The following is a 50,334-nucleotide window of genomic DNA, read 5'->3' as shown; positions in this document are numbered from 1 at the left end:
CTAATTGCCGTCAAAGACGGATCAAAGCCAGAACATGAATTAGCCGAGGTACTCCATTCGGAGATGATAGGTAGTCGGCGATCAAAATTTGATCTCCTGGAGTCTGATAATATCCACTGGGAAAAGCTGACACTCGACGAGCGGTTCGTGTACTTTAAGCCCACAGGAATCGATGAAAAATCAGATTACAAGTCCGGAATATCCGTAACGGATATTTTTAATGTGAACAGCGTCGGAATTGCTGCCGGCAGAGATTCCCTGGCAATAGCTCGAACGAAAGAGGAGCTAATTTCTAGACTACGAGTTTTTACTCAATTGGACGAAGAAGGTGCCCGCAAGAAATTTAATCTCCGCAAAGACGCAAGAGACTGGCAGGTCAAGGCTGCACAGGCGGACGTTGGAAACGTCGATCCGAAAAAGGTAATTCCGATCACCTACAGACCTTTTGACCCGCGCTGGACTTATTACACCGGCGTATCTAAGGGATTCCACTGCTACCCTCGGCAAGCCGTAAGTGAACAATTTCGCGAACACGACAATCTAGCCCTTTGCTTTACTCGACGAATCGAACAAGATCGACCGTTTGCAGACGTCCTAGTCTCCGAAAACGTTATACAATTTCACTCGTTGAGCATCAAGGAAAGTAACTACATAGCACCGCTCTACGTCTGGGACGCAGCGAATGTGCGCCATCCGAACTTTAGGCCTCAGGCCTTGCGGATAATGTCGAATAAACTGTCTACGACACCGGAGCCTAGAGATCTACTCGCTTACATTTACGGCGTCTTAAGTGACCCCCAATATCGAAGTGAGAATGACGCTTCACTGCGCCTCGATTATCCTAGGGTTCCAATACCTGAGAATGATCGTTTCTTTGAAAATTATAAAGTATTTGGCAATTCCCTAATCGAGCTTCACACGATGACCTCCTCGCGATTGGACGCGATAGAAACAACCTATCCAATCGCCGGAAGTAATCACGTCGAAAAATATGAATATCGAGACGGACAGGTGTGGATCAACGAGAATCAGTATTTTGGTAATGTACCTCAAGTGGCGTGGGACTATGTTGTTGGAAGCTACGCGCCCGCATTGAAGTGGCTAAAAGACCGCAAGGGAACTGACCTTTCGCGAGCGGAGCTTGTCCACTACCAAAAATTGATCAGAGCGGCGCATCTTTCAGTCGAGGAATCCGAAGGATTCCAGAGTCCGTTCTTAGCCGAGGAAACACCGTAGGTGGCTACGGTTTGACCGTAGTCCGAAACCGTCCCGAGTCCGTTCTTGAACGCTTTCGAACACCGGTCTTGCTCGGACTGCCTTGACGAAATCGCCATTCTTCGAGGGTGCTAGCGTGCTTGGAGGCATTACAATCGGAGCAAGCTGGCGCGACATTCTCGAGACGATGGGGGCCTCCACGTGACAGCGGAACGATGTGGTCCATCTGTAGGTGATCGAATTTACCGTCACAGTAAACACACGTTGATCCAAGTCGTGCCACGACTTCCAACCACTGTTCAAGACTAAATTCCTCGTATCCTGGATTGTTGAACTTCCTGGCACGGCGAACATTCTGGTTAAAGCTTTTTCGAGTCTTTTTTATCGCATGGTTCTTCGCCGCATTGAATCGACTCACACACTTCACCGAACAATAGACCGCGTTTCTTCGACGACGTGAAATGTCGGCACCACATTCTAGACATGTGCGTGGGCCAAGATCAGCGGCTCTTTTGCGCGCTCTGAACTCTCGCAGGTAATGTCTATTGCAATAACCAGCTTTGAACGTCAAGTCATCCAAGTTTGTGACAGTACACCCTGCGGCAGCGCAAGTCTTTCGTTTCTGATTGTATTCGGCTGCCCGTTTTTCGCGATCAATCCGCTGGTCTTCTTTTTGCTCGATTCTTCGTTTCAGTATTTCGTCACAGTGACGCTTGCACCACATTCTTTTGTTGCATTTTTGGGAGCAATAGATTTGGACGGTGCGTCCTTGTTTGAATTTGCACCCACAGTTCATACAATTGATGAATATGGGAGTCATTTCTACAATCGCTGCACGAGCTTCAGCACGTCGACGCTCCCCATTTCTGTCCCAATATGAGTTTGCTCGGCATTGATTTGAGCAATAGATCGCGTCCGACCGGCGTTCACGAGGGATAGGATTTCCACAACGCTGGCATTCTCGGGTCATCTCTCAGATAATACTCCCCACAATGTCCCGCCACGAGTATGCCGGCACAAGTCCAGAGCCTGCCTATTTGTGGCGCATCATGGGAACCGGACCTTTGACGAGTGGTCCGTAGCCGTCCGCCCAGCAATTCTAGGATCGTTGCGAACCCGATCAAAGATGCCCTGTCGCCTCAGCTCGATTGGTTGCCTCATTGACGATAAGTTGTTGTGACCGTTGACAAACCATCGAGTTCAAGTGCCGGTAGAAAAATCCGACTCTTGCTCCTACGCCTGGTCAAGATCACTGAATCGCCGGTTTAGCGTTCCTCTGGGACATTCCAAGATCTTCGACTACTTGCGGTGTAGACATACCGGCATCGACAAGTTGCCTGGCGCTACGGATCTTACTGTCAGCGAACACTTCCCGGCGTCCGCCCAAGTCCCCATCGATGGCCCGGCGTTTGGTCACGCGGTCGTTTATACGTTCCCGTTTGATATCGAGTTCCATCTGCGCCAGCGCTGTCATGACGGTGAACATCATGGCCCCCATGGGTGTTGAGGTGTCCACATCACCGCCACCCGAGTTTGGCACCCGGAGGTTGCCGCCCTTGGCATTGAGTTCATCCGCAAGGGTGAGCACGTTCTGCGTGGACGGCCCGAGGTGGTCAAGGGTGGTGAATACGAGAGCGTCACAGGGGTGCAGCGCATTGAGTGCCTCGCCTAACGCGGGGCGGCTGGCTATGCGGCCGCTTAGGCCGTTGTCAATGTACGGATCATTGCGTCGCACGCCACCGGAAACAGGGTCTAGTTCCAGCCGGTTAGTGCCTTGGGCTTTAGGCCTGACTCGGGCCTATCGGATGAGCTTCGACATTGCTTCTCCTGAAAGTGTCTCGCAAGGGTGTTTGGTTACATTCAATCGGACATTCATTGCGAGACATTCGGCTTGCCGCGCTTCTGCAGGCTGAAAGTGTCTCGCCTGCCCGTCTTCAGGTCTCTGAACATAGATCGCCGGTCGCTCATCCAGTTCCTTGTTTTCTAGACGTCTTTACTAGCTGACTTGCCGTGGATGGTGTTGCGAGATAATTGACCCTACAACAGTTGCCTCGCCTATCATCCAAGATCCTCTACATCTCGGGTTTCTCTGTCTGGAAACTGGTCAAATTTACTAGGTGGCGTCTCCTCTACTAAATAGCCATATCAGGAGTTCTGGTCTTGCATCTCATGGATCGTAAGAGAAATAAGGAGACAAACGATCTCATGCGAGAATCAACAAATGACATATACATACAGAGAACCGAAAGCCGACTCTGAAAGCTTCAACTGTCCAAGGTGCCATGCCTTGGCCGCACAGACTTGGCACGCTCTCATTCGCACAGGAGGAAGAGACGCACGGAATGCAGGACCTTCCACGCAGGTCAAGGACAAGACGCGCTACATCCCTAGCAAAATCACAGGGAATCTTGAGCCCGATACACCTCTATGGACAGTTAGTGTGTGCTTCGCTTGTAAGCAAACTTCTCTCTGGATTGGCAAGCAGCTATCATTCCCGGTACTCAAAGAGCCTGGCGAAATGTTTCCCAATGCGAACCACTCACCGCTCGATCAGATGCCCGTGGATGCAGCCGAACTTTTTAGCGAAGCAGTTGCTGTGCTGCCTCACTCTAAACGAGCATCGGCTGCTCTATGTCGTGCATCATTGGAACGGCTCCTTAAGCACCTTGATCCCGAATGCCCAACCAAGGCGAGACTTGATGACCGGATAGTGCGAATGGAAACAAGGGTTTCAACATCGACAATCGAAATTCTCAATGTACTTCGCCATGTGGGAAACACTGCACTCCACGGAGAACAAGATGGCGATCAATCTGCGGTCATCTATCTAGAGGACACTGATGGTGTTATCGCTGAGACCTTCTTCATGGCTATCAACCTGCTCGTTGATGAGCTAGTCATCAAACCTGCAAGAAGCGCTGAGCTTTACAACGCCCTCCCGCCGGGGGTTCGAGAATCATATGAGGCAAAAGCGCAGCGTGCCACCAGTGGGGGGTAGACCCTGACGCGCTGCCCCGCTCCCCGCTATGTCTTAGCACCCTTTGTTGCGTACGGGTTCAGAAGTTTTTCCCGCAGTGCTGGGCGCCCCGCGCCCCATGGCTGGTGCGGATCCGCGAGCGCCTGGGCAAGCTCAGGTCATGAGGCAAAATATCCCGGGCAGGTTTGGGAAAGTGGCAGGGCCACCAACGACGAAAAGCCCCGGCGGCAATCCGTTGAGGGATCACACGCCGGGGCATGGGGTGCTATGTGAGGGGCTGCCGCCCCGCGTCTTAGCGGGTGTACTGGAGGGTGCCGGGGCGGTAACTGGCAGGGGCGGACGTGTCGGGACGGTGAGACCAGCCCTCGCGTTCACGCCGGGCAAATTCTTGTTGTTCCCGGTACTTGGTTTGGATTCGGGCTGATGCAGCGGCCCGGGTCGATTCGTCCCGGTCATGCTCACGGTTGGTGAGGATGCTCACTGCCTCCTCGGTGATGCGTTCCATGGTGCGCTGAACATCCAAGCCGGCACTGTAGACGACGCCGTCCACCTCGAAACTGTCAGCACCACGGCCAACACTGATGAGTGAGGACGGCTCGCCGTCCGGGAACCTGTAACGTTCCGGGCTGTCCGCCGTCGTGTCGGGCAGGCCCTCACTGATCACGGCCCGGGCCTCAGCTTCGGCTTGCAGCTCGGGCCGGAGTGCTTCCAGCTGGTCGGCGATACCGGCGGCGAGTGCGGCCACAAACTCTGTGTCCTGCTCCCGGGACCGGATGGCCCCGGCCCGTATCATGGCCACCGTCTCGGCGGTGCGGGCCAGCCGGACGCCATGTTCGATGCTGGGCAACGCGTCATTGTAGGCGCCGGCAAGTAGGGCCAGCCGCTCCGCGCTGGCCTTGGTGTCGATGATCTCCTCAGCACTGACGGAGGCGTCACCGGAACGGAGCCGGGCGTCAAGGCTGGCGGCAGCGCGTGTAGCTGTGACGGCATCCATGGCGGCTTGACGGGCCTTGGCAATGGCTGCGGTGTGGTTGTCGATGGCGGTCTGGACTGCTGCGGTTGCTGCGGTAATCGTGCTGGTGATCATTGGGGTTGTCCTCCTGTGGACTGGTTGGGTATCCGGAACGGCAGTGCCGGGGGTTGGTGCTGATGGTTGGTGAAAGTGTTTACGCTGCGGTGACGGCGAGCGCGGGGCGCTGCTCTCGCAAGGTGCCAGCGGTAATGAATGCCGCCCCGGCGTCTTGCGGGTGTAGTTGCTCGAACGCACTCTCAGGCGGTGCTAGAAAGAAGGGTGCTAGGTCCCGCCCGTTCTTGTTCAGCCATTCCCTCCACAGCTGCCGGGGCACTGATCGCCACTCCCCTACTTCGTTGCGGGGGAAACTTAGGGTGATCGGCAGGCAGTCCGCGCACGGCGGGAAGACTTGGCGGAAACCCTGCTGCATTCCCCAGGCAATGCGGGCAGCACAACCGTTGCACAGTCCGGCTCGGAGGTAGAACGACTTTGCGGCGTCCCAACTGTGGGCTTGCCTCATAGTTTCTGGTTTGGTGGCGCTCATCTGTTCCTGTCCCCGCCACAGTAGGCGGTTGGTTGAGTGGTGTTTTTGGGTGTAAGAAATCGAGGGAGATGCCACGGCCATTGATGGTAAAGGCGTCTCCGTGCTGTGACTTGATGAGGTGGGCGGCGGCAGCCGACCCATGGGTGAGCTTCCCGGCCTGACGGCCTACAGCTCACTCTGCCTAGGCGATCGAGACGCCTACGGGGTTTGACTGCCATGGCCAAAGACTTTCAAACCGTCCAGACAGGGCGGCGGCAGCCGACCCATAGGTGAGCTTCCCGGCCTGACGGCCTACAGCTCACTATGCCTAGGCAATTAGAGAGTAAACACGGCATCGTGGCGACATGGCACGGCCACCGGCTGGCGCCGTGGCCAGACTGGTGCAGTGTCGCAGTGATGCCAGCGTTAAGCAATGGGGCATTGCTGCGCTCGCCTCTTATACAGTGTGCGGTGCAGTACGGTGCCCGGCGTGTCGCCTGTGTTTACGGGGTTTTTCCCGGTAATCGGGGATCGTCTCCGCCACGGCCCAGGGCAGCGCTTGCGAGCACATCTGTGCTGACATGTTCCGCGCCGGATGCTTCGGCCCACGTCAAGGTGTGGAGGGGCCGAACGCGTGGCAATGGCGGGGTCATGTCTCCGCCGGGAATCGTGAGGCGGTGCAGCATGGGCCGGTTGAATTGTGAGGTGGAGACCATGAGGGACGCCGCACGTCCCTGCTTCCAGTGTGCGGACACGCTGGCAACCCTGCTTAGGCCGAGTGCTTCGGCCACCGCTTCACGCGTCAGCCTGACGTTGCCACTGTTGTCGGCTACGTCTAGCAAGATCAGTAGGCTACGGACGGTAGCGATGGGCAGGACTGACAAGCTTAGGGCTTGCATCCATGCTTCACGAGTCCATGCGGGAATATCTGCGGTACGTGACCATGCAGCGAGCGCGGAGGCGCGCACCTTGGCCACGTAGTAGGCCGTCCCAGTGTGTTGGATCGCGGCGGGTGTCGCCCGCAATAGGACGGCGCTCATGCCAGCACGCCAGCGTGTAGCCGGATGGGGTAGCCGGGTGTCTGATTCCAAGCGTCTTGACGTTGGCCGATGTGGCGGGCTGCGATGAGTTCGGCCACGGCGTCCAGGGTTTCGCCACGGAGCAAGCCGGAGGCTTGCCATACCTTGCGCCAGTTCGTGACGGCTACGGGGCGGTACCCGGTGATGGTGTCGGCCATGACGGCGGCGACGGCTAGAGCGTTGGTCGTGAGTGCGGGATCGTTGGCGGTCTGGTGGAGGAACGCGGCGGCGTGTTCGCTGCGGCTCATCGGCGCACCTGCTGTTGCCGCGCCCAGTTGTCCAGGTCGCTTAGCCGGTACTTGACCGAGCCAAAGAATTTGGAATAGGTGGGACCGTCGTGGAGGTGCTGGGCCAGGGTCTTGGCCGACAGGCCGAGGTATGCGGCGGCGTCGTTGCGGGACAGCCAAATGTTGCCGGTGATGTCGCGCGCTGTGGCAACGTCAACGGGCAGGGGTGCCGTTGCAGGTGTTGGGGTGTTGATGGTGGTTCCTTTCGGTTGATGGCGGTACAGGTGCAAGACGGTGGGTACTGCTCACTCATCTGACTTTCTCTGTACTGCTAACCGAACGGAACGGCGGGGATTCCCGGCGGAGGCGATGCGCTAGAGGCAAGGCTTCTATGTTCGTGGCGTGTTTCTCGTGTAGCTCTCGCAAGCTGCCATGTCATAGCAACTTGCGAGCTGCTAAATATACACATGATTCTCCGGTTGGCCAAATCACCACCGGGCGAGCCGGGCAGATCCCGCGCTGTTGCATTCCGCTTGCCAGCGTCCATGCCTACCCGCCCAATCGCGTGCGCATCAGCGAGCTGCCGACTTGTCCGTAAAAGACTCCTGCTAACCTATTGGAATGACAGTCTACGACTCACGTAAAGAACGCCTCACCGCTGGCATTGGAACGAAAGAGAAACCATGGGTTGCCGACTTCCGCGTCCCTGGGGGCAAGCGTAAGCGTCGCCCGTTCCGACTCAAGAAGGAGGCGGAGGCGTGGGAGACGGAGGAGCGGGGCAAGATCAACGCGGGTACATACATTGATCCACGTCGTGCTGAGAGCGTAACCGTGGGCGAGCTGTACGGGTTGTGGATGACGCAGCTCAAGGAGTCGGGCGCTCGCGGCAACAAGCCAATTGCTCCGTCAACTGCAAACAACTATGAGAAGAATTGGCTCAAGCATATCGCTCCACAGTGGGAGCATACGCCGGTGGCTGGCGTGCATCACCGCGACGTGGGTAAGTGGATAGCCACCATGCCGGTGGGCACCTCTGCACAGTCTGGCAATAACACGCGCCGCCGCGTGGCTCTCATGTTTGGGCGGCTGATGAACCACGCCGTCTATCTGGAATTGGTGCCGCGTAACCCTGCTAAGGATGCCGCGGGGGGTGCCAAGTACGTGCCGGCCGAAAAGGTAGAGAAGCAACACGTGTACTTAACCATGCCGGAGCTGCAAGCTTTCGCTAAGCGGTGCGGTGATTGGGAGGACATGATTATGCTGGCAGGCACTACGGGGCTGCGCTGGGGTGAGGTCACAGCGCTACGGCACACAGACATTGTGGCCACAACTAGGCAGGTGCGGCGCGACAGCGCCGCTAAGCGCGCGGCTAAGGGTGAGTTCAAGGAGGTCACCACATATTCCATTGATGTAGTGCGCGCATGGACGTCCGATGGTTCACGATTGATCGAGTCCACAACTAAGAATGGTGAACGTCGCACTGTCCCGGTACTGGGCAAGGTTGCTGCAATGGTGCTGGCTAAGCGTCCTAGCGATGGGTTGTTGTTCCGCGCTCGGAATGACAGCGTGCTGCATCATTCCAACTTTGCACGGTTGCTGCGTAAGGCTGGCTCTGACTTGCCCACTCCCCCAACCTTCCACGATTTGAGGCACACAGCCGTGAGCCTGATTCTGGCCCAGACTCACAATGTGAAGCTGGCTCAGCGGATCGCCGGACATAAGGATGCCACCATGACGCTGAACACTTATGCGGAGTTGTTCGCGGATGACCTTCACTCGGCTTCGAATGCGCTCAATAATTCGATACAGTAGTCAACGGGTTTAGTGTCCATGCGAGTGGACAGTAACGGTCGATCATGGCTTCAAGTTTTAGACTTGGACAGTAATCGGACAGTAAACAACCCAACGCCTCGGTAGCTCAGCGGATAGAGCAGGAGCCTTCTAATCTCTTGGCCGCCGGTTCGAGTCCGGCCCGGGGCACAACATGGCCCTGACCTGCGGTTATGCACCGCAGATTAGAGGCAGACGAAGCACGCTTCCCCTTCACTCCCCCTTTTTCGTCAGATTCTTCTCTCGCCTGGACTCCCCCTTTTCAGCAGCCCGGGCTCCCCCTTTTCCAAGACACGGACTAAAAAGTCGCGAGACTACAAGGCTTTCACCCATCCTTGTACCGTCGCTCCGTGGCCGGGGACGATGAAGCCTACGATCGTCCCGGTGACGGGAGACTGTCACGCCGGGATCTGTGGGAGCCGGAGGGTGAAATCCCCTCCGGCCACCCGACCCTGACGGACGCGGGAGCCAGCGCCCGGACTGAATTAACAGGGATGACGCCCCCAAACGCCATAAAATCATCGATTCGTAGATTCCTTAGCCGTACCAAAAACATGGTGCCCAGACCCCAGGCGATAAAGCGCCGGTTCAACGCACGCAGTGTCGAAAGTCGAATTCCGTGTATAAACCAGCATGAACCGTCGTGCACGGGTTACTTCTTTGCAACCTATGATTACCATTCAGCCCTTGACTCCGCCGGCCAACGTGAACGAACCACCGATACCACGGGAAACTAGCAAATACAGTCCCAGAACCGGCGCGGAATAGAGAATGGAAAACGCCGCAAGCTGACCATATTCGATGACACCGTTGAGCCCAAAGAACGAATAAATGCTGACCGAGAGCGGTTGGTTGCTCGCGGAAAGCAACAAAATGAATGGGGTGAAAAAATTACCCCACGCATCGATGAAGGTGAAGATAAACACGACAGCAAGCCCTGGGCGCATGAGGGGAACAACGACAGACCGCAGCGCGCGCAACCGCGACGCTCCGTCCATCCAGGCCGCCTCTTCCAGCTCAATGGGCACTGAGTCCATAAAGTTCTTTGTCATCCAGATGGCAACAGGCAAGGCCGTGGCCGACAGAAACACTGTCGTCGCCGGCAATGAGTCAAGCAGGTTCAGCTGCACGAACATCCCATAGACGGGTACCATGATAGCCGTGATCGGTAAGCAGGTTCCGAAAAGTACTCCGAGCATGAAACCATCGCCAAAACGAAGTCGGTAGCGTGACAGCGGATAGGCGGCCAGTACCGCACAAACCAGTGCGATCACCGCCACTCCGGTGGACAGAAGAACACTGTTCCAGAGGGGCAGGATGAATGTGTCGAAGTTGAAGACAGCGGCAAAATTATCGAATGTGATGCGCGCCGGCAGGTTCGTGCTGATCGACGCTTGGGGATCCAAGGATGAGAAGATTAGCCATAACAGCGGCACGAAAAAGCACACGGCGATGACCAGCACGACGACGTTGGCTGCGATTGTTCCGAACGCGATGGGTCTACGCCGTTCAACCGTCACTGCACGCAACGAGGCCGTGCGTTTACGGGCGCCTTTGTAACTAGCGCCGGCCCTGGAGGGATCACGTTTGCCAGTCATGATGACAGACGTCCCGGACGAAGAGTCCGTACGTAGATCACCGCAAACGCCGCTCCGACGAGCAACATCACAGCCGCGATGGCCGTGCCGTATCCGATGTCGCCAAATTTGAACGCTTGTTGGTAGGCGAGCACCGGCAACGTCGTGGACGCATTCAACGGGCCACCTGCAGTGACGACCCAAATCAGTGTGAACACTGCCAGTGTCTGCAGCGTAATGAGCATCGTGTTAGTGCCAACGGTCCCTCGAATGATCGGTAACACCACCCGGAAATACCGTTGTCGGGCGTTCGCGCCGTCGATCATGGCGGCTTCGGTCAAATCGGTCGACACGCCCCCCAACGCTGCTTGGTAGACCATCATGGAAAACGCCGTGCCCCGCCACGTATTGCCCAGTATGATCGCCAACATTGGGACATTGAACAACCAGTCGACGCCCCGGATGCCCACCATGGCCAGGATCTGGTTGAATGTGCCGTCCTTGTTGAAGTACGCATACGTGACAAAAGCAGCCACAAGTTCTGGCAGTATCCAGGTCAGCACCACAATCGTGCGGGTAACGGCTGCGACACCTTTGGACGCCTTCAACAGCAACACCGCAATCACCATGCCCAGAACGTTCTGCCCGATGATCGCGGAAGTAACAACAAACACGATCGTCAACCACAACGCCAGCGGAAATGCGGGGTCTGCGGCCAGCCGAAAGTAGTTATCCAGCCCGACGAAATCCACGCTCTGCGCGTGGGGGCCGGTGAGAGCCATATTGGTGAATGATCCGTAGAACGCCCAAAAAATCGGTCCAACGAAAAACAATGCCAACAGACAAATCGCCGGCAGGAGCGGAATAGACCGCCACCATACGGGCATTCGCCGACGCCCGGAGCCGGTGCTACCCGGCCCCCTCCCCGAGCGCTGCCGCGGCGTTGGCACCGCAGCGCCCCTGAACGTCGCCATCACTCACTGCCCGGTGGTGGTCTTGTCTTTTCCGACGAGGGCGATCACAGCCTTGTCATACGCGTCGGCCGCGGCTTGTGGTGTCTCCCCTTTGAGTACGACCGCCTCTGTAGCCTTCTGGAACTCGATTGACACCTTCGGGTAGTCAACATTCGAGGGCCGGAAGTGCGTGTATTGCACCGACTTCGAAATTGCTTCCACGAACGGGTTGGCTGCGAGGTATGTCGGGTCACTGGCAACATCTGCCCGAACCGCGATTTGTGAGTTCTGTACGACGTAACTCAACGAATTAGTTTTATTGAGGGCCATTGCGAGGAAATCGAACGCCAACTGCGGGTTCTTCGTTTTTGCGCCGACGGCGAGCGTCCAACCGCCCGACACGCTGACGAATTTGGCGCCCCCGCCGTCCTGGGTAGGCCAGAGTGCCACACCGAGGTCCTTGTCGTAATCCGGCCACGCATAGGTGCCTCCCTTTTGCCAGAACGATGGGAGGTAGGACCCTTCAACGGTGCCCGCAATTTTGCCCTGTGGGAAGTCCTTGCCGAGGATGACCTGCCAAACATTCGGGTCCAATGCGGCTTCCGGAGTCGTGGCGTAGCCATCCTTGTACAACTTTTGAATGAATGTCAGGGTATCGACCATCCCCTGGGACCCGATCACCCACTTACCACTTTTGCTGTCGTAGAACTTGTCGCTCGTTCCGTAAAGAAGTGGAAGGATCGTTGAGGTTGCGGCACCCTCACCCATGCCTTGCCCAATGTACATGTTGAATGGAATGACGCCGGGTGATGTGGCCTTGACCTTTGCAGCCATGTCAAGAACGTCTTGCCAGCTTGTTGGCTGCCACGGCTCCGAAACGCCGGCCTTCTTCAAGAGTGGCTTGCTGTACCAAATGACCCGCGTGTCGACCCCGAGCGGAACAGCGTAGGTACCATCGGCACCCGCACCAGCAGCCTTCGCGGCGTCGCTGAATTGTGACCAGTCCTTCCATTCGGCCAAATACTTGTCGAGCTTGAGTAAATAGCCTGCGCTGGCATCAGCCTGAATGTTATAACTATCTTCGTAGAACACATCCGGTGCCGTGTCAGCCGAACGCTGAGACAATTGCACCTTGGTCTTGTAACCGTCATCGTTGGCCTTGATCGGCTCCAGCTTCACGGTGACACCCGGATGTGCCTTCTCAAATTCAGGTTTGACCTTCGTGAACAGGTCATTCATCGCAGTGAAAGCGTCCGTGCTCTCGTACGCTATCTTGAGCGTCTTCGTCTCGTTCGAAGCGTTGCTCGTGCAACCGGTCGTCGCGATCAATGTTCCTGCTATGAGCAAAGAAACCACAACTGCCATTTTATGTCGCATGGAAGCCCCCCTAATGCTGATCACCTGCGCCGATGTCGGATCAAGCCCTGCTCTGGCAGATTCGCCTTAGCCAACGGATGCACCCAAGACTACATCGATTTGACTAATTGCAATAGGAATAGTAAAACGCGGACTTGACTCGGAGAGTAGCTACCCCTCTGATCGGTCAACAGAAAAACGGCTTCACAATCCAGAGTGAAGTCTCAGTCTGAATCCGCCGGGCGGTCTCCGAGTGTAAAATCGTCAACTTGGACGGCGAACCTCGACGCGATTGCGCGTCGCACACTTGAGCCACTTGGCAGAGATTTTGAACCCGTTCCCAGATAGTGCAACTGGCTCACGACGAAGCACTCCCCTTTTACTCACCCTTTTCAACCAAAAACAACCACCATCCACGGCATCTCATCATCTCTTGAATCGCCCAAAAGTCCCTAAAACTCAATGTTTACGAGGGTCAATGACACACCCTGATACTCAGATGGTGAGATTCTCTTGGCCGCCGGTTCGAGTCCGGCCCGGGGCACAAAAGGGCCTCTGACCTGCGGTTATGCACCGCAAGTCAGAGGCAAAAGAAGCCAACTCCCCTTCTGCTCCCCCAATTCGGTAAAATTTGTTTCCGATTCGGCTTCCCTCTTTCAACACCTCGAACTCCCCCGCCCTCTTGACGCCACGAAACGCAACACCGACCCTGTTCGAGATGATGACATTCCCTTTCAGGCGCTCAGAGCTGAGAATGTCAAACGATCCCAGGGCTACGACGCAACTGTCCGTCCGCGGAGTTTGCAGGTACCGAACGCAGTCTGCAACGCCCAACACTTGACTTGGATCCCTGCCGCTAGGATCGCAAGATCCCGTTCAACGGCAACTCATTGCAGGTTGTTAGCGTTGACGCATCATCTTCAAAGCCTTGGAAGTAGTCAACCAATTGATTTAGGCTGTGCGAACGAGTCGGGCCTGCCCGACCCGCCAGCCTTTTGACTGGTGTTCGGCGCGGTGCAAAAACAAACAAGCGCAATTGATGACGCACGAGTCCTGAACCGTCGGGCCCGGCATCCTTCCAATGCTTACTCACACTACAACAGAACCACTAGGCCCTATCGTCCAGCCCCAGCCCTTCGCGGACGTGACGTACGAGGTAGTCCTGTGCCTGATCGACACTGATTCGGCCTTTCCGTGAGTAGCACTGGATCGCCAGGCCGTCCACAATTGAGCTAGTGGAAACGGCAAAGGCCTGTGGGTCTGCACATACGAACTCGCCCTCCTCAACACCGGCATGGATGATGGTTGTAAGCGCTCCACACCAGGCGTCGTAGTGGGCCCGCATCCATTCGCCGTAGGAGTCCTCACGGGCTGCAGCGGACCAGAAATCGAGCCAGATCATCCAGTGTCGGCGGGTGTCCGCATCGGATCTGAACAAGCCCTGAAGGAAGACCAACAGCTTGGTCGTCTTATTCTCGGCGCTGTTGACCGCCGCCTCTTGCAGCGGCTGGTAAAACTCCATTGTCTCTGCCTTGACGACTTCCCAGAGGACCTCCTCAAGGCTGCGGAAGTGGTAGGTGATGGTACCCGGTGAAACACCACAGGCTTTTGAAATATCGCGAATCTGGACGTTGAACAGGCCCTTGTCCGCAATCAGGTCGCGCGCCGATTCGATCACGAGCTTTCGCCGGACCTCAGTAGGATGCCGCTGGCGTTCGTTTGCCGCTTTGGCTCGGGGCCTCACGGCTTCCTTTGACTCCGTCACGGATCTCTCCCGTCTCCAGCCTAGGCCGAGGTTCTCTTGATCTCTTTTTCGAAGGTCTTCTCAAAATGAACAGCTCCGTTCAAGTATGCCCTGACCTTGTTAAACAACTGAAAATGGCTGGCGGTGGCGGAAATCCGGGACGACGTCTCAATCCGGACCTTCCAGTCATCGCGTTCCATTTCAATCAGCCATTCAGACTCGGCAACGGCGGAGAGCGGATCATTGCCTGTGATTGAGTATCGTTCCATGGCCTGCTCCCCGTAGAGCATCCCGTTGGGGTAAGAGCGGTAGCCACCGTATTTGGGATCGACTGTCAGCACCCAGGTATCCGAATCCGGCTCATAGCGGACCTCACGCTCCGGGATGACCGGCGGCGTCGGCCTGGCGGTGACGGCCAAAGGTGCTGCCTGCTCAGCCTCCTCGAACGAGGGATGCGGACCCGTCAGCACCGCACTGTCCAGGAGTCCCAGCTGCAGTTCGCAGCCTGCCAGGTCGAGGGTAACGGCGCCCTGTTCCGCATGCGGCCACAGCCAAGGCCAGTAGGTGGTGGAAAGCGCCACCCGGAGTTTGTGCCCGGCAGGCACAGTCCACGAAATGGAAGTCATCTCGATCCCCACGTCATACCACTGCCCCGGAACGAGGTCCTCCGCCTTGTCCATGCCGTTTCGCTTGGACAGATTGATGGCGCCTCGTGTGATCAGCGTTGAGGAGCCGTCCGGCGCGACGTCGGTCAGGCGAGCCATAACGTTGGCCCGAGGGACCGAGGAGGAAACGCGCAATCTTACTTTGGGGAAGCCGAGGATATTCAGGTCCTGCGTCTGCGCGGAGGTATCAAAGACCACCGAGCGGCCATCCTCGGAACGCTGGTCAGGCGGCAGGTCGGCGTCGTTCCCGAACGGGAACCACCGCCCGGCGTCAACGCCGTTGCACTGGGGGGTATTTACGATGATGTGGTTATCAGTGTCGGCGTCAAGGGTACGCAAATCGGTCCCGAACCTCAGCGAGACTTGCTCGACCTGTGGCGACGGCCAAGAATCCAGGCCCACCCAGTTGCCGTCCTTTGTGGCGTATTTGGTGGCAGGGCGGACGGATTCCTGATGGAAAATCCGCAAGGCGGGCTCCTCCATAACACCCGTGTCCTCGTCCTTAAGCCACTGGTCCCACCAGCGCAGGGTCTCTTGCAAGAATCCCATGTTCGGACCCGGGGTTCGCTCGATGTCCGGATACTGGTGTGACCAGGGCCCGATAATGCCTTTGCAGGGGGCGTCCAGATTCTCCACGAGGCGCAGTACGGCATTGCGATAGGGGTCCGCCCAACCGCCCACGGCCAACACGGCAGCTTGGATGTGCGAGTAGTCCTCGCAGACGGAACCGTGACGCCAGTAATCGTCTCGTTCCTGGTGGGACATCCAGATTTCATTGAAGGGCTGCAGCCCAGCCAAGCGCTCCTGCCACAGCTCCTTCCAGCGCTCGCCTACTACCCATGGGGCTGGCGGGCGGCTCTGGAAGGCGAACATGGTGGCCGCCCAGGCGGACATGTCGATGCCCAGCAACGCCCCGCCGTAATAGTGGACGTCGTCGGCGTAGCGATCGTCTGTGGAGCAGACGGTGACGATCGCCTTGAGCGCCTCGGGCCGTAATGCCGCGATTTGCAGTCCGTTGAAACCGCCCCAGGAGATGCCGAACATGCCGACCTTGCCCGTGGACCAGGGTTGTATGGCCAGCCAGGCGATAACCTCCAGCCCGTCCGCCTGCTCCTGCTGATGGTATTCGTCGAGCATGACGCCGTCCGAGTCGCCCGAGCCGCGCATGTCCACACGAACCGAGGCGTAGCCATGGCCGGCGTACCAGGGATGCCTCTGGGCGTCGCGGGCTGCGGTCCAGTCTCCGCGGCGGTAGGGCAGGTATTCCAACAGCACGGGCACGGGGTGCTCGGTGGCATCCTCGGGGAGCCAGATCGTGGCCGCCAGTTCAACGCCGTCGCTCATGGGAATGAACACGTTCTCAAGTACCGTGACCGTACGGGGAAACTCTGTGGTGATCTTCAACTGTGGTGTCCAATCAGGGGTGTGGAGGGTTCAGGACGGTGGTGGTGCTAATTGTTGGCAAGCTTTTCCAGCGGTGCGTGGCAGCGGATGCTGTGGGTCACGCTCACCTGGATGACAGGCGGGCGCACCGTGCGGCAAATGTCCATTACGAGCGGGCAACGGCTGGCGAAGGGGCAGCCCTGTGCGGGAGGGCCGTCGGGCACCTCGTCCTGGCCGATGGCGATGGCTGCTAAGTGGTCGTCGCCAATCTCGATGACCGAAGTAAGCAACAGGTGGGTGTATGGGTGGGACACTGCGCCGAATATTTCCCCTACGGTACCTTCCTCCACCACTCGCCCCAAGTACAGGACAATGACACGGTCGGCGATGCTGCGTACCACTGCCAGGTCGTGGGTGATGAAGAGGAAACCAATGTTGCTTTCCGTGGCCAGGCGGTCCATCAGGCGCAAGATGGAGGACTGAATCGAGACGTCAAGGGCGGAGACGATCTCGTCTGCCAAGACCAATGACGGCCCTGCCACCACGGCCCGGGCGATGCCCACGCGCTGGCGCTGGCCACCAGAAAGCTGGCCCGGCAGGCGCTCGGTGAAGTTGGCCGGCAACCCCACCTCCGCCAGTGCCTCCACGGCTGTCTTGCCCTCGACATTGAACAGGCGAAGCGGCCGCGACACGGCGTCGCGCACGGTCCGGCGCGGATTCAGGGAGGTGTCCGCATTTTGGAAAATCAACTGAACGGCGCGGCGAACGCCCTTGGCCCGTCGGGCAACCGTCGGTGCAAGCTCCATGCTGCCGTTGAGGGTGAGCTCCCCGGCCTGCCGGCTCTGCAACCCGGCAACCACGTTGGCAATGGTTGTTTTTCCAGAGCCGGACTCGCCTACCAACGCCACAATTTCCCCGGCGTGCACGTCGAGGTCGACGTCCATGACGGTGGGGGCGCTGCCGGGCTTGGGCTTGCGGTTGTAATCGACGCTGAGTCCGCGGATGCTCAGGACAAGTTCGGTTCCCTCTGGCGCCTGCCTCACATAGAGTGTGTTGTCCACGGCGCGCATTTCACCGTCCGTCTCGAAGGCATCGATGGCAGCGTCATCAAGGCTCGGCGGAATTCCGGGGACAGTGACACGCGGGACGCTGGCAAGCAGGCCCTGCGTGTACGGGTGCTGCGGTTTGTTAAGAACCGTGGTGGTATCGCCCTGCTCGACAATCTTGCCTCGCCGCATTACCGCGATGCGGTTACACATCTTGTCAATGACGCCCAGATCGTGGCTGACCAGCACCATGGTCATGCCTAATTCCTCGTGTAGACGGTTGAGCGTGTCCAGGATGGCGGCCTGGGTGACCACGTCAAGTCCAGTGGTGGGTTCGTCCAGAACCAGCACCTGCGGTCTCGCGGCAAGTGCCATGGCAATGCCGATGCGCTGTTGCTGGCCGCCTGAAAACTGATGCGGGTACTTGTCCAGCGCTTCTACGGGGCTGGGCAGCCGGACAAGTTCCAGCAGTTCGATGGAGCGGCGCCTCCGGGATTCCTTGCTGACGATGGATGCTGTGTCAAGGCGGAACGCCTCGGCAAGCTGTTCGCCGATGCGCATGGTGGGCGTCAGCGCCGCGCCTGCGTTCTGGGGAACCAGGGAGATCCGGCTGGCCCGGAATTCCCTGAGCTCCTTGCCTTTGAGCTTGAACACGTCGGTGCCGGTCAGATGGACGCTCCCGCTGGAGACGAATGATGACGTCCGCAAGGATGCCAGGAATACACCGGCCAGCGTGGACTTGCCGGATCCTGACTCCCCCACCAGTCCGAGAACCTCGCCTTGCTGGAGCTGGAGGTTAACGTTCTTGAGAACGTCCACACGCCGGGAACCGGAGGTATAGGAGATGTCAAGGTCCTTAACTTCAATGGCCAGTCCAACGCCTGTGAGCATGCTTGTCATCCCACGACCTCTTTCATACGGTCCACGCCCAGGGCCTTGGCAAGCCCGTCCGCAGCCAAGTTCAGGCCAACAATCAATGTGGCAAGGAAAACGATCGGTGCCAGGGTGGCCAGCGGCACCACGGCCATCAGGCTCCTGTTCTCGGCCACCATCAGGCCCCAGTCAGGAGTGGGAGGGTTGGCACCAAAACCTAGGAAGGAAAGCGAGCTGACCAGCAAGACCACCCAAGAGGCGCGCATGGCGAACTCCACCAACACCACATCCAGGATGTTAGGGAAGACTTCCCGGCTCAGGATGTAGAAGACGCCTTCGCCTCGGGCACGGGCGGCAACGATGAAGTCCTTTGGCATGACGTCCATTACTGCCGCGCGCACCACGCGTGTTACTCCGCCGGTGTAGACGACCACCACGGCCAGTACGATCACTGCCGGTCCGGAGCCAAAAACTGTTACCAAGACCAGCATGGCCAAGATTGCCGGGACGGCAAGGATGGAATCCAGGATCCGTGTGATGACTTGATCTACCCAGCCGCCATAGAACGCGGCCAAGCCGGCGATGATAGTGCCCAGCAGCACGGCAATTGCCGTAGAAGAGAAGCTGACGGCTAGCGCATATTGGCCGCCGTACAGAGTACGGGAAAGGATGTCCCGGCCCAGGGTGTCCGTGCCCAACGGGTACGCACCGCCAGGCAGCTGCAGCACGGCGGCGGCATTGTTTTCTGTTGGGTTGTGCGGGGAGATGATCGGTGCGAACACCGCCAGGATGACCTGGATGATCACCAGGGCAAAACCCAAGGTGGCGGACTTGGACCGCAGGATGGAGCGGGTGGTCCGGGACAGCCCGGCCCACAGGCCCGTGCCGCCGCGGGTACTTTCCACAACAATGGTTGGTGCTGTCATTTTGAGTTCCTCGGGTACCTCAGGCGCGGATTGAGCAGGGTCGCCGCAAGATCGGCGAGCAGGTTGCAAATGACAAAGGCCAGGGCACCAATGACAGTGATCAACAAGATGGTCGGCAGGTCGCGGCTCTGCACCGACGTGATCATCAGCGAACCCATGCCAGGATAGTTAAAGATGCTTTCCACGACGACGACGCCGCCGATCAACCAGGCAACGTTCATGGCCAATACGTTCAATGTAGGAAGAATGGCGCTAGGCACAACGTGCTTGATCACCAGCCTGGTCTGGGAAATCCCCTTCAGCCGTGCCGTATGCACGAAGTCTGTCTCCATCACGTCAATAACCGAGGTGCGCATCATGCGGACAATGTAGGCCGAGGCCACGAACATCAAGGACAACGACGGCAGCGTCATTGAGGGTAGGAGTTCCGAGATCGTTGCATTCTGCCCTGCCACCACCACTGCGGGGAAGATCGGTATGGTGATGGAGAACGCCAAAACCAGCAGGGTAGCCATGATGAATTCGGGAACGCTCATACCCACCAGTGCCAGCGTGGAGATCAGCGAGTCCGGCCACCGGTCACGAAACAAACCAGCCACCAGCCCGAGCACCAATGCCAACGAAAAACCAACCAGAATTGTGATGCCGGCCAGGAAAGACGTGTTCAACAAGGCGTGCCCCACCTCCGGACCCACCGGCCGGGCGCTGACAAGTGAGGTGCCGAAGTTGCCGGTAAGCGCGTGCCCCAGCCAGGAAATGAACCGCTCCACGGGAGATTGGTCCAATCCCAGCTGCTTACGGAGGGTGGCGACAGCCTCCGGCGTGGCGTTTTGTCCGAGGATCTGGGTGGCTGCATCCCCGGGCAGCGCCTGTATGGCGGCGAAGACCAGGACCGTGGAGAGCAAAATTGTGGCCAAAGCCCAGCCCAGCCGCGGAAGCACAAAACGTTTGAGCATCTTTATGCAGCCAACCCGATGTTGATGTAGTCGAACTCGAAGCCAAATTCCTTGTAGCCGGCAACCTTCTTGCTGAGCCCCACCAAACGATCGGCGAAGAACGGAGTCAGGGAGCCGCCGTCGTCTATTAGGAGCTTCTGGGCATCCTGGTAGAGCGTCTTGCGCTTGGCGTCGTCCACGGTGGCGCGGGCGTTGTCCAGAATCTTGTCAAACTGCGGATTGGAGTATGCATTCTCATTGTAGGAGGACCCGGACCGGAAGATCTGGTTCAGCAACTGGTCAATGGGTCGACCCGTGTACCAGTAGCTGGTCATTAGCGGCTTCTTCATCCACACGTCCGTGTAATAGGAGTCGGCGGCCGAGGTTTTCACGTTCAGCGTGAATCCCGAGTTTTCCACACTGCCCTTCATGGCCAGTGCCAGGGGCGTCAGGACGGAGTCGTAGGTGGACGTCCAGATGTCCACGTTCATTGAGTCCATACCGGCCTTTTTCAACAGGGACTTGGACAGCTCGGGATCGTAGTCCAAACCGTAGTCCAGGTAGTAGGCCTCCGTGGGGGGAACGGGGTTGTTCCGGGCAACGGTGCCGTTGTTGTGGACGGAAAGCTGCATGACGTCTTTGGGGTTGTAGGCATGCGCCAAGGCCAGACGGACGTTGGGGTCTTTGAATTCCGGGGAGGTGTTCAGCATGGGCACGGTGTACCACTGTGCATTTTTCACGGGAGAGACCGTGGCGATGCTGGAGGCGAGGACTGTTTGCGATGTTGCGTAGTCCAGGTTCGTCTGCGAGATCAGGTCGATCTGGCCTGCAAGCAGTGCGTTGACACGGGCTTGGGTATCTGGAATCGACGAGAACTCAATCGAGTCAAGCTTGGGCTTGTCTCCGAAGTACGCGTCATTGCGCACAATCTTGCCCGGGCCCGCGGGTGTGAAGGAGGCAAGCCTAAACGGACCGGTACCTATTCCGGACTGACCGATGGTTCCCCCGGACCCGTCCGGGATGATGTAGCAGTTGTACCCGGTCATGAGGCTTGCAAACTCTGCGTTCGGGGAGGTCAATGTGACGACGAGTGTTGTGTCATCCTTGGCCGCCGCAGACTTGGCTGTGATGAATGGCGAGAGGACACCGGCTTGCGGGCTCTTCGTGCCGGGGTCAAGGATGTGTCCGAAAGTGTAGACAACGTCCTTCGCCGTGAACGGCTTTCCATCGTGCCACGTCACACCCTTTCGGAGGTGGAACGTCCAGGTCAGCGCGTCCTTGGAGGTTTCCCAGGACTCGGCGAGGTCAGGTTGCACGGCGCCCTTGTCATCGAGGCGGACCAGGCGGTTGTAGAGCGCGCCCAGATATTCGTAGGCGGAGAGGGAACTGGCGGAATCCAGTGTTTCAGCCTTCGACGCCGGCGGGCGAGCGATCCTCAGGGTGCCGCCTGCCTTCGCCGCGGCACCGTTGCCGCCGGAGGTTGCTTGGGGAAGTGCGGAGCCGCCGGAGCAGGCTGTCAAGAAAGCGGCTGAGACGACGGCGAGGCCGGAGGCCGTCAGAACACTGCGCCGCGAAATCATGCCCCTGCCCTCAGGATTGTTCAGGTATTCCATGTGTCTGGCCTTCCACGTGATCTTTACTACTCTGGACGATCTATTTGCTGTACTGTACAAATAAATTCATCTACGGCGCAATAGTTTCGGATGAAAAAACTATAACGAATTGAAAGCGGGTGGGAGCCACGTCGGTGAGACTTGATTGGTTGCGGCGTCCGGACGTCCTCATGGTCGTCACGTCGGCACCTACCTACGTGGCCACAGGCGAGGTACTCAAAGCCGTTGACCCCTTGGACCTGACGCCACTGAGGTTCCTGATGGCCGCGGCAATCCTTGGCGTGTACTTCCTAGCCACGCGAGGAAAGCTCCTCATCCGGAAGCGGGATGTGTGGCGAGTGGTTGGCATTTCGGCCTTGGGTTACGGCGCCTACGGAACCCTGCTGAACCTCGGGCAGACAACTGTTCCCGCCGGGACCGTGAGCCTGCTTTTGAACACCTCGCCAGTGTTTGCATTCATCCTCGGCTACGTTGTCCTCGGCGAGCGGACGTCCCGGAGGGGAATTATCGGCATGGCCGTGGCCACGGTCGGTGTCGCGACCATCACGGTCTTCGGGCCCGGCGATCTCGGCTTCGACTGGAACGCCATCACGATCTTGGCTGCGGCCCTTGTCCTCGCCGCATTCCTCATCTGGCAGCAACCGGTGCTAGGGCGCGTTCCACCGGTTGAGATGGTGTTCTGGGGCTGCATTGTGGGCGGCCTGGTAACACTTCCCATGGCAAAGTTCGACATCAATCCGCAACTTTGGGGAGTCCGGACCATCATTGCCATGGCCGTCCTGGTGGTGGGCAGCACCGTGTTGGCCTACTCATTCTGGAACCTGACCCTGGCGGGCACCAGTGTCGCCGAAGGGGGATCACTGCTCTTCGCTGTTCCACTATTCTCAATGGCACTCGGCTGGCTGATCCTCGGCCAGATTCCCACCTTGGCATCTATTCTCGGCGGCTGTATCGCCCTCGTCGGCGTCATGCTTCTGGGTAGGGCCCAAAACATCCCTCACCAGCCCGACAAGGAAGATGAAGTCTTGACCACCTCCCCCGTTGTTGAAGAAGTCGTATCCGTGGCCATTACGCCCGAGCAGCAGGCGTCCCTGGACGCGTTAGTTGATCAGGCGATAGCCGAGGTTGGCGCCCGGCTGGCGACCATTTCACTCTGGCGCCCTGTCACAGGCGACCTAATCCGGATCTACACGTCGCTTCCGGAGATCTACCGTGTTGGCGGGATCTCAGCCGAGCTCGGAATCGATTGGACTGAGCAATGCGTGGCGCGCATGGAATCTTTCATTGCCGAGTCGCCAGACGACCTGCAATCCGACGCCTTTGAGCACCACGACACCTTAGCTGCACTTCGTCTCGGAGCCGGGATCAACGCAGTCGTCCAACATCAAGGACGCTTCCTTGGCTGTCTAAACCTCATGGATGCGCCAGGCAGCTACACACACGAAGACCTCGCCCGGGCTCAGATCTTTGCCGAATGGCTGGCCCCGGTGATGAATGCAATTTCTTCACACATGGGTACCGTCAATACCTGACATTCACAGCTCCCTGCATTGTTTCGACCACCAATTCTAGGGGAGTGAAGTAGCTCTTGGCCAAGGATCTACTAGCCCAAAATGCCGGAACGGATGCCCCCTGACGACCGTGGATGCCATTCTACGCAACCCGGTTACTGCCTGCCCTCGGCCTGACGCTTTACGGACTTGGCCCGTACCCAGATCACAACCACAAAGACCAGCGAAAGTATGCCAATTGCCAGCAGCAGTGACACAAGCCCAAAGCTGCCGGTGGCTGCAGCCACCGCGCTGACATGGCAAAGAACCACTCCCACAAGGGCGGTAACAACAAGGTTGCGCTTCCAAGCCCCAACACCGCAATCGGTCAGCGTCGCCATGGTGCCTGCAGCCCCCGCTTCCGACTCAAACAACTGAGCGATGAATACGCACAATATGGGGCACCAACGCCAAGGCAGGGTTTCCCGGCCAGTTAGAGAAGACAGCGGCGATTGTGAAGACACCGAAGTCAAGTAGAAGACCCTACTTTCATCCACCACGGGTCAAGACCACCCCCCGTTACCCCAACAGCACTCGCCTGGCCCCCAAATTTCGAGCCCTAGGCCTCCGGGTGACTACGCTGGATCATCGGCTGCCTACTCCTAATTCTTTGCCCTCCTTGTATCCACGTTAATCGTGCTGAGGGTTATGAGCGACGGGACCCCGGGCGTACTGCTCGGCCTTATGGTCGGAGCCAACCTCGCCCTCATGGGGGCAAGTTCTCTAGCTTTAATCCTGGGAAGCAGGCTCTTCAGAGGGCACCATTCACACGCCTGACCCAGTCCGTCCGCGCATCAACTCGACCATGGACGCTGCCCAGGTCGCGCGAATATCGATGACGTCCCTTGTCTCAATAGAAACAAGGGAGTGGGCGACGATTCCCCGCGCGGAACTGCCAGAGTGCGACATTTCAGTTACAGCTCTCGCTTGATCCGCGGGGCCGTCTCCGAGGGTAAAATGGGCAACATAGACGATGAACCTCCACGCGATTGCGCGTCGTACACTTGAGCCATTTTGCCGAGGCATGAACCCGTTCCCAGATAGTGGGGCTGGCTCACGAAGAGGCACTCCCCCTTTACTCCCCCCTTTTCAAACTCAAACTACCGTTGCCTACGGCATGTCATCGCCCTTGTAATCGCCCAAAGTTCCCTAAAACTCAGTGTTTTTGAGGGTCAGCGACACACCATAACACCTAGGTGGTGAGATTCTCTTGGTCGTGGGTTCAATTCTCGCCCGGGGCACCCTCATGGTCCTGACCTAGGGTTATGTTCCGCAGGCCAGCGGCGTTTGAGGCTAAAAACGGCCCAACTCCCCCTTTAAAGCAAAATTTTCCTCAAGAATCACTCCCACTTTTGCGGCTCAGCGGGAGAACGTGTTGTCCACAGAGGCCATACCTAAGGACTTGGGCAACTATGCGCGAGCCAACCTGTAACGGCGATTCATCGTTGTTCAAGTGCGACCAGCCCCCATATCTCTAAAGCCCACCAACGTGGGACCTGTTGTCTACCCAGATGCCATCGACCCTGTCGCCACCTTAGGTATCGAGGACAACTCAGCCAAAAGACCACATGGATAGGCAGAATAGTTGAGCCCGGCGCATCCGTCAGCGCAGACCAATGCTTTGTGCGCGGACCCCGAATTCCTCACCGCAAAAGGCCTAGGCACCGGCTTGGTCGATGGCCATTCCCGGGCGTGTGAGGCACATGGCAATGATGTGAAAATGTGTGAATAAAATCCAAGTGATAGCAAGTCGGCAACGCCCCGATTTCAACACTAACAAGCAAACTTGCGAACCATACTGACAGTGCGCCGTCCAAAGTAAGACGGGCTGTTGGCACTTTCGTGTGATGATGTGATAAATTTTGTGAAAATTGCTACGAGCGGTGTTTTGCCGCAACACACTGGGAGTGAACATGGGTGTTCAGCTGGGCGTAATCGCGGACGACTTTACTGGCGGAACCGACATTGCGAGTTTTCTCGTGGCCAACGGGGTGAAGACCATTCAGGTATCGGGCGCCGAGTCTATTGACCCCTTTAACGACGACGTCCAAGCCATCGTTGTCAGCCTCAAAAGCCGCTCCAACCCGGCCAACGAAGCGATAGCGCAGTCGCTCCAAGCCCTGGAACTGCTCAAAGCTGCTGGTGCCCGGCAAGTGTTTTTCAAGTATTGCTCGACCTTCGACAGCACCGCACAAGGAAATATCGGGCCAGTCACCGATGCCCTGCTCGATGCCTTGAACGAGGACTTTACCGTGGTCTGCCCCGCGTTGCCGGTCAACGGACGCACCACGTATCAGGGAGTCCTCTTCGTCAATGGAGCACCCCTCAACGAGTCGGGCATGCGTAACCACCCGGTCACCCCAATGACGGATTCAAACCTCGTGAGACTCATGGACGGCCAGGCACGGGGCACCACAGGCCTGGTTCCGCTGCAGGTCGTAGAACGTGGAACCGAGGCTGTCACTGAGGCCCTAGCCGCACTGAAGGCTGCGGGTAACCGCTATGCCGTACTCGACGCCCTCAACGACCAGCACCTGAGTGTTCTGGGCGCGGCTGTGACCGAGATGCGTTTGGTGACAGGAGGTTCCGGACTTGGCGGGGCTATTGCACGATCCCTGCCGGACGAGGTCAAGGGCCGGCAAACAGCATTCACTCCCAAATCCGGACCGGCCGTGATTCTGTCAGGGTCCTGCTCGGTCATGACCAACGACCAAGTTGCCGACTACAAGACTAAGGGGCCGTCCTTGTCGGTGGATGTCGATCGGCTCATGACGTCGCCCGGAGGCTACGACGAGGAAGTGCTGTCGTGGTTTAATGAACGGTCCGGCTCCATTCCGGCACCGCTAATTTTCGCCACATCCGGCCCTGCCGAGGTACAGCGTCTCCAGCAGAGTTACGGTTCAGCCGAATCCAGCCACGCCATAGAAGAATTCTTTGGCCGCATCGCCGTCGCACTGGTAGCCGGAGGAGTCCAGCGCGTGATAGTTGCTGGCGGTGAAACCTCTGGATCTGTCACGACGGCTTTGGGCATAACGGGATTTGAAGTGGGAGCCCCGATCGCACCAGGTGTCCCCTGGGTCCGGTCATTGGATGGATCGGTGGACCTAGCTTTGAAATCAGGAAACTTCGGAACCGTCGATTTCTTTAGCCAAGCCCAGTAAGAGGAGGAACGTCAAAATGCCCAAATTTGCAGCAAACCTGTCCATGATGTTCACAGAAGTGCCGTTTCTGCAGCGTTTCAAGGCTGCAGCGGACGCCGGATTCGACGCAGTCGAGTACCTTTTCCCGTACGACCACACCCAAACCCAGATCGCCGAACAACTGGAGGCGCACGGCCTCGAGCAGGCACTGTTCAATGCCTATGCCGGGGACTGGGACAGTGGCGAACGCGGACTGGCCTCATTGGCAGGGCGCCAGCAGGACTTCCGGGAATCGATCGCTCAAGCATTGGAGTATGCGCACACGTTGGGTTGCCCTAAGGTCCACATTATGGCAGGCATCGCTGAGGTTACCGAGGCAACCCGGGCCCTGTATGTGGAGAATCTGCAATATGCGGCTGACCAGGCAGCTGCCCGCAACATCGAGGTATTGATCGAGCCGATCAATACTCGAGACATGCCGGGATATTTCTTGGGCAGCGTGGCGCAGGCTATCGATTTGCTTGACAGGATCGATCGGCCCAACGCTCGCTTGCAATTTGATTATTACCACGCCCAAATCACGTCGGGCGATGTCACCATGCTCATGCGTGATTCCATGGAGCGCATCGGGCACATCCAAATTGCTTCTGTGCCAGAACGCAATGAGCCCGATACCGGTGAGCTGAACTATCCCTATGTACTGGCTGCCTTGGACGCAGCTGGCTACGACGGATGGGTTGGCTGCGAGTATCGCCCTGCCGGTGAAACAGCTTCCGGACTCGGCTGGCTGGCATCCTACCGAAACGAGCCCAAATGATCCCCCTCGAACGGCAACGTGCCATCTTGCAGATGCTCGAAGACCATGGCAGCGTCAGTATTAACAGTCTTGTTGAGGCCTTGGGTGTCTCCCATATGACGGTACGCCGAGATATTCACCGGCTGGAAGAAATGGGCCGTGTTGTCTCGGTTCTTGGCGGTGTCAGCAGGCCGGAACGTCTGGCCTTGGACCAATCCCACACTGTCAAGGAAGGGTTGAAGCAAGCCGAGAAACTGGCCATTGCGCAGGCGGCCGTGGGACGCGTCCAGCCGGGCAACGTGGTATTCCTCGATGCGGGCACCACCACCTTGGCGATTGCCCAACTTCTGGCGCCGATGCCGAACATGGTCTTCATTACCAACGACTTGTCTATTGCGCTCAGCTTGGCGGAACGCTCGAGCAACGAACTTTTCTTCGCGGGCGGCGCACTGGACCGAGCGAACCTTTCTTCGGATGGTTCGCTGACGGCCCGGATGGTTGCCCAGTTCAATGTGGATGTCGCGTTTACCTCGACGTCCTCCTTCGATTTGCGCGGTACTTCCGTGCCCACGGACGCCAAATTGGCGGTCAAACGGGCCATCAAAGACTCTGCCGCTCGAACCATCCTGGTGTGCGACAGCAGCAAGTACGGCCGGGTGGCCAATTTACATGCAGTAAAGCTCACAGACATCGACGAGATCATTACCGATTCCGGTCTTGCCGATTCAGCGGTCGAGAAAATCAAGGAACTCGGCATTCCCTTGACCTTGGCTGATCCCCGCGTCGATTCCCCACACTAAAGAGAGTTTCAAAGATGAAAATTATAGTTACAGGCGGCGGCGGATTCCTCGGAAGCCGCGTCATCGAACTCCTGCTGGAACGCAAGGATGCCGGGATCGGTGCCGTGGAATTCGACGAAATAGTGTCCCTCGACTTGGCCGAGTGCCCCGTCGATGATTCACGTGTCACCTCAATCAAGGGCAGCATTGGCGACATCGAGCTGCTGCACCAGCTGGTCACGCAGGACACGGTGGGAATTTTCCACCTCGCGGCCGTGCTCAGCGGTGGTTCGGAGGACGATTTCGATCTGGCCATGAATGTTAATGTCGATGGCACTCGCGCCCTGCTCCAGGCAGCGCGGAATATCCAGGCTACTCCCCGCTTTGTCTTTACCAGCTCACTGGCTGTCTTCGGCGGTGCAATGCCGGAAATCGTGCCGGAGAACATGGCTACGCAACCGGAATCGACCTATGGGATGGTCAAGTCAATCGGCGAACTGCTGGTCAACGAGTACACGCGCAAGGGTTACATCGACGGACGCATCTGCCGCCTCCCTACCATTTCCGTGCGCCCCGGCCAACCGAATAGCGCAGCCTCTTCCTTTGCCAGTTCCATCATTCGCGAGCCGCTCAATGGAAGCGAATCAGTGTGCCCGGTTCCGGTAGAGACGAAGATGTGGCTTTCATCCCCCAACGCCGCGGTCACCAACCTGGTCCATGCCTTTGAACTTGGTGGAGACCTTCTGGGCGGGTGGCGCGTATTGAACGTCCCGGGCTTGAGCGTCACTGCCGGAGAAATGCTCGAAAGTCTGGAGCGGGTGGGAGGCCAAGCGGCACGAGATCTCGTGAGCATCAACTACGACGCAAGGATTGATGCCATTGTTGGATCCTGGCCCGGCGCCTTCGACGTGACGCGCACGCGGGAACTCGGTTTTGTTTCCGACTCTGGTTTCGATCAGGTGGTCCAGCAATACCACGATGATTTCATCGCAAACTAAGCCCTCATCTCCATAACCTAGGAATATCACCATGAATTTTGCGGTTGAAACCATCGCAACGGTCACCCCCGCCGCCATAGTCGGGCTGGTCGTTGCCATTGCAGTACTTATTGTCCTTGTGCTCAAAACAAAAGTGCACGCACTTCTTGCTCTGATCATTGCGGCGTCCATTGCTGCTCTGGCAGCCGGTATGACACCGGATGTGGCTGTAGCCTCCATCACCAAGGGATTCGGCTCAACGCTTGCAACCATCGGTCTGGTGGTTGGCTTCGGCGTCATGATGGGGCGCATCCTCGAGGTCTCCGGAGCAGCCGAAAAGCTGGCCATCACCATGATTCGTTGGCTCGGCAATAAGCGTGAGGAATGGGCGCTGTCTGTCGCCGGCTACATCATCTCCATCCCGATTTTTGTCGACAGTGCTTTCGTGATCCTCACGCCCCTGGTCAAGGCACTGGCCACCAGCACCGGCCGCTCAAGGCTGACGTTGGGCATTGCCATGGCTGGCGGCATGGTACTTACCCACCATGCTGTTCCGCCGACCCCCGGCCCGCTCGGTGCTGCGGGCATCTACGGTGTCTCCATCGGTGAAATGATTCTCTACGGCGTATTGCTCACCGTGCCTGCCTTGGTGACTGTAACGCTCTATGCACGGTTTGCCGGACCCAGGATCGAAGCGATGGCACCCATCCCGGCCGTTGTGATGTCCGGTGGCGGGGGCAATGTCTTGCCAGTAGCCGACGGAAAAACCAGCGCCAAGGAAGCCTTCCAGGAATTCAACGACCTTGCCGACGAACGTCTGAAGGTCCTCCCGTCTTTGTTCTTGTCAGTGCTTCCCATCCTTGCTCCCATTGTTCTAATCTTCCTGAACACCGCCATCTCTGCCGTGGCCAAGACCACCGAAGACGTCGTCCCGGCACTCCTTGTCCAGATTGCCTCCTTCATGGGCAACCCCGTGATTGCCGTCGGCCTCGGTGTAATTCTTGCCATCTACGGGCTGGCCCGCCAGATGGACCGCAGCAGCGTTCTTGCAGAAATGGAAAAGGGCGTCGAATCCGCTGGCATCATCTTGTTGGTCACCGGCGCCGGTGGCGCACTCGGAGCAGTTCTTCGCGATAGCGGTGTTGGCGATGCCATCGGCGCGTGGGTATCCACCATGCCGCTGCCCAGCATCCTTATCCCGTTCCTGATTGCAACCATGGTACGACTGGTTCAAGGTAGCGGAACGGTTGCCATCATTACCTCTGCTTCCCTGTCTGCACCAATTTTGGCCCAAATCCCGGACGTCAACATGGTTCTCGCTGCACAGGCAGCATGCTTGGGCGCCATGGTCTTCAGCTACTTCAATGACAGCCTGTTCTGGGTGGTCAACCGTATGCTAGGCGTCACCGATGTCAAGCGGCAGATTCTGACGTGGTCCATTCCAACCACAATTGCATGGGCGACGGCGCTGGTCACCATCCTGATCGCCGACGCCGTCCTCTGATGTGTTCATACCTGCCAACTAACAACAAAACAAAGGGCACCAAGTGAAGTTTCTCGAAACAAGGGAAGAACTGGTGAAACTGGCGGCGAGCCTGTTCAATCGTGGTTACTCGGTCGGCAGTGCTGGCAACATCAGCGTCCGGGTAGCCGACGGCTACCTGATGACCCCCACGAATTCATCATTGGGACGGTTGAATGCCGGTCGATTGTCGTTTCTGGATTCAGAGTGGAACCATATTTCCGGAGATGCCCCCTCCAAGGAAGTGGTCATGCACCGCGCCATGTATCAGGCGCGCCCGGGCATTGGCGCCGTCGTTCATTTGCACTCCACGCATGTGACCGCCCTTAGCTGCCTGGCACCAAGTGAGGAACCGTTGTTCCAGCCGCACACCCCCTATCTGGTGATGCGACTGGGCGAATACATTCCATTGGTTCCCTATTACAAGCCGGGCGACCCCAACATGGAGTCGGACATTTTCGAGGCGGCCATGGACGCCAAGGCCATTATTCTGGGCAACCACGGAAGCATTGTGGCCGGGCCAACCTTGGTCCATGCCGTGGATTCTGCCGAGGAATTGGAAGTTTCCGCAAAGATCGCCTTGCTGTTGCGTGGTCGGGACACACGGCCACTGACGTCCGCCGAGGTCCGGGCCCTCATGAACAGCTGATGTGGCGACATTTGCGTCCTGCAGGGTAGGCGGCGAGAACGCCGGTGGCGTTCTCGCCGCCTACCCTGCAGTGGATCACCGTGATTCATCACCAAGGATCGCCATCACTGAGCCGGAAATGGACCTCAAGGGGCTTGCGTGACTGCGTACCGCGGCCAGCTAACCCAGGGTTTTCATGATGGGGTGGCTGTGGCAGCGTGTTAAACAGGCGAAAGGGTGCTCGTTGCTGGGAAAATAGTGGTGTCTAAGCCATTATTTTCTTGCTGCAAGGGGGCACCCTTTCGATGCTTAAGAATACCGGAATTTTTCCCGCCCCGGCTCTCGCCACGACGGACCAGTCGCTGCTCTCGCATGCCGGGTTGAACGTGCTCACCTCGTTCGTTGATGCGCTGGACTTCCGTGAGTTGTGTGAGGAGCGTTTGGACCAGCTTGTCCCGTCCGGTGCTACGCACCGGCCCGGCACGATCCTGGGTTCGTTGGCGCTGATGCTCGCCGGTGGCGGCGAGCACGTCAGCTACCTGGACATCCTGCGCACCAGCCCCGGAGTGTTCGGCAAGGTCGCCTCGAACGCGACGGTCTCACGCCAGCTGCGGTCGCGTGTGGGCGGCTGCCGGGGACCGCAACCCAGCCCTGCGGGCCACCGCCTTGGACCCGCTCATCCTGGATCTGGACGCCACCCTCGCAACCTCGCACAGCGAGAAGGAACAAGCCCTCGGCACCTACAAGGGCGGGTATGGGTTCGCGTCTTTCGTTGCCAGCATTGACTACGGGCGCGGTTTCGGGACCGGTGAGATCCTGGCCGTGGCCATGCGCCCCGGCAATGCCGGTGCGAACAGTGCCGATGACCACATCAAAATCTTTACCGCCGCTATGGCCCAACTCCCCGAAGACTTCTACGACGACGACGGAAAGCTGATCGGGGAGAAGATTCTGGTGCGCACCGACAGCGCCGGCTCCTCCCGAAAGTTCCTCAACTACCTCTCCGTGTTGGGGGTGCAATTCAGTGTTTCCTACCCGGTGCCAGTGGCCAAGGCCCGCATGGTGGGCTGGATCAGCAACAAATAGTACTGGGAACCCGCCCTCGATGTGGCCGGGGAGGAACGTGAAAACGCATGGGTCGTTAACGCCACCGACGTCATGGAACTCACGGACTACCCGGAAGGAACGACCCTCTACCTTCGCGCCGAACCGCTCCATCCCGGCGCCCAGGCCACCCTGTTGGATACCGACGGGCACCGAGTGACCGCGTTTCTCACGAACTCCCCACGCTGGCACGGCCCCACCCTGGATGCCCGCCAGCGGGGCCGGGGCAGGTGTGAGAACCGGATCAAAACGTTGAAGAACACCGGGCTCGGCAAGCTGCCCTTCTACGATTTCAACGCGAACCAGGCCTGGGTGAATATTGCTGCCCTGGCCATGAACCTGGTTTCCTGGCTGCAACTGGCAGCACTGCCCAACGGCCACACCGCCAAGAATTGGTACATGAAACGGTGGCGGTACCGGCTCTTCGCCACCGCAGGGAAACTCATCACACGCGCCCGCCGGACGTGGCTGCTCCTCCCCGAGCACGCGCCAGAGGCCAGCATAATCACCACGATCCTGGCCGCCATCAGCGAACTCAAACAGCGCCGAAGAAAGCTCCCGCTACTGGCCTGAGGCAAACCCTGGCCAACACCTACAACCCACTGCACGAACACAACGGAAACGTGGAAACCGACGCCCACCCAGCAACCACAGGCCCTACATTCATGCCCAAAACCGGAAAACCGGCCCGGAAGGAAATCAAATTCCCACCGAGCCGCCAACCCGACCACCCTGAAAAATCCGGGCTAACTCCTACCGGTCAAATGTGGAATACCGCTGGCCACGCTTTGGGTTCGGAATACATCAACTTTGCGGCGGGCGACAGCATTTTTCAGCTTTTGCGGAACAGTGAATAAATTGCTCACTTGCGAGCAACCGCAATCAATAATCTAAGCGAAGGGTCTGCTCAAGTCTTGTGGCGACACAGGATTTAATTGGCTTCAGAATCCAGAGTGTAGCCTCGGTCTGAATCCGCAGGGCGGTCTCCGACCGTAAAATGGCCAACGTGGACGACCCCCTCCAAGCGATCGGGCACCACACACGTGGCCCCCTATGCCCAGAAATTGAACCCGTACCCGGACTGCGCCGCTGGCTCACGAAGGGGCGCTCCCCCTATTCAAACAAAAACAATCACCATCCACGGCATATCATCAGCGTTGAAATCGCCCAAAAGTCCCTAGAACTCAATGTTTTTGAGAGTCAACAACACACCCCGATACCCAGGTGGTGAGATTCTCTTGACCGCCGGTTCGAGTCCGGCCCGGGACACAACATGGCCCTGACCAGCGGTTATTCCTCGCAGGTCAGGGCCATTTGCGGTCAACTCCCCTTTCACTCGCCCAATTCGTCGAAGTTCTTGGCCGATTTCGCTCCCCCTATTCAGCAGTGCGGACTCCCCCTTTTACTGCGAATTGGCATCTGAACCCGGGCCACTGCACCTTAGTCCGGAGAATAACGGACCTGTTTGGCGGCGGCATTCTTCAATTGCCCGCCCCAACTGCCGACGATTCCCCCTCTGAGAGCACCCACGTGATGTCGCCATACCGGATGCGATCGGCATAATGAGCGCCAAAATCCTTCATCTCGTTGGTCTTGCCCCCTCCTGCCAATTGGAGTATTCCGACTCCCGATCGCACCACCGGCCGATGCCGGGCAACACGGGGAGAGCTGCCGCTATTGTGGAGGAATGACTTTGAGAGGCACAACGGGCGGGTCCATGACCGGCAAGATAGTCAACACCAACCGCACTGCGCGACACCCGCAAGAAGTGAACAGTGCATTTGGTTCGACATGCTTTTCAGGGATAGGCACGCCTTGTCGGGCCGTCAAGAAGGGCGGTAGCGGACTATTATCGCCAACCCATTCAAACGCTAAACCGAACTGGGTACGAATGAATCAGCGAAAAAACGACGTGGCTAAAAAGGAAAGGTCCCTCGAGCTGAAGGCAATGTCTCAATCCGGATCATTTGTACCTCGCCATCTCCGTGTTTCCATCCGAACCGCGGATGGCACCACAACGACGGCAGCCACGGGCTATTCACCAGACTCGTGGAAGAACTCGATGACGGAACAACACGCCACCGTCCGGCCGCAATACTCGGACATGGCAGCCAGCTCCCTTGGCCTGTGCATAAAGGGGTTCTCATCGCGATGAGCAACGACCAACATCCGCCGTTCGCGTTTCTCCCTGACTCCGCCGACAGCAGGCTCCTAGCCGACCTCACCAGCCACGCCAGTGATCTTTCCGAAGCGTCCCACACTCTCCGATTGGCGATGGAAGCTGGGGAGAGCACGCCACCCTGGTTCCCGCTGACGATGCATGCAGTCACCGCCTACATCCGCCCGTTCATCCTTTCCAACGTCCGTACTCGGCTGGACCAGATGCCGGAATTTCCTGGCATCCCGGGCGAGTTCCAGTTGATTCATGACACGATCCGCAAGTACCGCAACACCACAGTCGCTCACTCCCAGTCTGACCTAACGATGCCCATCGCGGTCGCGCTTCTAGACGAAAACGGCCAAGTTCGCGACGTTCAGGGATGGACACTCCTGCACCCCATGCCCGGCTCCGTGGCCAAAGACTTTGACCGCCTTATTGGCACAATGGAGACAATCGTTGACGATGCCACAAAATCCGTCGCTGACAGGCTACGCAAACACTTAGTCGATGAGTCACCCGAGACCATCGCAGCATGGCCGAACCCCGATTTCCTTGCGGCCAGGGACAACGAATTCCAAAGCACCCGGCAACGCACCAGGGCTCCGCAGTTCACAAGCTACTGGCGAATTGACAGTGAAATTGCGCAAGAGGACATACATTGAGCCTGCAAGGATTCACCTCCAGCACAATTAGCAAGAAGTCCCGCGTTGCTTGCATCCGGCAGCATGGTTCGAGAAAATCGGTTCCCCCGTTGCGGCGAACTTGTCATGTTCCGTTTGGAGTTCCTTTGACCGGACGTCCGAGCAGTTGACGACCAGGTCGGCACGACGGGGCTTCAGTTTGTCTGCCATCTTGGTATTCAGCCGCCGTTGCCAGGTCTTCGTCCAAACAAACATCAAGTCTCGTGGGCACCGACGCGGACGGAGCAGCTTCGAACCTGGTGACTTTCGCCAGCCCGCAACACAGCTGACCAAAAGCCAACCCTGTTATTGAATCTTTCCATTGAACGACAAGTCGAGACGTTCAATGGACAAATGCGCCGGACGAATGCCGCTGATTGGGATATGGATGGGGATCGCGTGGATGCCACAACACACGATCGACACTCGTGGGCGGCCCTCAAAAGGTCGGACGACAGGAAGCGCCTTGTCATGCCGGTGTGTAATATCCGAGCTGTTGCGAAAACTCGCGGAGACGACACGAGGTTCTTTGCTCACTACCGGCTGCGGGACTGCAGCGTAGACCACGGTGGAGAATCACCGCAGCACCTTGCCATGAAGGAAGCTCTGGCGTGGAAAATCGGGACGGTTCCCGGTTGGCATTCAGTCATCGAATTCCCGCACCATCGAGGGAGTGGATCATTGACGTCCTGGCGGAGTCCGACGACAAGCACCACTGCGTTGCCTTCGAGGTGCAGCTGTCGTCACAGCCAATGGAGAACTATCGTCACCGCTCCCAGCGCTACTTCGACGACAACGTTTTCCCTGTATGGCTGGTGCCGCGACACCTTGAGTACAGTCCCATCCAAGTACCGGTTGTAGTCGCCGGGTTCGGAAAGTCCTCCGAGGTCCCCGACTCTCTCTCTCTGATCTTCTGAAGCTTGAGGTCAATCACAACCTATCCCTGAAACATGAAGTCCTCGGCGAATTCATCACCGCTCTATTAACCAAGGGCCCTGATTGGCAGCTCGGAACCCCAGCGAAGCAGCAGGACGACTGGGATGACGAACAAGATCAACATATTGAGGCGCAACTGGCTAGAACCGAACGTGTTATCAGGGCCGAGGCCGTGGAGAAAACCAATCGCAGCAGTGTAGCCCCGGAGAAGGCATTCGAACCACACACCGTACATACCGAATTCAGCCCCTTCGTTTGGGCAACGTTGACCGACTGCTGGAAATGCACGTGCCAGATGGTGCTGTGGGAAGCTTCCAACGGCCATTCCGGCGCACAGTACTCGTCAGCACCCCCTCTGAACGTGAAAAGAGAAGTTGGCCTCAAGCGGTATGAAAACCACCCGGACGTTCACCAAGCCATCAATATATGGATCAAGCAGTCGGGAGCTAAGGTGGCAAAGGCGCGGATTGAACTGCGCAGCAGCCAAGCCAAAGGTGAGTCGTACAGCGCTTTCGTATGTCCAAGTTGCAGCGCACTTATGGGCCAGCAATTTATCTCGAGGATCAACACCGAACACGGGTCGGTCATCAGCGCCCCCTGCTCCGAACAAGTCGGCCGTTATGAGATCATCTTCAAATCTTAGCCACGCCAATGAGTGTTCTGCGGTTGACCCTAATCATCAATCCGCAGCTGCCCCTTCTGAATCCACCCCTGCCTCACACCCAAAGACCTTACTGCAGGTTGAACCGATCCGTCAGTGACCGGGTTAGTTTCCCTGGGACATCCAGTAGTCGTTGAGTGCCTGCACGGCCTGCTCCTTCGTCATCCGGAAAACGACTGATTCATCAATACCCGCAGTATGGGTGAGTTGCCAGACCAGTGCCAGGGGAAGCGCCAACTCCGGCACGGACGCAGAACCACGCGCAGGCAACACCCTCTCCTCGAGGCAGGCCCAAAATTCGTCGTCGCCGACCATGAGCTGGTCCTGAAGGATATGGTTCCAGATCGAAGCCGAGTATGTGCTCCGGTCCACCGGGCGCGAAATCCGGGTTCGCAGGACTCGACCGTCGGCCAGCACAAGTCGGTACGTTGCGTGATGGCGTACGGGCTTACCGCGCGCATTCACCACCAAGTCCCACTGTTCGGTCACGCAGAATTTCTCATGCTCATCCCGGCCACCGAGCCGACGGGTGCTCACGCCGCGGAACCGGTGAGCCAGGCGGTCAGCTGTTCATCCGTGGATAGATCAATGAGTTGGACCAGTGCCCAGTTCTCCCGGTGGTTCGGGGCGGCGTGTAGGTGGTCTTCCCAATCTTCGGCGTAGTCCCTCAATGCGTCGACGAAGTCTTCGAGTGCTTCCGCCAGCTCGGTGGCCTCAGCGGCGAATGGCTGCCCGGGCATGAAGACAGCCCACGCCCCATCTTCATTGACGACGTGAACGTTCGGCACGACCGTTAGCGCCAGGAATCGGCGCAGGCTCTCACCGTTGACCACGGCCGCCGGCGCCCGGTCGGGACGGCTGATCGTGGACAGCCCGCCTCGTTCGCTGGAATCCAGGATCGCCTTCAGCGATTCCCGCGCCTGGGTAAACCCGTAAACACGTCCGCTGGCGCTCTCATGTGTAGGAGTACTCATACGACCCATCATCCACACGTACATCATGTACGTCAAGTACATATAGACGAAATAGACAACCCACGACCACCCGGACACGACGCACCCGCGTTCACCGACCACCTGAGGCCACACGATGGAAGCCTAAAAGTAGAATATGACGCAAGAACCGTGACCAACACCGCCCAACGATGGATCCCGAATGAACCTGTTTTTGCAGAATTCGAAGTTGGCGCCCAAACAAGATCGAAGGGCACGGACGGGGCACTCCCCCTTTTCAACCAAAAACTTCCACAATCCACAACATTTCATAATCTTTAGAAACAGCAAAGAATCCCGCAAACACGTGGTTGTTGATAGACAGCGACACCGTTCAGAATCCAGGCGGTGAGATTCTCTTGGCCGCCGGGTCGAGTCCGGCCCGGGGCACGAAATGGCCTCTGCCTGCGAATATGTTCCTTAGTTCAGAGGCAATCGAAGCCAACTCCCCTTCTACTCCCCCAATTCAGCAAACTTTTCTCCCGATGCTGCTCCCCTTTTTCAGCTGAGCCAGCTCCCCTCTAGAAAAGAATGACGCAAAGTTTCTCGGAAATAAGCGGTTTCCACCCCACCTGGCCCCCGACACCACGGCGGTCAACGGTGAAGCTTACGATCACCCTGCTCCCGAGACTCCAAGACTTCAGGACTTCTGAATTTCGACAAAGGCGTAAACTTGCCACCTACCAACCGACGCCGAATGTCCCACCTCGTCGGGACAGCGAACCCTACTGCAATCCCAAAGGCCAGCCGCCCACGCCACCTGGCGGTGGCTAATTACCCTGCGCATTTCCGGGTTCGCCGCAACCCTGGCAACCCCTCCGGGGATGCCAACGCCTTCAACTGCTCAGCGGACCCAAGATGCCAGCTGCGAGCTGGACCCTTGAAGTCCGACGACACGTTGCAATGAGGTTCGCGCTAGGTTTTTTATGTATCGTCTACCCTCCGCACGTTCATCGGGCATTTAGTCGGGCGGTGTCAGCGGCTATCCGGCGAACGCGGAAGCACACGGATTGTTTGTTGGGAAATTTGGTGGTCACAGGACCGGTGGTGAACCGGCTTGCGGGCGGCGCTGAGGTCCGGCGCCACCCATACGATATCGATCTCGACCGGAGGCCACACGGTGCAAATTCACAGCGGGAGAGACTCGAGCAATGTCGTCACCTTCGCCGCCGTCGACGGAGAGACTGTCGCAAAGCGATGCGCTGGGAAACTTTGCCTACCGCACTTTTTATCGTCAGTCATCGACCCGGACCTCGCCTTGGCGCTCGTCCCCGAGCATGCGACCGAAGGCATCGAAGTATAGACGCCACCGGCCTGGGGCTTGCCTCGGTCACCTTATCTCGTTAGAACCGACAGACGCCCGCCTCGACACTCTGGATGACGTTCCACAGGTCTTCTACCTTGTGTGAGGGATTTGAGGATCTGTTAGGCCGCTGAGCCCTTTGAGATACCCGACCGGCGGTGTAGACTGATGGTCTACCCGGACGTGAAGAGGGTGCATCGTGAAGATCTTGGTGGTAGGGGCCGGCCTCGCTGGCCCGACAGCGGCGTTTTGGCTGATCAAGGGCGGACACGAGGTCACGATCGTCGAACACGCCCCCGAGTTGCGCAGCGGCGGCTACTTGATCGACTTCTGGGGCGCCGGGTTCGATGTGGCAGAGCGGATGGGCATCGTTCCCGAACTGCGTGAGCGTGGCTACGTCTTCACCGAGGCGAGGGTGATCAATCGGGATGGCCGCAAGGTGGCGTCATTCAACCCCGCGGTCATCATTGAGTCTAACGACCGCTATCTCACCATTGCCCGCTCGGACCTCTCTGCGGTGATCTACGATGCCCTCGGCCGGGCCGCCGAACTGCTGCTCGGAGACACTGCGCAACACCTCGACGACGATGGCGAGCGCGTTCGGGTCACGTTCGAGGGCGGGAGCATCCGTGACTTTGACCTGGTCATCGGCGCCGATGGACTTCACTCCCGGGTCCGGAAACTCGCATTCGGGCCCCAAGAGCAGTACGAGACGTATCTGGGCATGGTGGTCGCTGCGTTCGAGGTGGAACGGTATCCGAAACGCGACGAGTTGGTCGCCATGATGTATGCCGACATCGGCTTCCAAGCTCTGCGGCTCTCGTTCCGAGACGACACCACGCTGGTGCTGTTCAGTCTTCGGTACGAGGGAGATGTGCCGCTCGATCGCGCGGGACAAGAGGCCCTGCTTCGGGCAAAGCTGACCGACGCGGGGTGGGAGGTTCCCACCATGCTGGCGCTGATGTCATCGTCAAGGAACTTCTACTTCGACTCGGTGAGCCAGATCCAGATGCCGTCCTGGTCGACCGGGCGCGTCGCCCTGGTCGGCGACGCAGTGGCGTGCCCGTCGTTCCTGGCCGGCCAGGGCTCGGCGCTGGCCATGGTGGAGGCTTATACGCTAGCGGCCGAACTCGTAACGACGCCCGCAGGAACGGGCGACGGACACCGCCAGGCATTCGCCCGTTACCAGGAGCGACTGGAGTCGCTGCTGCGCTCCAAACAGGATGCCGCTCGAGGGCTGGGTCTGGCCTTCGCCCCTAAGAACAGGCGGCAGCTCTTCGTACGAAACGCGGTGATGAGAATGATGGGGCTGCCCAAGGTTGCCGATCTGGTGATGGGTAGGAGCTTCCACGACCGCGTGGAACTTCCGTCGTTCCCGGAACTGAACACGGGGCGTTGAGCGAATGGTTCGAGCTCGATTCACGAAGCTGGCTGCCCATCAGCAACAGGCGATCGGGCAGGCGGCTCTTGTCGAGTTCGCGAGCCACGGATTCCATAACGCCTCCCTTAATCGGATAATCGAGGCCGCGGGGATCTCCAAGGGATCGATGTACTACTACTTTGACGGCAAGGAGGATCTCTATGCCTACGTCGCCCAGCTTGGACTGGCCGGACTATTCGAGCAAGTCGGGCCACTCCCAGACTTGGGAGTGAGCGATGCCGCCGCGTTCTGGTCAGTGCTGGGCGACTACTACCTCCGGCTGATGAGAGCGCTCGTTGCGTCCCCGCAGTTGGCCGCCCTGCTGAGGGGCTGGGCTGCTGCGGCGAAGAGCCCCGAGTCCCAGAGCGCGCAGGTGGAGCTGGAGCGGACATCCCTTCCATGGATCGAGCAGGTGCTCGCCACCGGGCAGAGCGTGGGCGCGGTGCGCGACGATGTGCCGCCCACCCTGCTTATCGCTGTCGCGATGGGCATGGGCGAGGCGATGGATGTCTGGCTCATGTCCCAGCAGGTCGAGGATGACGCGCTTCCGGGTCTGATCGGCTCGCTGATGAGCATGATCCGCGGAGCCATCGGCCCCCAGACGCCGGCCGTCGACGAGAACCGCGTCCGAGACTGAATGCTCGCACTAACTGAGGCTCCTGCTCATGGCAGGAGAACATCGAAGCATCCGCTAGCGGAACGTTGCGCAGTCCCACAGGTCGTTCCGCTTACGGCGTGCCACCTGGTCGTGGCGAATACATCGTCGTTAGGTTTTTGGGCGTCCTCTCTGGTGGAAGGGAAGCGCCGTTCCCTTATCAAAGGAAAGGACTCCTTACACGGGTGTAAAAGTAAACCACTCGCCGCCGTCCTTAGTCAGAAAAATGATCAATCTACCAATAGTTTCCAGTGGGTCGCCGTCGGCGCTACGGCTCTCCGGAACAGAACCCAAAAAAGAGGCTTTTGACATCATCCAAGGTCCGGAAGGCCCGCAGACGAAGGACATTCGCCAGCCTTGACCACCGGCCCCAAGGTCAAAAGATAGCCAATTCGCAAGATTTCCTCTGGTACCACCCAGCGACCCCAATGACCCGAGGAGCTGCCCGGAGTTAACCGTGCAGCAGCCCTGAGGCCGCTGGAGGGCAATCACCGAGAAACGGGTTCCTGCCCTGGCGTGCCGGGCTCCGACGAATCTCGCTTCGGGTGCCGGCGTTGGCTTCTGAGCTGGAGAATCCGCGCCGCTCCGGCAATCGCGACTAGGAGCCCACCCGCCACGGCGGCGATGAACAGCGCCATACCCAACGACAGCTCTCCGGCCGCGCCAAGGTAGTCCACAGTCACTCGTTCCTGATTCTGCAGGATAAAGATGATGAGCAACACCAAAATGACCAGTCCCGCACTGACAGCCACCCAGACCACCCCGGCCCGCGTCACTTCCTCGGCTTTGGCATGCATGGGTTTCTTTGGCGGGAGTTTCGGTATGGAAGGCCCCTGTTTCTTCACAGAATGCGAGGCTGGCGTCGGACCCGTTGAAGGGTCCGGCACTGAATATGCAGCCATGTCTCCACCGCCTCAATGCAGTTCAACCCGCCCACAACGGGCTCGTACTGCAAATGCTACGCCGCCGCGCACCATGCGTCACCTATCCCGTGCCGCGTCTTCAAAACTGCCAGCTCCGCCGGCGCAAGAGTGGCTTCCGCCAGATCGGGCCCAGCGGTTGACGCGGGCCTTCGTGCAGCGTCAAGGACGCAGTTCAGGGTAAGAAGCCAGCACCGTGTCAATCGCTTCAAGAATGGGGGTCACCATCAGCCAGCCAAGGCCCATCGGCACTCAAGCCACCTACCCGTGATCATCCCCAACGACGCATAGAGCGGCCCGGGGGCTCACAGCCCGAAGGTTAGGGGCGTGTTGCCTCACTGCAGTGTCTCCTATCGTCACAAGCCCACGACTCAGGCTGCTGGACGCTGGACATGCGGGATAATCGACGGTGTTGGGCCGGCTCCGCTTCAAGGTTTCCTACCGGGCCGGATCTTACCGAGGAACACGGTTGGAGCAGTCGCGTCGTTACCGGGCGACGCCGTATGGTAGTTATCTCTGTGGTTCGGTTAGGGTTGCATACCGTGTCCAGGCTCAGCCCACTCCGTGCACTGGATCTCAGTGGTTGACTAAATGGATTGATGCCTTCCGGCCCCGCTTCAGCGGTCGCTGGCAAGGCCCAGACTTGAAGGCAGGAAATGACCAGACAGGGCAGCGCCCAGGCGGGCGAGTCACCGTGAGGCGCAGCGCCGCCGACGGCACGCGGCGACCGCGCCATGGCGAGGTCCTAGAACTGTTCCTTTTCGTTGTAGCCGCTACCATCGTCGGTGGCGTCACCGGTCTGGTGGCTGCGAGCTTCCGTCTCCTGCTTGACTTCGTCGCCAGCCTGCGCCAATCCCTGTCGCAGTGGTCCCACGGCTATACGTTTCTGGGGCTGCTGCTGATGATGGCGGTATGCGGGCTCGCGACCGCGATTGCGGCCTGGCTTGTCCACCGCGTGGAACCGCATGCCGAGGGCAGCGGGATCCCGCGCGTTGAGGCGATAGTGGAAGGCCGCACGGAACCGGGACGTTTCCGAATCCTTCCGATCAAGTACCTCGGTGGCCTGCTGGCGATCGGCGCGGGACTTGCGCTCGGGCGCGAGGGACCATCGGTGCAGATGGGCGGAACCATCGCCGTCGCGACCTCAAGGATCCTGCGCCGGAACCGTGCCGACATGCAGATCCTGGTGGCCGGGGGCGCCGCGGCAGGGCTCGCAACGGCATTCAACGCGCCCCTCGCGGGAGGGGTGTTCGTCCTGGAAGAACTGTTCAAGCGCTTCGACCTCCGGACAACGCTGGCGACGATCGTTGCCTCCGGCGCCGGGTTCGCGTGTGCCCAGGTCCTCATCCGCAACACCGCAGACTTCACTACACCCCAGTTTCAAGCCCCACGGATCGCGGACGCACCCGCTGTCGTCGTCGTCGGTATCCTGTGCGGCATCCTCGGTGTCGCCTATAATCGTGCGATCATGGCGAGTCTGCGCTACGTTGACGCCAGCAAGATCCCCGTTGTCGTGCGGGCCCTGGCCATCGGCGCGGCTGTCGGTGCGCTTGGATGGTTCGCCCCTCAGGTGGTCGGGGGCGGCGATAACCTCACGCAGCAGGCGCTGCTGGGCCACGGAACGCTGTTAAGCGCGTGTATTCTGCTTGCAGTGCGTTTTGCCCTGGGTGTCCTCTCGTACGCCGCAACCACCCCCGGAGGGCTTTTCGCGCCGATGCTCGTTCTCGGTACAGACATCGGGCTGATCGTGGGCCTTGCGGGTTCCTACATTTCCCCAGGACACGCACCCGAGGCCGCAGGGCTCGCGCTCATTGGCATGGCCGCGTTCTTCACGGCTACCGTGCGCGCCCCCGTAACGGGTCTGGTCCTCGCGACCGAGATGACCGGATCGGTCGTCTTGCTGCCACCCATGCTTGGTGCGTGCGCAGTGGCCATGCTCGTAGCGATGTTGTTCAAGAGCGAGCCGATCTACGACGCCCTGACGTCCCGGGCCGCACAGGCCGCCCGACGCAACGCCGACGACGCCACATAAGGGGCCGATCCATGGTCGCCTGAGTGTCCGCTGGCAACGCGGCACTGACTGTCGGCTCGGTTTTGCCCGCTGATGCCAGCCAAGTTGGCGACGCCGGCACAGGTGCCGGTATCCGCGCTGCCTTGCGGACGTTCCTCACAACACACGACCCCGTCTGGCCGATATCGAGCGAACGCATCACAAAGACGGCCGCGAAGAGGGAAATCACGTCTTACTTACCTTTTTCAGCAAAAAATTGTCCCATTCCATGGCATATCTTCTGCGGTCGGGGTCCAATGTCCACTCATCTATTTCGGTTCTGGGGGCGCAAAAGTGGCTAGATTCCCTGGTTTTTTCGTGTACGGGCACTTTGGTGCGGTGGCAGGCACCATTCGAGCCTTCGTTCGCGGCAGTGCTGCCTATATTCTGCCTTGAAGGGACCACATGCATCACCCGGCATCCAGTCAACCAAGTCTCATCGCCGGGCAAGAAAGTCTGGAGCCGAGGGCAATACAGAGAAAGTCTAAACTACCAAAATTCCATCCAGGAGTGGCCACCAAGTCGCGGTCAGACCCCGGTAACTCCGTCAATGCACGAGGAGATTCATTCGTTAAGCACGTACAAGTCCTCGGGCTGGCAGATGTGCCAGCACCCCCTGATCAAGACAGGCGCTCATACGCATACATGCCTCCCAGGCTACGACTGCCGCCTTCTTGTCCCCACCGTCCAGTTTGTCAGGTCCGGCGATGGCCACGGCGAGTACAGACCTCGACCCCACGACTTGCATGATGCCAGGTGGCCACCCTGTGGGCAGTGCCCTGGCGCGTCCGACAATCTCGATGGCATATCGGCCCTTCTCGGCAACCCAAAGGGCGACCGCGGCTGAGTGGAGGCTCGCTACTTGGCCTACGGTACGGATGCCGATCGAAGCCAGGTACCGATCTCGCGTCGGCCCCACCCCGAGCAGCGCTTGCACCGGCAATGCGGCCACGACCTCGGGAACGCTAAGGCTGGCATATCCAGGGTCTAGCATTGCAGCCGCGTGTCGTCGGGCGTCGATGTGCATGATTACCTCGGACTGCCACGTCATTGCCTCCCAGTCGACGCTGACTTTCCTGGGTGTCGACCCGATCCGGGCGATGATGCTGTCCACAGCCAGGATGCCAGCAGCGTCGATCGACCTCAGTGCGACTGCCACACCGATGTCGATCTCCCGGGCAAGCATCCCAGCCAGTTCTGCAGGTTCCACGTCATTGCTCCATCCGGAAGCGGATCTCCACTTCGCCGAAAACTTCGGTCCAGGATGTGTCCGCTGGTTTACTACCTCCGGGGAGTACATCAGGCGTCGACACCACAAGTCGGGTACGTCGGATGGAATTCAGCACGTCACTCTGCAAAGGGGTATCCCAGGCAAGGAGAGTGCTGCGCAATTTTTCGTCTGAGAGACCGGGAATTTGGCGCGCAGTTAAAATTGGTGCAATCTGGCGACTGGGAGGCTTTTCCGACGTTGGTTCGGCCCTGCCCTCAGACGTGTTGCGGGACCCAATGTCCACAGCAGTAAAGTTCAGCTTCGCACGCAGCGTCCCTCCTTCCACAAGGACCCGCGGGATACCCCGCGATTGCGCCTCTTTCAAAGCCGCCAACTGGCGACGTGCCAGATACAGCGCCAATCCCTTCCGTACGTGTGCAACTCCAGCCTGGGTCAGCCCGCCTTCGTCCGTATCTCCGCGTCGAAGCGTGACTGCTAGCTCGTCCAAGGCATCCTTTCCCGGAACTGGGCCTCCCGTCAGAAGCGTGGTTCCTCCGCCGTCATCCGGGAATAGCTGAGTCGCCGACATATCAATCAACTCCACGCTAATACCCGTCTGAGCAAATTCCTCCACCGTCAATTCGGCTGCTTCCTGCAGAGATGAGAGTCTCTCCTCCTGACTCGTGTGGGCCGCAACAATCGATTCAAGGGTTTCGAGAAGCAGGACGGCGACGAAGTCCGCGAAACCCACATCAAAGACACTGGGCTGCTCAGGCATTTGAGATCCTATCGTCCGGGGCTACTTCGGATTCAGCGGTTGGTAGTCGGTGTGGAAATTGATCCTCACCCCACCCATGATTTCCACCTCAACACTTGAAGACGAAGTCGATGACGAGGCTGAGGTGCTGACCTGCATGGACGTGTAGGCAGTTGAAGCAGATGCTTGAACCCACGATGAGAGGAGTCCACCGGTTTTGGCCTTGGCACGGAAGTCGAACTGGGACCTCGACACGGATGAGGAATGGCTAGTGAAATAGTCCGATTCGAAGGCCCGAAAATTCAGACGCGTTTCAATGACACCATTATCGACAACCAGTCGGACCATTCCCATCTTGACCATTTGTTGGAACATGTCGTATTTGTTGGCCGCGATCCGTTTAGCTGCAGCGTCCAGCAGCGCCTTGTAAGTGCCATCTTTGAGAGTTTCCTCCGTTGCAACCTGGTTGCCGCCCTCAACGCCTGGAATCTCGAGCGCCTTGTTGAGCGCAGCTGCCTCAGGGGCGGAAAGTTTCGTTCCCAGAGCGACCTTGCTGGGTGGGGCGGTGGCGTTTTGGACATCCGGCGGCAGCACCTTCGATAGCCACTGCATCACCTCGGCCGGGCCGATGTCGTCCTTGGTGTCGTTGATGAACGAGATCAGCGTCTTGGACGTTGCCTCCACGAGTTCTATGAACGCCTGCTGCTGTCTGATATCGGCAGCAATTAGGGCGTCAAAAACGTCCGAAATCAGCTTGGTCGTGAACTCAGGAAAACCTATTTCGTTGACTCTTGCTGCGCGATCCATTGCGCCCTGGCTAGCAGCCATAATGTTTCTCCTTCATTGGCAACAGCATTGTAGAAGCGTAGTGAAAGGATTTGCCGGCATATCTGAAAAATAACCATAATATATATCAGTATTTGTTCAACCAAAAGAACGGGAGTCCGGCAAAAAATATTGTGATTCGAAGTAGAATTAAAACTCTTTAGGTCCAAAAATATTCCGCTGGGCCGGGGAGGACGGCGTTACACCGTCTTAGCAACAGCGTTGTTCAGTAGTCGCGTGAAGACTTTTCGTGCTGAAAGGAATCCTAGGACTCCCCGGGGTGACGCGCCCTCAGTTTCGAGGTATCCGAAGGGGCTTCAACCTACTTGACGACAACCAGCGTCTTGCCCACAAGTATTTTGGCGTCCGGTCCGGAGAGTCCATTGAGGAGTGCAAGATATGCAGGGTCCAAGCCGTAGTAGGCGGCGATGGTTCGAAGGGTGTCCTGGGGTTCGATGTTCCATGCGAGCGGGCCGGGGATCCGGATTTTCTGGCCGACGGTGATTCTGTCGGGGTGGATGCCGTTGTGGGCGGCGATGGCATTGACACGGCCGGGAATGCCGTAGTAGTTGGCGATGTGTGAGAGGGTGTCGCCAGCCTTCACCACCCAGCCGACTTCGACGTGAGGTGGCGGCGGAGTGGAAACCGGCCCATGGTTGCTGGGAAAGTATTGGGTGACGCCCCAGGTGCTGGTGCTGTCGTAGACGTCCGCGGGGACACCGCAGTCATCTCCCCAGTAGAGGTCCACGATGGAGATGTGGATGTGGTCGCTGTGGGGGTGTGAACCTGTATAGGGTTGCCATTTCCAGCCGGTGTGGTTTCCTGCGATTTTGGGCCGGACGCCTTCGGCTTCGGTGCCCATGTCGTGGATGAGGTATTGGAACTTTTCGTTGGCGTCGCGGCGAAGGTACTCTGCGAGGTCCCTGCCGGCGGCCGGGCTGATGCCCTGTCCGGTGGCGTGGATGCCGATGTCAAAGGCCATGCAGATGCCCTTTTCATTCGGATTGTGCCCGGTGAGGTTGTCGGCTGCCTTGTACCCGGTGATGAAGCCCAGATCTGGGCCGCGGCCAGGCCACGCCTGATTTAGTTCGCCCTCAAGTGTGGTGAGCGACTTGGCGGGACGGACGAAGGGAACACTCATGTTTGCCACGATAATCTCCGTTCGAGGGGATGGTCTCTGATCTTGAAACCTGCTTCAACCGTAGCCATCGGCAGACGTGGCCAGCCATACGTGCTTTTACGTAGACCCTTGATCCAACTTCGTCCCATTGCCAGCGCCCACATGTCTGAGCATGGCCTTGGCGGCAACGCTCTGCTATGGTCCACTTCAAGGCGGTACTTGCCTTTCTCGGGGGTGGGGAATGGATAGGGTCACCGGGTCGTGGCTGGCGGACCTTCGAACTGCAGCAGCAGATGCCGTGGAAGGTCGTGCACAGATAGCCAGGCTCATTGCCAAGACCATCCCGACTGACCAGGTGATTTTTGCCGATGTCGACTTTCTTGCTGCACACCTGGTCCTCTCCGACGAACTGAATGCCAGCGAGCCATTCAATGCCGAAGTCCTGCTCACACAGCCCGGTTACCACCCAGCCATCCTCAGTTACCTGACAGACCCGGAAGATCGCACGCCCAGACGCGTATCTGACGTGGCCACCTTTGAACACTGGACGAATTCGGTGGCATACCGGGAAGTTTTTCATGCGGAAAACTCGCGCTATCAACTCAGCATGGTTACCACGCTGACTCCGCCGGCCAATGGTTCGGGTTGGGTCCTTACCCGGTCGATGCGTGATTTTACCGACGACGACGTTGCCGCTGCCAGGTGGCTGCTGCCCTTGCTTGTTGTCTTTGAAGAACTATTCGCGCACGTTGGCAAGCAAAGAGCTGCACTGGGTGGAACCAGCGCCCTCACTCCGAGGGAGTCAACCATTCTGGCCTGCGTTGGCAAGGGCTGGACAGCTCTTCGCATTTCCCGCCATTTGGGCATTAGCCCGCGGACAGTGGAAAAACACCTGGAAAACGTCTATGCCAAGCTTGGCTGCAACGACCGCTTGCTGGCCGTAAAGAAGGCCGAAACCATGGGACTACTGTCAGCTCGAAGATAGTGTCTGCGGACCCGGAGCCGCATCAACGATGTTGCTAACCAACTAGCCCCGTGCCTCAGTTGGGAAGCACTCGAAACAGCTTTGGCCATGCCTTGGCGCTCTTGGTGTGCTGATGGCATCCCCCGCGGGACATGGAAACCCTCCCCTCCGGCTTTGAGTTAACCGTCGTTCTGATCTAGAAATCACCATGCCCGAAATGCCGTCCCCGGCCAACACTGCCGGCACCTCGATCTCGAGACCACCCGTCAGAACCCTGCGCCTGAGCGTCAAATGGTCATCACGGACGGTATAACCCGCACTGCCCCGAAAAGGGACACTGCTGGACCTGCATTTGACGATACCGGCAGGCAAGTCCGCTATGACGTCGACAGTCACCAAGCGCCGCCCATCTTTTACTCATCCATTTCAACCGAAAACTACGGCAACTGCTGACGCTTCGTGGGCACCCTCGGTGAAGGCTCCCGAGAATACAGGGCTAGTGATAGACAGTGGCACCCCTCAACACCACGGCATTGAGATTCTCTTGGCCGCCGGTTCGAGTCCAGTCCGGGGTACCAAATGTGGCTCTGACCTGCGGTTATGTGCCGCAGGCCAGAAGCGCCTAAGGCCAAAAAGGGCCCAAGTCACGTTTTGCTTACGTTTCTGAACGGAAACTAGGTCACGTTTTTCAACTGGCGGGCGGGAAAGCCGCTGAAATCCAAGGTTTTCCTGTCCCAGAAACATTGAGAAAGTGACCGGCAGGAATTGGCCCTCCGATCGCCGCACTCACGGAACTGACCGGTTTAGGCGACCAATGTGAACCGTGCCTCTGGCCCTGTTCGGTGGAGGGCCGGGATACGGGTGCCGGCTGTAGCGCAAACTGGGAAGGTCCCAGCTTCGCTCCGGTCCTCGAGATCGTGGTGTTCGACGGCCGCAACACAATCGCAAGACAACAGTTGAGAACAATGCAGTTGCCCAGTCGTTCTCTTCGCATTTTAAAAAGGCATTGTGGTGCACCACGGGACGTATCCCATGGCAGCGCGGACAGCGGTCATGGAATGCATCGAGTCTTGGTCCAACCGGCGCCAGCCCCATGCCAACGATGAAGGCCTGCCACCGGCACGGGCCTTCGCCGAGTACACCATTCAAATCAAAGAATCCGCGGCGTAAGAAGAAAAATCAATCAACGCCTCATAAACTTTACGGGCACACGTCCAATTCCCGTTGGTACCGCCCGACTTGAAAAATTC

General features: G+C 58.4%; 42 protein-coding genes, 1 tRNA gene and 1 pseudogene. 21 read left to right on the top strand and 23 right to left on the bottom strand.

Going from position 1 to position 50,334, the window contains the following annotated elements; translation table 11 throughout:
- Nucleotides 1-1,236: type ISP restriction/modification enzyme (locus AAGW05_RS16800; protein ID WP_411805706.1), on the top strand; the 1,236-nt coding region annotated here is incomplete at its 5' end.
- Between the two features lie 4 nt (nt 1,237-1,240).
- Here the strand turns inward: AAGW05_RS16800 and AAGW05_RS16795 are convergent.
- Complete coding sequence (locus tag AAGW05_RS16795; RefSeq protein ID WP_411805708.1) at nt 1,241-1,498, bottom strand: HNH endonuclease; 258 nt, start codon at nt 1,496-1,498, stop codon at nt 1,241-1,243.
- Nucleotides 1,499-1,753: 255 nt separating this feature from the next.
- Between AAGW05_RS16795 and AAGW05_RS16790 the strand changes: the two genes are divergently transcribed.
- Nucleotides 1,754-2,095 (top strand): hypothetical protein, encoded by a 342-nt coding sequence (locus tag AAGW05_RS16790; RefSeq protein ID WP_411805705.1) that lies wholly within the window; start codon nt 1,754-1,756, stop codon nt 2,093-2,095.
- A 369-nt stretch (nt 2,096-2,464) separates the two neighbouring features.
- Here the strand turns inward: AAGW05_RS16790 and AAGW05_RS16785 are convergent, their stop codons facing one another.
- Nucleotides 2,465-2,950: a recombinase family protein gene (locus tag AAGW05_RS16785; RefSeq protein WP_411805704.1), complete on the bottom strand. Its 486-nt coding sequence runs from the start codon at nt 2,948-2,950 to the stop codon at nt 2,465-2,467.
- A gap of 552 nt (nt 2,951-3,502) precedes the next feature.
- On the opposite strand from AAGW05_RS16785, the gene AAGW05_RS16780 reads away from it, so the two are divergent.
- Entirely contained in the window at nt 3,503-4,213 is a 711-nt protein-coding gene (locus AAGW05_RS16780) for a DUF4145 domain-containing protein (RefSeq protein ID WP_411805703.1), read from the top strand.
- Nucleotides 4,214-4,484: 271 nt separating this feature from the next.
- Here the strand turns inward: AAGW05_RS16780 and AAGW05_RS16775 are convergent, their stop codons facing one another.
- The 4 genes from AAGW05_RS16775 to AAGW05_RS16760 form a co-directional block, all read right to left on the bottom strand.
- Nucleotides 4,485-5,279, bottom strand: coding sequence for a hypothetical protein (locus AAGW05_RS16775; RefSeq protein ID WP_411805702.1), 795 nt, complete (start codon nt 5,277-5,279; stop codon nt 4,485-4,487).
- A 951-nt stretch (nt 5,280-6,230) separates the two neighbouring features.
- The gene (locus AAGW05_RS16770) at nt 6,231-6,767 is read right to left on the bottom strand and encodes a hypothetical protein (RefSeq protein WP_411805701.1); all 537 of its coding nucleotides are present in this window, start codon (nt 6,765-6,767) and stop codon (nt 6,231-6,233) included.
- Entirely contained in the window at nt 6,764-7,054 is a 291-nt protein-coding gene (locus AAGW05_RS16765) for a hypothetical protein (RefSeq protein ID WP_411805700.1), read from the bottom strand. Before AAGW05_RS16765 ends, AAGW05_RS16770 begins: the two co-directional genes overlap by 4 nt.
- On the bottom strand, nt 7,051-7,323 hold the full coding sequence (locus tag AAGW05_RS16760) for a helix-turn-helix domain-containing protein (protein ID WP_411805699.1): 273 nt from the start codon (nt 7,321-7,323) through the stop codon (nt 7,051-7,053). The genes AAGW05_RS16765 and AAGW05_RS16760 overlap by 4 nt, the downstream gene beginning before the upstream one ends.
- A gap of 331 nt (nt 7,324-7,654) precedes the next feature.
- Between AAGW05_RS16760 and AAGW05_RS16755 the strand changes: the two genes are divergently transcribed.
- The gene (locus AAGW05_RS16755) at nt 7,655-8,845 is read left to right on the top strand and encodes a tyrosine-type recombinase/integrase (protein ID WP_411805698.1); all 1,191 of its coding nucleotides are present in this window, start codon (nt 7,655-7,657) and stop codon (nt 8,843-8,845) included.
- A gap of 95 nt (nt 8,846-8,940) precedes the next feature.
- Nucleotides 8,941-9,013, top strand: a tRNA-Arg gene (locus AAGW05_RS16750).
- A 530-nt stretch (nt 9,014-9,543) separates the two neighbouring features.
- Here AAGW05_RS16750 and AAGW05_RS16745 read toward each other — a convergent pair.
- The 9 genes from AAGW05_RS16745 to AAGW05_RS16705 form a co-directional block, all read right to left on the bottom strand.
- A complete protein-coding gene (locus AAGW05_RS16745) occupies nt 9,544-10,461 on the bottom strand; it encodes a carbohydrate ABC transporter permease (RefSeq protein ID WP_411805697.1) in 918 nt (305 codons plus the stop codon).
- Complete coding sequence (locus tag AAGW05_RS16740) at nt 10,458-11,327, bottom strand: carbohydrate ABC transporter permease (RefSeq protein ID WP_411805696.1); 870 nt, start codon at nt 11,325-11,327, stop codon at nt 10,458-10,460. The genes AAGW05_RS16745 and AAGW05_RS16740 overlap by 4 nt, the downstream gene beginning before the upstream one ends.
- A 90-nt stretch (nt 11,328-11,417) precedes the next feature.
- Complete coding sequence (locus AAGW05_RS16735; protein ID WP_411805707.1) at nt 11,418-12,758, bottom strand: extracellular solute-binding protein; 1,341 nt, start codon at nt 12,756-12,758, stop codon at nt 11,418-11,420.
- A 1,099-nt stretch (nt 12,759-13,857) separates the two neighbouring features.
- A complete protein-coding gene (locus AAGW05_RS16730; RefSeq protein WP_411805695.1) occupies nt 13,858-14,514 on the bottom strand; it encodes a TetR/AcrR family transcriptional regulator in 657 nt (218 codons plus the stop codon).
- 20 nt (nt 14,515-14,534) lie between these two features.
- On the bottom strand, nt 14,535-16,562 hold the full coding sequence (locus AAGW05_RS16725; RefSeq protein WP_411805694.1) for a CocE/NonD family hydrolase: 2,028 nt from the start codon (nt 16,560-16,562) through the stop codon (nt 14,535-14,537).
- 47 nt (nt 16,563-16,609) lie between these two features.
- A complete protein-coding gene (locus tag AAGW05_RS16720; RefSeq protein WP_411805693.1) occupies nt 16,610-18,487 on the bottom strand; it encodes an ABC transporter ATP-binding protein in 1,878 nt (625 codons plus the stop codon).
- The gene (locus tag AAGW05_RS16715) at nt 18,484-19,386 is read right to left on the bottom strand and encodes an ABC transporter permease (protein ID WP_411805692.1); all 903 of its coding nucleotides are present in this window, start codon (nt 19,384-19,386) and stop codon (nt 18,484-18,486) included. The genes AAGW05_RS16720 and AAGW05_RS16715 overlap by 4 nt, the downstream gene beginning before the upstream one ends.
- On the bottom strand, nt 19,383-20,342 hold the full coding sequence (locus tag AAGW05_RS16710) for an ABC transporter permease (RefSeq protein WP_411805691.1): 960 nt from the start codon (nt 20,340-20,342) through the stop codon (nt 19,383-19,385). The genes AAGW05_RS16715 and AAGW05_RS16710 overlap by 4 nt, the downstream gene beginning before the upstream one ends.
- Before the next feature lie 2 nt (nt 20,343-20,344).
- Complete coding sequence (locus AAGW05_RS16705; RefSeq protein ID WP_411805690.1) at nt 20,345-21,934, bottom strand: ABC transporter substrate-binding protein; 1,590 nt, start codon at nt 21,932-21,934, stop codon at nt 20,345-20,347.
- Nucleotides 21,935-22,068: 134 nt separating this feature from the next.
- Between AAGW05_RS16705 and AAGW05_RS16700 the strand changes: the two genes are divergently transcribed.
- Nucleotides 22,069-23,466: an EamA family transporter gene (locus AAGW05_RS16700; protein WP_411805689.1), complete on the top strand. Its 1,398-nt coding sequence runs from the start codon at nt 22,069-22,071 to the stop codon at nt 23,464-23,466.
- A 134-nt stretch (nt 23,467-23,600) separates the two neighbouring features.
- Here AAGW05_RS16700 and AAGW05_RS16695 read toward each other — a convergent pair whose 3' ends face one another.
- Nucleotides 23,601-23,858, bottom strand: coding sequence for a hypothetical protein (locus tag AAGW05_RS16695; RefSeq protein WP_411805688.1), 258 nt, complete (start codon nt 23,856-23,858; stop codon nt 23,601-23,603).
- Nucleotides 23,859-25,397: 1,539 nt separating this feature from the next.
- Here AAGW05_RS16695 and otnK point away from each other — a divergent pair.
- The 11 genes and pseudogenes from otnK to AAGW05_RS16640 all read left to right on the top strand — a co-directional run bounded on the left by otnK (nt 25,398) and on the right by AAGW05_RS16640 (nt 36,850).
- Nucleotides 25,398-26,645 (top strand): 3-oxo-tetronate kinase, encoded by a 1,248-nt coding sequence (otnK, locus tag AAGW05_RS16690; protein ID WP_411805687.1) that lies wholly within the window; start codon nt 25,398-25,400, stop codon nt 26,643-26,645.
- Between the two features lie 16 nt (nt 26,646-26,661).
- On the top strand, nt 26,662-27,441 hold the full coding sequence (gene otnI / locus AAGW05_RS16685; RefSeq protein WP_411805686.1) for a 2-oxo-tetronate isomerase: 780 nt from the start codon (nt 26,662-26,664) through the stop codon (nt 27,439-27,441).
- Complete coding sequence (locus AAGW05_RS16680; RefSeq protein ID WP_411805685.1) at nt 27,438-28,220, top strand: DeoR/GlpR family DNA-binding transcription regulator; 783 nt, start codon at nt 27,438-27,440, stop codon at nt 28,218-28,220. The genes otnI and AAGW05_RS16680 overlap by 4 nt, the downstream gene beginning before the upstream one ends.
- Before the next feature lie 14 nt (nt 28,221-28,234).
- The gene (denD, locus tag AAGW05_RS16675; protein ID WP_411805684.1) at nt 28,235-29,197 is read left to right on the top strand and encodes a D-erythronate dehydrogenase; all 963 of its coding nucleotides are present in this window, start codon (nt 28,235-28,237) and stop codon (nt 29,195-29,197) included.
- A gap of 31 nt (nt 29,198-29,228) precedes the next feature.
- Nucleotides 29,229-30,680 carry a GntP family permease gene (locus tag AAGW05_RS16670; protein ID WP_411805683.1) on the top strand — a complete coding sequence of 484 codons (1,452 nt, stop codon included), beginning with the start codon at nt 29,229-29,231 and terminating at the stop codon, nt 30,678-30,680.
- A 43-nt stretch (nt 30,681-30,723) separates the two neighbouring features.
- The gene (locus AAGW05_RS16665) at nt 30,724-31,347 is read left to right on the top strand and encodes an aldolase (protein WP_411805682.1); all 624 of its coding nucleotides are present in this window, start codon (nt 30,724-30,726) and stop codon (nt 31,345-31,347) included.
- 284 nt (nt 31,348-31,631) lie between these two features.
- Nucleotides 31,632-33,003 (top strand): annotated as a pseudogene (locus AAGW05_RS16660) (IS1380 family transposase).
- 50 nt (nt 33,004-33,053) lie between these two features.
- Complete coding sequence (locus AAGW05_RS16655) at nt 33,054-33,287, top strand: hypothetical protein (protein ID WP_411805681.1); 234 nt, start codon at nt 33,054-33,056, stop codon at nt 33,285-33,287.
- Nucleotides 33,288-34,581: 1,294 nt separating this feature from the next.
- Entirely contained in the window at nt 34,582-35,253 is a 672-nt protein-coding gene (locus AAGW05_RS16650) for a hypothetical protein (RefSeq protein ID WP_411805680.1), read from the top strand.
- Between the two features lie 629 nt (nt 35,254-35,882).
- Nucleotides 35,883-36,188 (top strand): hypothetical protein, encoded by a 306-nt coding sequence (locus AAGW05_RS16645; protein WP_411805679.1) that lies wholly within the window; start codon nt 35,883-35,885, stop codon nt 36,186-36,188.
- A 191-nt stretch (nt 36,189-36,379) separates the two neighbouring features.
- Complete coding sequence (locus tag AAGW05_RS16640; protein ID WP_411805678.1) at nt 36,380-36,850, top strand: hypothetical protein; 471 nt, start codon at nt 36,380-36,382, stop codon at nt 36,848-36,850.
- Nucleotides 36,851-36,973: 123 nt separating this feature from the next.
- On the opposite strand, the gene AAGW05_RS16635 is transcribed toward AAGW05_RS16640, so the two are convergent.
- A complete protein-coding gene (locus AAGW05_RS16635) occupies nt 36,974-37,357 on the bottom strand; it encodes a cytotoxic translational repressor of toxin-antitoxin stability system (RefSeq protein ID WP_411805677.1) in 384 nt (127 codons plus the stop codon).
- A gap of 44 nt (nt 37,358-37,401) precedes the next feature.
- Nucleotides 37,402-37,842 (bottom strand): hypothetical protein, encoded by a 441-nt coding sequence (locus tag AAGW05_RS16630; RefSeq protein WP_411805676.1) that lies wholly within the window; start codon nt 37,840-37,842, stop codon nt 37,402-37,404.
- A 1,520-nt stretch (nt 37,843-39,362) separates the two neighbouring features.
- Between AAGW05_RS16630 and AAGW05_RS16625 the strand changes: the two genes are divergently transcribed.
- Nucleotides 39,363-40,562, top strand: coding sequence for an FAD-binding domain (locus AAGW05_RS16625; RefSeq protein WP_411805675.1), 1,200 nt, complete (start codon nt 39,363-39,365; stop codon nt 40,560-40,562).
- 4 nt (nt 40,563-40,566) lie between these two features.
- On the top strand, nt 40,567-41,220 hold the full coding sequence (locus AAGW05_RS16620; RefSeq protein ID WP_411805674.1) for a TetR/AcrR family transcriptional regulator: 654 nt from the start codon (nt 40,567-40,569) through the stop codon (nt 41,218-41,220).
- A 506-nt stretch (nt 41,221-41,726) separates the two neighbouring features.
- Here the strand turns inward: AAGW05_RS16620 and AAGW05_RS16615 are convergent.
- Nucleotides 41,727-42,035 carry a lipopolysaccharide assembly LapA domain-containing protein gene (locus tag AAGW05_RS16615; protein WP_411805673.1) on the bottom strand — a complete coding sequence of 103 codons (309 nt, stop codon included), beginning with the start codon at nt 42,033-42,035 and terminating at the stop codon, nt 41,727-41,729.
- Nucleotides 42,036-42,801: 766 nt separating this feature from the next.
- On the opposite strand from AAGW05_RS16615, the gene AAGW05_RS16610 reads away from it, so the two are divergent.
- The gene (locus AAGW05_RS16610; RefSeq protein WP_411805672.1) at nt 42,802-44,190 is read left to right on the top strand and encodes a ClC family H(+)/Cl(-) exchange transporter; all 1,389 of its coding nucleotides are present in this window, start codon (nt 42,802-42,804) and stop codon (nt 44,188-44,190) included.
- A gap of 589 nt (nt 44,191-44,779) precedes the next feature.
- On the opposite strand, the gene AAGW05_RS16605 is transcribed toward AAGW05_RS16610, so the two are convergent.
- From AAGW05_RS16605 to AAGW05_RS16590, 4 genes are all read right to left on the bottom strand, one after another.
- Nucleotides 44,780-45,418: a hypothetical protein gene (locus AAGW05_RS16605; protein ID WP_411805671.1), complete on the bottom strand. Its 639-nt coding sequence runs from the start codon at nt 45,416-45,418 to the stop codon at nt 44,780-44,782.
- A 1-nt stretch (nt 45,419) separates the two neighbouring features.
- On the bottom strand, nt 45,420-46,196 hold the full coding sequence (locus tag AAGW05_RS16600; RefSeq protein ID WP_411805670.1) for a hypothetical protein: 777 nt from the start codon (nt 46,194-46,196) through the stop codon (nt 45,420-45,422).
- 21 nt (nt 46,197-46,217) lie between these two features.
- A complete protein-coding gene (locus AAGW05_RS16595; protein WP_411805669.1) occupies nt 46,218-47,003 on the bottom strand; it encodes a hypothetical protein in 786 nt (261 codons plus the stop codon).
- Between the two features lie 319 nt (nt 47,004-47,322).
- Nucleotides 47,323-48,141: a LysM peptidoglycan-binding domain-containing protein gene (locus AAGW05_RS16590; protein ID WP_411805668.1), complete on the bottom strand. Its 819-nt coding sequence runs from the start codon at nt 48,139-48,141 to the stop codon at nt 47,323-47,325.
- Nucleotides 48,142-48,292: 151 nt separating this feature from the next.
- Between AAGW05_RS16590 and AAGW05_RS16585 the strand changes: the two genes are divergently transcribed.
- Nucleotides 48,293-49,105 (top strand): response regulator transcription factor, encoded by an 813-nt coding sequence (locus tag AAGW05_RS16585; RefSeq protein WP_411805667.1) that lies wholly within the window; start codon nt 48,293-48,295, stop codon nt 49,103-49,105.
- Nucleotides 49,106-50,334: the final 1,229 nt, after the last annotated feature.

Source organism: Arthrobacter sp. LAPM80, from assembly GCF_046736435.1.
Classification (GTDB): domain Bacteria; phylum Actinomycetota; class Actinomycetes; order Actinomycetales; family Micrococcaceae; genus Specibacter.
Note: the sequence above shows the minus strand (reverse complement) of the source record. Positions and strands in the feature narration are given on the sequence as shown.

Excerpts from the sequence above, each read along its gene's own strand:
- AAGW05_RS16790 (WP_411805705.1), top strand. The coding sequence starts at position 1,754 with ATGTCTATTGCAATAACCAGCTTTGAACGTCAAGTCATCCAAGTTTGT.
- AAGW05_RS16775 (WP_411805702.1), bottom strand. The coding sequence starts at position 5,279 with ATGATCACCAGCACGATTACCGCAGCAACCGCAGCAGTCCAGACCGCC.
- AAGW05_RS16770 (WP_411805701.1), bottom strand. The coding sequence starts at position 6,767 with ATGAGCGCCGTCCTATTGCGGGCGACACCCGCCGCGATCCAACACACT.
- AAGW05_RS16765 (WP_411805700.1), bottom strand. The coding sequence starts at position 7,054 with ATGAGCCGCAGCGAACACGCCGCCGCGTTCCTCCACCAGACCGCCAAC.
- AAGW05_RS16755 (WP_411805698.1), top strand. The coding sequence starts at position 7,655 with ATGACAGTCTACGACTCACGTAAAGAACGCCTCACCGCTGGCATTGGA.
- AAGW05_RS16745 (WP_411805697.1), bottom strand. The coding sequence starts at position 10,461 with ATGACTGGCAAACGTGATCCCTCCAGGGCCGGCGCTAGTTACAAAGGC.
- AAGW05_RS16740 (WP_411805696.1), bottom strand. The coding sequence starts at position 11,327 with ATGCCCGTATGGTGGCGGTCTATTCCGCTCCTGCCGGCGATTTGTCTG.
- AAGW05_RS16735 (WP_411805707.1), bottom strand. The coding sequence starts at position 12,758 with ATGGCAGTTGTGGTTTCTTTGCTCATAGCAGGAACATTGATCGCGACG.
- AAGW05_RS16720 (WP_411805693.1), bottom strand. The coding sequence starts at position 18,487 with ATGACAAGCATGCTCACAGGCGTTGGACTGGCCATTGAAGTTAAGGAC.
- AAGW05_RS16715 (WP_411805692.1), bottom strand. The coding sequence starts at position 19,386 with ATGACAGCACCAACCATTGTTGTGGAAAGTACCCGCGGCGGCACGGGC.
- AAGW05_RS16710 (WP_411805691.1), bottom strand. The coding sequence starts at position 20,342 with ATGCTCAAACGTTTTGTGCTTCCGCGGCTGGGCTGGGCTTTGGCCACA.
- AAGW05_RS16705 (WP_411805690.1), bottom strand. The coding sequence starts at position 21,934 with ATGGAATACCTGAACAATCCTGAGGGCAGGGGCATGATTTCGCGGCGC.
- otnK (WP_411805687.1), top strand. The coding sequence starts at position 25,398 with ATGGGTGTTCAGCTGGGCGTAATCGCGGACGACTTTACTGGCGGAACC.
- otnI (WP_411805686.1), top strand. The coding sequence starts at position 26,662 with ATGCCCAAATTTGCAGCAAACCTGTCCATGATGTTCACAGAAGTGCCG.
- AAGW05_RS16680 (WP_411805685.1), top strand. The coding sequence starts at position 27,438 with ATGATCCCCCTCGAACGGCAACGTGCCATCTTGCAGATGCTCGAAGAC.
- denD (WP_411805684.1), top strand. The coding sequence starts at position 28,235 with ATGAAAATTATAGTTACAGGCGGCGGCGGATTCCTCGGAAGCCGCGTC.
- AAGW05_RS16670 (WP_411805683.1), top strand. The coding sequence starts at position 29,229 with ATGAATTTTGCGGTTGAAACCATCGCAACGGTCACCCCCGCCGCCATA.
- AAGW05_RS16650 (WP_411805680.1), top strand. The coding sequence starts at position 34,582 with ATGAGCAACGACCAACATCCGCCGTTCGCGTTTCTCCCTGACTCCGCC.
- AAGW05_RS16630 (WP_411805676.1), bottom strand. The coding sequence starts at position 37,842 with ATGAGTACTCCTACACATGAGAGCGCCAGCGGACGTGTTTACGGGTTT.
- AAGW05_RS16620 (WP_411805674.1), top strand. The coding sequence starts at position 40,567 with ATGGTTCGAGCTCGATTCACGAAGCTGGCTGCCCATCAGCAACAGGCG.
- AAGW05_RS16615 (WP_411805673.1), bottom strand. The coding sequence starts at position 42,035 with ATGCATGCCAAAGCCGAGGAAGTGACGCGGGCCGGGGTGGTCTGGGTG.
- AAGW05_RS16600 (WP_411805670.1), bottom strand. The coding sequence starts at position 46,196 with ATGCCTGAGCAGCCCAGTGTCTTTGATGTGGGTTTCGCGGACTTCGTC.
- AAGW05_RS16595 (WP_411805669.1), bottom strand. The coding sequence starts at position 47,003 with ATGGCTGCTAGCCAGGGCGCAATGGATCGCGCAGCAAGAGTCAACGAA.
- AAGW05_RS16590 (WP_411805668.1), bottom strand. The coding sequence starts at position 48,141 with ATGAGTGTTCCCTTCGTCCGTCCCGCCAAGTCGCTCACCACACTTGAG.
- AAGW05_RS16585 (WP_411805667.1), top strand. The coding sequence starts at position 48,293 with ATGGCCTTGGCGGCAACGCTCTGCTATGGTCCACTTCAAGGCGGTACT.